The organism is Vibrio sp. R10-SG-ISO4, from assembly GCF_059834135.1.
The window spans coordinates 1-57,191 of sequence record NZ_JCBDHJ010000025.1 but is presented as its reverse complement, the minus strand read 5'-3'; the positions used below and the strand labels follow the sequence as shown (position 1 = coordinate 57,191).

Annotated in this window: 53 protein-coding genes, 3 tRNA genes and 1 rRNA gene; 24 read left to right on the top strand and 33 right to left on the bottom strand. The window is 51.3% G+C overall.

Annotation, left to right across the window (positions count from 1 at the left end):
- Positions 1-363 precede the first annotated feature (363 nt).
- The 9 genes from mioC to AC6R03_RS18035 form a co-directional block, all read right to left on the bottom strand.
- A complete protein-coding gene (mioC, locus tag AC6R03_RS18075) occupies positions 364-798 on the bottom strand; it encodes an FMN-binding protein MioC (protein WP_500630502.1) in 435 nt (144 codons plus the stop codon).
- A gap of 51 nt (positions 799-849) precedes the next feature.
- The gene (gene mnmE / locus AC6R03_RS18070; RefSeq protein ID WP_334555531.1) at positions 850-2,211 is read right to left on the bottom strand and encodes a tRNA uridine-5-carboxymethylaminomethyl(34) synthesis GTPase MnmE; all 1,362 of its coding nucleotides are present in this window, start codon (positions 2,209-2,211) and stop codon (positions 850-852) included.
- A gap of 131 nt (positions 2,212-2,342) precedes the next feature.
- Positions 2,343-3,962: a membrane protein insertase YidC gene (gene yidC, locus AC6R03_RS18065; protein WP_500630503.1), complete on the bottom strand. Its 1,620-nt coding sequence runs from the start codon at positions 3,960-3,962 to the stop codon at positions 2,343-2,345.
- 2 nt (positions 3,963-3,964) lie between these two features.
- Positions 3,965-4,222 carry a membrane protein insertion efficiency factor YidD gene (yidD, locus tag AC6R03_RS18060; RefSeq protein WP_334555529.1) on the bottom strand — a complete coding sequence of 86 codons (258 nt, stop codon included), beginning with the start codon at positions 4,220-4,222 and terminating at the stop codon, positions 3,965-3,967.
- Positions 4,189-4,512, bottom strand: a complete 324-nt coding sequence (rnpA, locus tag AC6R03_RS18055) for a ribonuclease P protein component (protein WP_334555528.1) — start codon at positions 4,510-4,512, stop codon at positions 4,189-4,191. The genes yidD and rnpA overlap by 34 nt, the downstream gene beginning before the upstream one ends.
- 42 nt (positions 4,513-4,554) lie before the next feature.
- A complete protein-coding gene (gene rpmH, locus AC6R03_RS18050) occupies positions 4,555-4,689 on the bottom strand; it encodes a 50S ribosomal protein L34 (RefSeq protein WP_005378825.1) in 135 nt (44 codons plus the stop codon).
- 257 nt (positions 4,690-4,946) lie between these two features.
- Positions 4,947-5,684, bottom strand: coding sequence for an amino acid ABC transporter ATP-binding protein (locus tag AC6R03_RS18045; RefSeq protein ID WP_487902959.1), 738 nt, complete (start codon positions 5,682-5,684; stop codon positions 4,947-4,949).
- Positions 5,681-6,352, bottom strand: a complete 672-nt coding sequence (locus AC6R03_RS18040) for an amino acid ABC transporter permease (RefSeq protein WP_334555526.1) — start codon at positions 6,350-6,352, stop codon at positions 5,681-5,683. The genes AC6R03_RS18045 and AC6R03_RS18040 overlap by 4 nt, the downstream gene beginning before the upstream one ends.
- A 103-nt stretch (positions 6,353-6,455) precedes the next feature.
- On the bottom strand, positions 6,456-7,202 hold the full coding sequence (locus tag AC6R03_RS18035) for an amino acid ABC transporter substrate-binding protein (protein WP_334555525.1): 747 nt from the start codon (positions 7,200-7,202) through the stop codon (positions 6,456-6,458).
- A 420-nt stretch (positions 7,203-7,622) separates the two neighbouring features.
- On the opposite strand from AC6R03_RS18035, the gene dnaA reads away from it, so the two are divergent.
- The 5 genes from dnaA (at position 7,623) to AC6R03_RS18010 (ending at position 14,634) form a co-directional block, all read left to right on the top strand.
- Positions 7,623-9,029 carry a chromosomal replication initiator protein DnaA gene (gene dnaA / locus AC6R03_RS18030; protein ID WP_500626274.1) on the top strand — a complete coding sequence of 469 codons (1,407 nt, stop codon included), beginning with the start codon at positions 7,623-7,625 and terminating at the stop codon, positions 9,027-9,029.
- A 108-nt stretch (positions 9,030-9,137) separates the two neighbouring features.
- Positions 9,138-10,238 (top strand): DNA polymerase III subunit beta, encoded by a 1,101-nt coding sequence (gene dnaN / locus AC6R03_RS18025; RefSeq protein WP_500626275.1) that lies wholly within the window; start codon positions 9,138-9,140, stop codon positions 10,236-10,238.
- Between the two features lies 1 nt (position 10,239).
- Positions 10,240-11,322, top strand: a complete 1,083-nt coding sequence (gene recF, locus AC6R03_RS18020; protein ID WP_334555522.1) for a DNA replication/repair protein RecF — start codon at positions 10,240-10,242, stop codon at positions 11,320-11,322.
- Positions 11,323-11,335: 13 nt separating this feature from the next.
- The gene (gyrB, locus tag AC6R03_RS18015) at positions 11,336-13,753 is read left to right on the top strand and encodes a DNA topoisomerase (ATP-hydrolyzing) subunit B (protein WP_500630504.1); all 2,418 of its coding nucleotides are present in this window, start codon (positions 11,336-11,338) and stop codon (positions 13,751-13,753) included.
- A 443-nt stretch (positions 13,754-14,196) separates the two neighbouring features.
- A complete protein-coding gene (locus AC6R03_RS18010; RefSeq protein WP_487902974.1) occupies positions 14,197-14,634 on the top strand; it encodes an Hsp20 family protein in 438 nt (145 codons plus the stop codon).
- 101 nt (positions 14,635-14,735) lie between these two features.
- Here AC6R03_RS18010 and AC6R03_RS18005 read toward each other — a convergent pair whose 3' ends face one another.
- The 3 genes from AC6R03_RS18005 to glyQ form a co-directional block, all read right to left on the bottom strand.
- Complete coding sequence (locus AC6R03_RS18005) at positions 14,736-15,986, bottom strand: valine--pyruvate transaminase (protein WP_500628985.1); 1,251 nt, start codon at positions 15,984-15,986, stop codon at positions 14,736-14,738.
- Positions 15,987-16,191: 205 nt separating this feature from the next.
- Positions 16,192-18,258, bottom strand: coding sequence for a glycine--tRNA ligase subunit beta (glyS, locus tag AC6R03_RS18000; protein WP_500630505.1), 2,067 nt, complete (start codon positions 18,256-18,258; stop codon positions 16,192-16,194).
- Positions 18,259-18,260: 2 nt separating this feature from the next.
- Positions 18,261-19,193: a glycine--tRNA ligase subunit alpha gene (gene glyQ / locus AC6R03_RS17995; protein ID WP_334555518.1), complete on the bottom strand. Its 933-nt coding sequence runs from the start codon at positions 19,191-19,193 to the stop codon at positions 18,261-18,263.
- A 459-nt stretch (positions 19,194-19,652) separates the two neighbouring features.
- Between glyQ and AC6R03_RS17990 the strand changes: the two genes are divergently transcribed.
- Both AC6R03_RS17990 and AC6R03_RS17985 read left to right on the top strand, forming a co-directional pair.
- Positions 19,653-20,210 carry a TMEM165/GDT1 family protein gene (locus tag AC6R03_RS17990; RefSeq protein WP_500630506.1) on the top strand — a complete coding sequence of 186 codons (558 nt, stop codon included), beginning with the start codon at positions 19,653-19,655 and terminating at the stop codon, positions 20,208-20,210.
- Between the two features lie 112 nt (positions 20,211-20,322).
- Positions 20,323-20,583: a hypothetical protein gene (locus tag AC6R03_RS17985; protein WP_334555516.1), complete on the top strand. Its 261-nt coding sequence runs from the start codon at positions 20,323-20,325 to the stop codon at positions 20,581-20,583.
- Between the two features lie 87 nt (positions 20,584-20,670).
- Here the strand turns inward: AC6R03_RS17985 and tusA are convergent, their stop codons facing one another.
- A complete protein-coding gene (tusA, locus tag AC6R03_RS17980; RefSeq protein ID WP_334555515.1) occupies positions 20,671-20,919 on the bottom strand; it encodes a sulfurtransferase TusA in 249 nt (82 codons plus the stop codon).
- 172 nt (positions 20,920-21,091) lie between these two features.
- Here tusA and AC6R03_RS17975 point away from each other — a divergent pair, with 172 nt between their 5' ends.
- Both AC6R03_RS17975 and AC6R03_RS17970 read left to right on the top strand, forming a co-directional pair.
- Positions 21,092-21,277 (top strand): hypothetical protein, encoded by a 186-nt coding sequence (locus AC6R03_RS17975; protein WP_334555514.1) that lies wholly within the window; start codon positions 21,092-21,094, stop codon positions 21,275-21,277.
- Positions 21,278-21,426: 149 nt separating this feature from the next.
- Positions 21,427-22,368, top strand: a complete 942-nt coding sequence (locus AC6R03_RS17970) for a LysR family transcriptional regulator (protein ID WP_500628983.1) — start codon at positions 21,427-21,429, stop codon at positions 22,366-22,368.
- 51 nt (positions 22,369-22,419) lie between these two features.
- Here the strand turns inward: AC6R03_RS17970 and acuI are convergent, their stop codons facing one another.
- The 6 genes from acuI to ilvG form a co-directional block, all read right to left on the bottom strand.
- A complete protein-coding gene (acuI, locus tag AC6R03_RS17965; protein ID WP_500630507.1) occupies positions 22,420-23,400 on the bottom strand; it encodes an acrylyl-CoA reductase (NADPH) in 981 nt (326 codons plus the stop codon).
- 246 nt (positions 23,401-23,646) lie between these two features.
- Positions 23,647-25,209 carry a threonine ammonia-lyase, biosynthetic gene (ilvA, locus tag AC6R03_RS17960; protein WP_487902968.1) on the bottom strand — a complete coding sequence of 521 codons (1,563 nt, stop codon included), beginning with the start codon at positions 25,207-25,209 and terminating at the stop codon, positions 23,647-23,649.
- Positions 25,210-25,212: 3 nt separating this feature from the next.
- Positions 25,213-27,054 (bottom strand): dihydroxy-acid dehydratase, encoded by a 1,842-nt coding sequence (gene ilvD, locus AC6R03_RS17955; protein ID WP_500630508.1) that lies wholly within the window; start codon positions 27,052-27,054, stop codon positions 25,213-25,215.
- A 13-nt stretch (positions 27,055-27,067) separates the two neighbouring features.
- Entirely contained in the window at positions 27,068-28,012 is a 945-nt protein-coding gene (gene ilvE / locus AC6R03_RS17950; RefSeq protein WP_500630509.1) for a branched-chain-amino-acid transaminase, read from the bottom strand.
- Between the two features lie 11 nt (positions 28,013-28,023).
- Complete coding sequence (gene ilvM / locus AC6R03_RS17945; protein ID WP_334555508.1) at positions 28,024-28,308, bottom strand: acetolactate synthase 2 small subunit; 285 nt, start codon at positions 28,306-28,308, stop codon at positions 28,024-28,026.
- A gap of 1 nt (position 28,309) precedes the next feature.
- Positions 28,310-29,956, bottom strand: a complete 1,647-nt coding sequence (ilvG, locus tag AC6R03_RS17940) for an acetolactate synthase 2 catalytic subunit (RefSeq protein WP_500628978.1) — start codon at positions 29,954-29,956, stop codon at positions 28,310-28,312.
- A 544-nt stretch (positions 29,957-30,500) separates the two neighbouring features.
- Between ilvG and AC6R03_RS17935 the strand changes: the two genes are divergently transcribed.
- On the top strand, positions 30,501-32,027 hold the full coding sequence (locus tag AC6R03_RS17935; RefSeq protein ID WP_500630510.1) for a YifB family Mg chelatase-like AAA ATPase: 1,527 nt from the start codon (positions 30,501-30,503) through the stop codon (positions 32,025-32,027).
- 47 nt (positions 32,028-32,074) lie between these two features.
- On the opposite strand, the gene AC6R03_RS17930 is transcribed toward AC6R03_RS17935, so the two are convergent.
- Positions 32,075-33,070, bottom strand: a complete 996-nt coding sequence (locus AC6R03_RS17930; RefSeq protein ID WP_500630511.1) for a DUF2860 domain-containing protein — start codon at positions 33,068-33,070, stop codon at positions 32,075-32,077.
- A gap of 187 nt (positions 33,071-33,257) precedes the next feature.
- On the opposite strand from AC6R03_RS17930, the gene yihG reads away from it, so the two are divergent.
- Positions 33,258-34,169, top strand: coding sequence for a 1-acylglycerol-3-phosphate O-acyltransferase, YihG family (gene yihG / locus AC6R03_RS17925; RefSeq protein ID WP_500630512.1), 912 nt, complete (start codon positions 33,258-33,260; stop codon positions 34,167-34,169).
- Positions 34,170-34,222: 53 nt separating this feature from the next.
- On the opposite strand, the gene AC6R03_RS17920 is transcribed toward yihG, so the two are convergent.
- From AC6R03_RS17920 to AC6R03_RS17900, 5 genes are all read right to left on the bottom strand, one after another.
- Complete coding sequence (locus AC6R03_RS17920) at positions 34,223-34,822, bottom strand: thiol:disulfide interchange protein DsbA/DsbL (protein WP_500630513.1); 600 nt, start codon at positions 34,820-34,822, stop codon at positions 34,223-34,225.
- Between the two features lie 26 nt (positions 34,823-34,848).
- Positions 34,849-35,850, bottom strand: coding sequence for a serine/threonine protein kinase (locus AC6R03_RS17915; protein WP_500630514.1), 1,002 nt, complete (start codon positions 35,848-35,850; stop codon positions 34,849-34,851).
- 157 nt (positions 35,851-36,007) lie between these two features.
- Entirely contained in the window at positions 36,008-37,426 is a 1,419-nt protein-coding gene (gene ccoG / locus AC6R03_RS17910; protein ID WP_500628972.1) for a cytochrome c oxidase accessory protein CcoG, read from the bottom strand.
- Between the two features lie 314 nt (positions 37,427-37,740).
- Positions 37,741-38,007: a YihD family protein gene (locus AC6R03_RS17905; RefSeq protein WP_334555500.1), complete on the bottom strand. Its 267-nt coding sequence runs from the start codon at positions 38,005-38,007 to the stop codon at positions 37,741-37,743.
- Positions 38,008-38,148: 141 nt separating this feature from the next.
- Positions 38,149-38,316, bottom strand: coding sequence for a hypothetical protein (locus tag AC6R03_RS17900; protein ID WP_334555499.1), 168 nt, complete (start codon positions 38,314-38,316; stop codon positions 38,149-38,151).
- 313 nt (positions 38,317-38,629) lie between these two features.
- On the opposite strand from AC6R03_RS17900, the gene AC6R03_RS17895 reads away from it, so the two are divergent.
- Positions 38,630-39,427 carry a sporulation protein gene (locus tag AC6R03_RS17895; protein WP_500630515.1) on the top strand — a complete coding sequence of 266 codons (798 nt, stop codon included), beginning with the start codon at positions 38,630-38,632 and terminating at the stop codon, positions 39,425-39,427.
- 133 nt (positions 39,428-39,560) lie between these two features.
- Positions 39,561-40,208 carry a PAQR family membrane homeostasis protein TrhA gene (gene trhA, locus AC6R03_RS17890; protein WP_500630516.1) on the top strand — a complete coding sequence of 216 codons (648 nt, stop codon included), beginning with the start codon at positions 39,561-39,563 and terminating at the stop codon, positions 40,206-40,208.
- 23 nt (positions 40,209-40,231) lie between these two features.
- Here the strand turns inward: trhA and AC6R03_RS17885 are convergent, their stop codons facing one another.
- The 5 genes from AC6R03_RS17885 to def form a co-directional block, all read right to left on the bottom strand.
- Entirely contained in the window at positions 40,232-41,677 is a 1,446-nt protein-coding gene (locus tag AC6R03_RS17885) for a TrkH family potassium uptake protein (protein WP_500630517.1), read from the bottom strand.
- A 12-nt stretch (positions 41,678-41,689) separates the two neighbouring features.
- A complete protein-coding gene (gene trkA / locus AC6R03_RS17880) occupies positions 41,690-43,066 on the bottom strand; it encodes a Trk system potassium transporter TrkA (protein ID WP_334555495.1) in 1,377 nt (458 codons plus the stop codon).
- Positions 43,067-43,121: 55 nt separating this feature from the next.
- Positions 43,122-44,447 carry a 16S rRNA (cytosine(967)-C(5))-methyltransferase RsmB gene (rsmB, locus tag AC6R03_RS17875; protein ID WP_500630518.1) on the bottom strand — a complete coding sequence of 442 codons (1,326 nt, stop codon included), beginning with the start codon at positions 44,445-44,447 and terminating at the stop codon, positions 43,122-43,124.
- A gap of 83 nt (positions 44,448-44,530) precedes the next feature.
- The gene (gene fmt / locus AC6R03_RS17870; RefSeq protein ID WP_500630519.1) at positions 44,531-45,478 is read right to left on the bottom strand and encodes a methionyl-tRNA formyltransferase; all 948 of its coding nucleotides are present in this window, start codon (positions 45,476-45,478) and stop codon (positions 44,531-44,533) included.
- Between the two features lie 36 nt (positions 45,479-45,514).
- Positions 45,515-46,036, bottom strand: a complete 522-nt coding sequence (gene def / locus AC6R03_RS17865; protein ID WP_487903324.1) for a peptide deformylase — start codon at positions 46,034-46,036, stop codon at positions 45,515-45,517.
- A gap of 180 nt (positions 46,037-46,216) precedes the next feature.
- Between def and AC6R03_RS17860 the strand changes: the two genes are divergently transcribed.
- The 4 genes from AC6R03_RS17860 to AC6R03_RS17845 are packed head-to-tail and all read left to right on the top strand — an operon-like array spanning position 46,217 to position 49,598.
- Positions 46,217-47,341 (top strand): LysM peptidoglycan-binding domain-containing protein, encoded by a 1,125-nt coding sequence (locus AC6R03_RS17860; RefSeq protein ID WP_500630520.1) that lies wholly within the window; start codon positions 46,217-46,219, stop codon positions 47,339-47,341.
- Complete coding sequence (gene dprA / locus AC6R03_RS17855; RefSeq protein WP_500630521.1) at positions 47,338-48,507, top strand: DNA-processing protein DprA; 1,170 nt, start codon at positions 47,338-47,340, stop codon at positions 48,505-48,507. The genes AC6R03_RS17860 and dprA overlap by 4 nt, the downstream gene beginning before the upstream one ends.
- Positions 48,508-48,509: 2 nt before the next feature.
- Positions 48,510-48,989, top strand: coding sequence for a DUF494 family protein (locus AC6R03_RS17850; protein ID WP_334555489.1), 480 nt, complete (start codon positions 48,510-48,512; stop codon positions 48,987-48,989).
- Between the two features lie 27 nt (positions 48,990-49,016).
- Complete coding sequence (locus AC6R03_RS17845; protein WP_334555488.1) at positions 49,017-49,598, top strand: DNA topoisomerase family protein; 582 nt, start codon at positions 49,017-49,019, stop codon at positions 49,596-49,598.
- Positions 49,599-49,770: 172 nt separating this feature from the next.
- Here the strand turns inward: AC6R03_RS17845 and AC6R03_RS17840 are convergent, their stop codons facing one another.
- Both AC6R03_RS17840 and purE read right to left on the bottom strand, forming a co-directional pair.
- Positions 49,771-50,904, bottom strand: a complete 1,134-nt coding sequence (locus AC6R03_RS17840; RefSeq protein WP_487903321.1) for a 5-(carboxyamino)imidazole ribonucleotide synthase — start codon at positions 50,902-50,904, stop codon at positions 49,771-49,773.
- Positions 50,905-50,907: 3 nt separating this feature from the next.
- Positions 50,908-51,393: a 5-(carboxyamino)imidazole ribonucleotide mutase gene (gene purE, locus AC6R03_RS17835; protein ID WP_334555486.1), complete on the bottom strand. Its 486-nt coding sequence runs from the start codon at positions 51,391-51,393 to the stop codon at positions 50,908-50,910.
- A 242-nt stretch (positions 51,394-51,635) separates the two neighbouring features.
- Between purE and hemF the strand changes: the two genes are divergently transcribed.
- The 3 genes from hemF to AC6R03_RS17820 all read left to right on the top strand — a co-directional run bounded on the left by hemF (position 51,636) and on the right by AC6R03_RS17820 (position 53,747).
- The gene (hemF, locus tag AC6R03_RS17830) at positions 51,636-52,553 is read left to right on the top strand and encodes an oxygen-dependent coproporphyrinogen oxidase (protein WP_500630522.1); all 918 of its coding nucleotides are present in this window, start codon (positions 51,636-51,638) and stop codon (positions 52,551-52,553) included.
- A gap of 90 nt (positions 52,554-52,643) precedes the next feature.
- On the top strand, positions 52,644-53,474 hold the full coding sequence (aroE, locus tag AC6R03_RS17825) for a shikimate dehydrogenase (RefSeq protein WP_500630523.1): 831 nt from the start codon (positions 52,644-52,646) through the stop codon (positions 53,472-53,474).
- Between the two features lie 3 nt (positions 53,475-53,477).
- Positions 53,478-53,747: a DUF1488 family protein gene (locus tag AC6R03_RS17820; protein WP_500630524.1), complete on the top strand. Its 270-nt coding sequence runs from the start codon at positions 53,478-53,480 to the stop codon at positions 53,745-53,747.
- On the opposite strand, the gene AC6R03_RS17815 is transcribed toward AC6R03_RS17820, so the two are convergent.
- Entirely contained in the window at positions 53,734-54,285 is a 552-nt protein-coding gene (locus AC6R03_RS17815; RefSeq protein WP_500630525.1) for a gamma carbonic anhydrase family protein, read from the bottom strand. The genes AC6R03_RS17820 and AC6R03_RS17815 overlap by 14 nt on opposite strands.
- A 547-nt stretch (positions 54,286-54,832) precedes the next feature.
- Between AC6R03_RS17815 and AC6R03_RS17810 the strand changes: the two genes are divergently transcribed.
- The 4 genes from AC6R03_RS17810 (at position 54,833) to AC6R03_RS17795 (ending at position 56,877) form a co-directional block, all read left to right on the top strand.
- Positions 54,833-56,384 (top strand): 16S ribosomal RNA (locus tag AC6R03_RS17810).
- A gap of 163 nt (positions 56,385-56,547) precedes the next feature.
- Positions 56,548-56,623, top strand: a tRNA-Glu gene (locus tag AC6R03_RS17805).
- Between the two features lies 1 nt (position 56,624).
- Positions 56,625-56,700, top strand: a tRNA-Lys gene (locus tag AC6R03_RS17800).
- Positions 56,701-56,801: 101 nt separating this feature from the next.
- Positions 56,802-56,877, top strand: a tRNA-Val gene (locus AC6R03_RS17795).
- Positions 56,878-57,191 lie beyond the last annotated feature (314 nt).

Sequence of the window (57,191 nt, the reverse complement as noted above, 5' to 3'; positions counted from 1 at the left end):
GGGCTGAAACTCTTATATATATAAGATCTATATATATGATCTTTTATTAGATCTACTATTAGGATCGACGATCTCTGTGGATAACTAAAAAATGATCAACAAGATCATGGATCTTTTTATGATCATATCATGTGATCTTACCTTGATCAGATCGAGGATTACCTGGGATCAAAATCGATGGTTATACACAGGGGTTGGCAAAGGTAAAAGTTGTTATTTGGATAACTAAAGGAAGATAACGGGATATCATTTTAGTTATCCACAGATGTTTTGGCTAAAAAAGCAGCGAACAGTACGAGAGGAAAAGAGAAGGTGAGGTGAACATCGGCCAATACTGCGCACAATACTGGCCGAGAAGGGGGATCAGAAACGGTCGATATGAGTTTCTAGCCAGGCCTGTGCAGCATCTTCTGGTACGTCATGGCTAAGGACATCAATCGTCACGCACTCCGCGAGCGGCGTTGCACCTATGTCTTCCAATAGGGCGTAGGCATGTTGGCCTGCAGCGCAAAAGGTATCGTAGCTCGAATCACCAATCGCGATCACCGCATAGTTGACGTTCGCCATATTTGGCGGCGTGTTTTGCAGCGCGGCAATAAAGGGCTGAATGTTGTCTGGGTATTCGCCCGCACCGTGGGTTGAAGTGATGATGAGCCAAGTGCCTTGTGCCTCTATCTCATTCAGAACCGGTTGGTTGTGGATTGTGGTTTCAAAGCCTTGTTCAATCAGCAGATCACTGAGGTGATCGCCCACGTATTCGGCTCCGCCTAAGGTACTGCCTGTTATTATGTGGATCATGGGTTTTCCTTACGCCAATAAAAAGCGCGACCGTGTGCCGCGCATTGTGAGTTATTTACCGATACAGAATGAAGAGAAAATTCTGCCTAGTAGGTCATCAGAGCTGAATTCGCCAGTGATCTCATTGAGATGCTGCTGAGCGATACGCAGCTCTTCTGCGAGGATTTCTCCGGCCATGTAGCCTTCAAGTTGCTGCTGACCGATATCGAGGTGCTCAGCCGCTTTGGCGAGTGCATCGAGATGGCGGCGGCGGGCCATAAAGCCACCTTCACTGCTGCCGGAGAAGCCCATACAGGCTTTCAGGTGAGTGCGCAGTGCATCGACGCCAGCGCCCGTTTTTGCGGACAAGCGGATCAGCGTCGGTGTGTTCACATGGCAGATCCCAAGTTCCTCGCCTGTTTGATCGGCTTTATTGCGGATCACGGTCATGCCGATGCTGTCGGGCAGGCGATCGACAAAATCCGGCCAAATCTCTTTGGGATCGGTGGCGTCGGTGGTGGTGCCATCGACCATAAATAGCACGCGATCCGCTTGGGCAATTTCATCCCAAGCGCGCTCGATACCGATTTTTTCCACTTCATCCGACGCATCACGCAGCCCAGCGGTATCAATAATGTGCAAAGGCATGCCGTCAATGTGGATGTGCTCGCGCAGCACGTCACGCGTTGTGCCTGCAATGTCGGTCACAATCGCAGATTCCTTGCCTGATAGCGCATTGAGTAGGCTGGATTTACCGGCGTTAGGTCGACCAGCGATCACCACTTTCATCCCTTCACGCATGATGGCGCCTTGGTTGGCCTCTTTGCGCACAGCTTCTAGGTTGTCGATGATGGTTTGTAGATCGGCGGCGACTTTACCATCGGCGAGAAAATCGATCTCTTCCTCGGGGAAATCAATCGCGGCTTCAACGTAGATACGCAGATGAATCAGTGACTCGACCAGGGTATTAATTCGGCCCGAGAACGCGCCCTGAAGCGATTGGAGCGCCGATTTAGCCGCTTCTTCTGAGCTCGCATCAATCAAATCGGCGATCGCTTCGGCTTGCGCCAAATCGAGCTTGTCATTTAAAAACGCGCGCTCGGAAAATTCCCCTGGGCGTGCGATGCGAATCCCCGGAATATCGACGATGCGTTTTATCAGCATGTCCATCACAACAGGGCCGCCATGCCCTTGCAGTTCAAGGACATCTTCGCCCGTGAACGAGTGGGGATTGGGGAAATAGAGTGCAATGCCTTGGTCTAGTTGGCTGCCATCTTGGGCCATAAACGGCAAATATTCGGCGTAGCGAGGACGCAGTGATTTGCCGGTCACCGCGATAGCCACTTGCTCGGCAAGCGGGCCTGACACGCGAATGATGCCGACACCGCCTCGGCCTGGGGCGGTGGCTTGGGCTACGATGGTCTCTGTGGTCATAAGATTATCTCTATGGTCAATAAACAGCGAATTAGGCGCTGAATCTGTATGGCGCAATGGTCGTCAGCAAATTGTAAACAGCGCAAAACAAAAAGGCGACCTTTTGGCCGCCTTTTGATGATGCTTAGCTGTTACTTCGAATGTAAGCCTTTTTTCTCCAGCGCCTTGTAAATGAGCGTTTGCTGGATAAGTGTTACCACGTTCGAAACCAACCAGTAAAGTACTAGGCCAGACGGGAAGAACAGGAAGAAGAAGGTAAACATCACCGGCATAAAGGTCATGATCTTCTGCTGCATTGGGTCTGTCACTGTGGTTGGGCTCATCTTCTGGATGAGGAACATCGACGCACCCATCAGTAGCGGCAAGATGTAGTATGGGTCCATCGCTGCCAAGTCTTTCAGCCATAAGAATTCTTCATGGCGAAGTTCAACAGATTCCATTAATGCCCAATAAAGTGCGATGAAAATAGGCATCTGAAGGATAAGCGGTAAACAGCCACCCAGTGGGTTCACTTTCTCTTTCTTATACAGCTCCATCATCTCTTGGCTCATGCGCTGGCGATCATCACCAATACGCTCACGCATCGCTTGCAGCTTAGGTTGGAGCATGCGCATTTTCGCCATTGAGGTGTATTGGGCTTTGGTCAGTGGGTACATGGCACCACGGACAATGAACGTGAGGATCATGATAGAGACACCCCAGTTCACCGCAAAGCTCTGAATGAAAGAGAGCAAAGAGTGCAGTGGCTTAGCGATGAACCATAGCCAACCGTAATCGACCACCAAGTCTAGGTTAGGTGCCGTTTCTGCCATTGCGTCTTGCAGTTTTGGACCCACCCATAGTGTCGCTTCAAAGAGTGCTTGTTCGTTGTTAGCGATAGTTTTCAGTGGTGTATTGACACCAATAAAACCGAGCTGAGTTGATGGGTTTTGCTTGGTGTACAGTTTAGTATTGACTTCGTTGCGTGGAACCCAAGCAACAGCAAAATAGTGCTGAATCATCGCAGCCCAGCCTTCACCATTGTTTAAGTTCAACGCAAGATCGCGTTTTTGCATGTCATCGAAACTGTACTTCTCGTATTTTTTATCTTGAGTAGAGTACGCGCCACCTGCATAGGTTGGCATGGTTAGACTGCCGCCGCTGTCAGATAAAGTTTGACTCAATTGAGCATACATACCTAAAGCCGCATTTTGACCCGATTGGTTGTTTACTTCAAACTCGACGTCAACCGCATAGCTACCACGTTTGAGTACGAATGTTTTGGTGTAGGTAATGCCATTTTCAATGTAGGTGAGTGGAACCCGGATTTCATCGTCACCACTGGCTAATGAATAGTTAGAAGCGTCGGAGCTATATGTGGCGCGACCGGTGGGTTTATCTATCCCTTGTGGTCCATACAAACCACTTTGAGCAATAAACTGTTGACGTCCCTCTTGCTTCAAAAGCACAAACGACTCTTCAGATTCCAGTTCCGCTTGGTACTGATTTAGGTGGGCACTAACAACGTCACCTCCTGCAGTATCTATCGCTAACGTGAGTACGTCGGTAGTAATAGTGACGGTGCTAGCCGAAGTTTGTTGGGATTGCGCGGGATCAAGCTCATCTGCAAAAGATGGTGCAGGTAAAGTACTGCTTGATTGTGCCTGCTCAACCGGCTGCGGTGCTGGGTTCTTTGCGACTTGCCATTGTTGGAACAAGAGGAAAGAAACCAGTGCTAGCGCGATTAACAGGATATTACGTTGAGAATCCATCGTTATTTATCTCTGTCTTGTGTTTGGGCTGGTGGAACGGGGTCATAGCCACCTTCATTCAAAGGGTGGCATTTTAATAGACGTTTGCTTGATAACCAACACCCTTTTACAAAACCGTGAGCTTTCAACGCTTCAATGGCATAGGTAGAACAGGTTGGAGTAAAACGACAGCGCGGCCCAATAAGAGGACTAATCAGGCCTTGATAGAGACGGACCAGCCCGATGGCTAGCCACGTGAAGGGCGAGACAGACGCTGCCATAATTTATCAAACAGGGCGAAAATTTCATCATTGCTGAGATCTTGCGCGCTTTTCTTGGCAATAACAACAAAATCTTTATTAGGAAGTTGGTGTTGTTTGTTACGAAAACTTTCGCGAGCAAGGCGTTTAAAGCGATTGCGGCCAACGGCAGTTTTGATTTGCTTTTTAGGTACCGCAAGTCCCAGTCTTGGATGGGAAAGGGTATTGTTACGGGCAATGATGGTGAAATGAGGTGAGCCAGCTCGGTGAGCTTGCTGGAAGACATTTTGATAATGCTCGGGAGTTAACAAACGTAACTCCCGATTGAACGCGTACGTATTCAAAATAAAAAATTATTTTGACAGGCGCGCACGGCCTTTAGCACGACGTGCATTAATTACTTTACGACCGTTCTTAGTTGCCATGCGAGCACGGAAGCCGTGAGTACGCTTGCGCTTTAGAACTGTAGGTTGAAAAGTGCGTTTCATGATAATTACCTTTACTGATCAGTAGTTTTAGGTCGATGTTAACCCGGCGTGGGTCAAAGTGTCTTCTTTATTAAGATAAGGAGGACAAACCGACGCCTCTCAACAAAGAGGCGGAATTGTAATCACTGTCACATTAAGAGTCAATGATGAAATTCCGCGCCGGGGGATTATACGTAGTGTGAGCAAAATCTCAAGGATCAAAGGATCCTTATCGGCGATCCTTGTCGCTGTTTACCGGTGATCCCTTTCAGCGATAGTTACTCAGCGCCTACCTGTCTTAAGAACTTCTTCAGCCTTGGATCTTGTGGGTGATTGAAGAGTTCATCTGGCGATCCCTGCTCAACAATATGGCCTTCAGCCATAAAGATCACGCGATCCGCCACTTCTTTTGCAAACTGCATTTCATGAGTGACCACCAGCATGGTTTGGTGCTTGGTGGCGAGATCTTTCATCAGTTGTAATACCTCACCCACCCATTCAGGGTCGAGGGCTGAGGTGGGTTCATCAAACAGCAGCAGTTCCGGTTGCAGCGCCATCGCTCGACCAATGCCGACCCGTTGCTGCTGACCACCAGAGAGGGCCGCTGGGTAGCTGTCGCCTTTGTCACTAAGGCCAATATCGTCGAGGATTTGCTGCGCGCGAGCCAGCGCTTGCTCTTTTTTCCAGCCACGTACGGTAATCAGCCCTTCGGCAATGTTTTGTCTGGCGGTCATATGTGCAAACAGCGCGTAGTTTTGAAACACAAAGCCGGTTTTGCGCCTTAGGGCTAACACGTCCGATTTGGTGTGTTTGGCACTGTCGACCGTAACATCATCAATAGTGATGGTGCCTTGATCGGCATTCTCAAGGAAATTCACACAGCGCAGCAGCGTCGATTTGCCGGTACCACTTGAGCCGATGATTACGATGATTTCGCCCTGTTTGATGCTGAGATCAATCCCTTTGAGTACTTCGCTGTCACCAAAGCGCTTATGAATATTGGTCAGTGTAATCATCGTACGTACGCCTTATTGAGTTTCGCTTCTGCCCAAATCTGCACGCGGGTCAAAATGACCACCACGCCCCAGTAAATCAGCGCAACCGCCAAAAACGCTTCGAAAAAACGAAAACTGGATGACGCTTCCATCTGCGCTTTGGCCATGATCTCGGCCACGCCAAGGGTAAAAGCAAGCGAGGTCGATTTGATCATGTCGATAAAGTAGTTCATCAGCGATGGCAGCGCTACGCGCGTTGCTTGCGGCAAAATAATGCGGCGCATGGCTTGAGGTGTCGTCATACCCACCGACAAGCTCGCCTCCATTTGGCTGCGATCGATGCCGATGATGGCGGCGCGAATGCTCTCTGCCATATAGGCGGCAAAGTGGAGCGTTAAGCCAATCACTGCGGCGCTAAAGGCATCGAGTCCCACCAATAAAGGAAAAATTTGTGGCAGGCCATAATAAAGAAGAAACAGCTGCACCAACAGCGGCGTACCACGGAAGAAGCTGATATAGAGCTGACTCAACTGATCGAGCACTGGGACGCGAAATACGCGAATATTGGCCAATATCACGGCTAAAATTAGTGAAAACACCAAACCCCAAGTGGCCATTTCCATGGTGGTGCCAAGGTACTTGAGCAGTATTGGCATCAGGTTGAGCATGTAATTAAAGTCGAATCCCATTACGTATCCCAATGACTAAGGCGAGAAAAACAAAACCCACTGCAAGCAAGAGAGCAGTGGGTTTTTTCGTCAATCCGAAACGGATTTATGGAGGCGGAGCCGATTACTGAGTAATGTCAGCGCCAAACCACTTTTGAGAAATTTGCTCTAGTGTACCGTCAGCACGCATTTCTGCCAGTGCTTTGTTCACTTCTGCTTGCAGTTTTTGGCCGTTCTCATTGTTCACAAATGGCCATGCGTTTTGAATGGTTTCAAACGGCTGACCGGCTAATTGTAGCGGTAGGCCCGTTTTTTTGATCAGCTCAAGTGCAGAGAGACGGTCCATAACAAACGCATCCGCGCGGCCTAGTGCCACATCGTGTTCGATACCTGTGTCGTAGGTTTTGATGTTGATTTTGCCGTCTTTGTCGTAGCTGCGTAGCAGTTGCTCAAAGTTTGAACCTAGGTTCACCGCAACGGTTTTACCTGCGAGATCTTCCACGCCTTGGATGTCGTCGTTACCTTTACGCACGGTGATTTGCGCACCATCTACGACGTATGGGTCAGCAAACAGGTATTTCGCTTGGCGCGCTTCTGTCATGGTGATCTGGTTTGAGATGGTGTCGATGCGGCCCGTCTCTAACAGACCAAACAGACCTGAGAAGTTGGCGGTCACGTATTCCACTTGATAGTCGTTACGTTTGCCAATCTCATCCCATAGATCCACTTCAAAGCCTTGCAGCTTGTCTTGCTCAACGAAGGTGAACGGGAAGTAACGGCCAGACATACCCACTTTGACCTCAGTCGCAGCTTGAACGGTGGCAGCAGAAAGTGCGATAACGGCAACAGCCGCTTTAATCCAGTTTTTCATTTTACAACTCCTAAAATTTATAGGGAGAAATACTACTGTCATCCTTGTCATTTAGATAAATAACAAGTTGCCATAATCTAGATGGATGCGGAATAAGATTATAGCTGTGGATAATCATTGACGCTCTATTGATGGGGTTGGGGCGACTTCTGGCGCCGAGATCCGCAAAATATGATCGCTGTGAAACTATTCATTCACAGAGTTATCACCAGATCGACGATCCTGCGATCATTGCGCCATTGTGGATCAATGTGTGGGTAAAAATGGGGCAGGGTGTGATGATCTCACCAATAATGGCAGAAATATTGTGAATAACTTCGATCTTATTCACTGGATCCTCGATCAATCGCTGGCGATCTCGGTTATCAACAGGTAAAATTGCCAGTCTTTTCCGATCATAGAATTACGAGTGAGGGCATCGTGTCATCTTCGCTTTGGTTGCAATGTTTGCAACAGCTTCAAGAAGAGCTTCCAGCAACTGAATTCAGCATGTGGGTCCGTCCTTTACAAGCTGAGCTCAACGACAATACTCTCACTTTATTTGCGCCCAACCGTTTTGTCCTTGATTGGGTTCGCGATAAATACCTCAACAGCATCACCCGTCTTTTGCAGGAATATTGTGGCAACGATATTCCTCATTTACGTTTTGAGGTGGGCAGTCGCCCTGTGCAAGCGCAGGCACCTGCACCCAAACGCACCCCGGCCGATGTGGCGGCGGAATCGTCAGCCCCGGCACAATTGCAGGCGCGTAAGCCTGTGCATAAAACCTGGGATGATGACCCGCAAGCGATGGCAGACATCAACCACCGCTCCAATGTGAACCCCAAGCATAAGTTCAACAACTTTGTTGAAGGTAAATCGAACCAATTGGGCTTGGCGGCGGCACGTCAGGTGTCGGACAACCCAGGCGCGGCGTACAACCCGCTCTTTCTGTACGGCGGTACCGGTTTGGGTAAAACCCACTTGCTGCACGCCGTGGGCAATGCGATTGTCGACAACAAACCCAACGCGAAAGTGGTTTACATGCACTCAGAGCGTTTTGTGCAAGATATGGTGAAAGCGCTGCAAAACAACGCGATTGAAGAGTTCAAACGTTACTACCGCAGTGTGGATGCCCTCTTGATCGATGACATTCAGTTTTTTGCCAACAAAGAGCGTTCACAAGAAGAGTTCTTCCATACCTTCAACGCCTTGCTTGAGGGCAATCAGCAGATCATCTTGACCTCGGATCGCTACCCGAAAGAGATCAACGGCGTAGAAGATCGCCTGAAATCCCGCTTCGGTTGGGGATTGACGGTCGCCATTGAGCCACCTGAGCTTGAAACGCGCGTCGCCATCTTGATGAAAAAAGCGGAAGATCACCAAATCCATCTGGCCGATGAAGTGGCGTTCTTTATTGCTAAGCGCCTGCGCTCCAACGTTCGTGAGCTTGAAGGGGCGCTCAATCGGGTGATTGCGAACGCCAACTTTACGGGTCGTCCTATTACGATCGATTTTGTGCGTGAAGCTCTGCGTGATCTGCTTGCCTTACAAGAAAAGCTGGTCACCATCGACAATATTCAAAAAACGGTCGCGGAATACTACAAAATCAAAGTGGCGGATCTGCTCTCGAAGCGCCGCTCTCGTTCGGTTGCGCGACCTCGTCAATTGGCGATGGCGCTGGCTAAAGAGCTGACCAACCACAGCTTGCCAGAGATTGGCGATGCCTTTGGTGGTCGCGATCATACGACCGTACTTCATGCGTGTCGTAAGATTGAACAACTGCGTGAAGAGAGTCACGATATTAAAGAGGATTACTCCAACTTAATCCGTACTCTTTCTTCGTAAATCGCGCTATTCTAACGGTTTATATTCATGGCCAAGGTAGGGCTCAATCCCTTATCGTGGCCATGTTTGTTCTCTTCGCCAACAACAAGATTTCTTTAAGAGCGTGCTATGAAATTTTCCATTCAACGTAGTCATCTGCTGAAACCACTGCAGCAAGTCTCAGGGGCGTTAGGTGGCCGTGCCACTCTACCTATCCTTGGTAACTTATTGATCAAAGTAGTGGACAACCAACTGACGTTGACGGCGACGGATTTAGAAGTCGAGCTGGTCAGCCGTGTGCAGCTTGAAGGTGAATTTGAAGCGGGCAGCGTGACTGTCCCGTCGCGTAAGTTTCTTGATATTTGCCGTGGACTGCCTGATGACGCGGTGATCACATTTGTTTTAGAGGGCGATCGCGTGCAACTGCGCTCTGGTCGTAGTCGTTTCTCTCTCTCTACACTGCCAGCCAGCGATTTTCCAAACATTGAAGATTGGCAGAGTGAAGTCGAACTCTCCCTGACGCAAAGTGAACTGCGTGGACTAGTAGAAAAAACGCAGTTTTCGATGGCGAACCAAGACGTGCGTTACTACCTCAATGGCATGTTGTTTGAGATTGAAGACACCACGCTGCGCAGCGTGGCCACCGATGGTCACCGTATGGCGGTCGCGCAAACTCCGCTGGTCGGTGAGTTTGCCAAAAAGCAGATCATCGTGCCGCGTAAAGGGGTGCTGGAATTAGTCAAGTTGCTGGATGCGCCAGAGCAACCTGTGGTGTTGCAAATTGGTAGCTCAAACCTGCGCGCTGAGGTCAACAATTACGTCTTTACCTCTAAGCTGGTGGACGGTCGTTTCCCTGACTACCGCCGCGTGATGCCACAAAGCACCACCAAAACATTGGAAGCGGGCTGCGATGAGCTGCGCCAAGCGTTCTCGCGTGCGGCGATCCTCTCGAATGAGAAGTTTCGTGGCGTGCGCGTTAACCTCGATGGCAGCGAAATGCGCATTACCGCCAACAACCCAGAGCAAGAAGAAGCGGAAGAGATGCTCGATGTTCACTTTGACGGCGAGCCGATTGAGATTGGCTTTAACGTCAGCTATGTGCTGGATGTGCTTAATACGCTGCGCTGCGAGACCGTGAGAGTCTCAATGTCTGATGCCAACGCCAGTGCGTTAATTGAGAACAGCGTCGATGACAGTGCCATGTACGTGGTGATGCCGATCCGACTCTAGCATGCCGCTCTCTCGTCTTGTTATTAAGCAATTTCGCAATATCAAAGCCTGTGATATCTCGTTATCATCAGGCTTTAACTTTCTTATTGGCCCGAACGGCAGCGGGAAAACCAGTGTTCTGGAAGCCATTTATTTACTGGGCCACGGTCGGTCGTTCAAAAGCAGTTTGACCGGGCGAGTGATTCAAAATGACCATGATGAGCTGTTTGTTCACGGTCGTTTTTTGAACTCGGATCAATTTGAGCTACCCATTGGCATTAATAAGCAGCGTGATGGCTCAACAGAGGTTAAAATAGGCGGTCAATCTGGGCAAAAGTTAGCCCAGTTGGCGCAAGTGTTACCACTGCAACTGATTCATCCTGAAGGGTTTGATCTGTTGACCGATGGGCCGAAACATCGCCGTGCATTTATTGATTGGGGCGTATTTCATACCGAATCGGCCTTTTATGATGCATGGGGGCGTTTTAAGCGCCTAAACAAACAGCGCAACGCACTGCTGAAAACGGCGCGTAGCTATCGAGAGCTCAGTTATTGGGATCAAGAGATGGCGACACTGGCGGAAAACATCAGTCGTTGGCGTGGTGAGTACGTTGAGCAATTGACGCACAAAGCCGAAGAGATATGCCGGGCATTTTTGCCTGAGTTTGATATCTCGCTCAAGTATTATCGTGGTTGGGACAAAGAGACGCCATACCAAGCGATTCTCGAGAGCCACTTTGAGCGCGACCAGGCGCTGGGTTACACCTTCAGTGGCCCAAACAAGGCGGATTTACGCATTAAGGTAAATGGTACGCCAGTGGAAGATGTCCTGTCTCGGGGTCAGTTAAAGTTGATGGTGTGCGCGCTACGCGTAGCACAAGGCCAACATCTGACTGAGATGACGGGCAAGCAATGCATCTACTTGATAGATGACTTTGCCTCTGAATTAGACAGTCAACGTCGCAAGCGTCTTGCCGATTGCTTGAAACAGACGGGGGCTCAAGTTTTTGTCAGCTCTATTACTGAAAGCCAAATCAGCGACATGCGTGATGAAAATGGCAGGATGTTCCATGTGGAACATGGCACAATAGAGCAAAATATATAGCGGAAGATAACTCATGGCTGAAAATTACGATTCATCGAGTATTAAAGTACTAAAGGGTCTGGATGCGGTTCGTAAGCGTCCGGGTATGTACATCGGCGACACGGATGATGGCACCGGTCTGCACCACATGGTCTTTGAGGTGGTAGATAACTCAATTGATGAAGCGTTGGCGGGTCACTGTAAAGACATCGTGGTGACCATTCATGAGGATAACTCTGTCTCTGTCAACGATGATGGCCGTGGTATCCCAACAGAGCTTCACCCGGAAGAGAAAGTCTCGGCGGCAGAAGTGATCATGACCGTGCTTCACGCAGGCGGTAAATTTGATGACAACTCGTACAAAGTATCGGGTGGTCTGCACGGTGTGGGCGTGTCGGTGGTGAACGCGTTGTCTAAGAAAGTGACGCTGACAATCCATCGCGGTGGAAAAATTCACACTCAAACTTATCACCATGGTGAACCTCAAGCGCCACTGGCTGTGATTGGTGAGACAGAAAAAACGGGCACAGAAATTCGTTTTTGGCCGAGTGAAGAGACGTTCTCTAACACTGAGTTCCATTACGACATTCTTGCAAAGCGTTTGCGTGAGCTCTCTTTCCTAAACTCTGGTGTTTCGATCAAGTTACGTGATGAGCGTGAAGAAGACAAACAAGATCACTTCATGTACGAAGGGGGTATTCAAGCCTTTGTCGATCACTTGAACACCAACAAAACTCCAATTATTGAGAAAGTATTCCATTTCAACTCAGAACGTGAAGATGGCATCGCAGTCGAAGTGGCGATGCAGTGGAATGATGGTTACCAAGAGAATATCTTCTGTTTCACCAACAATATTCCACAACGTGATGGTGGTACTCACCTTGCCGGTTTCCGTGCGGCATTGACGCGTACCTTGAACTCGTTCATGGACAAAGAAGGCTTCTCGAAGAAAGCGAAAACCGCAACGTCTGGTGATGATGCGCGTGAAGGTCTCACCGCGGTTATCTCGGTGAAAGTACCTGATCCCAAGTTCTCAAGCCAAACCAAAGACAAGCTGGTTTCTTCTGAAGTGAAATCTGCGGTTGAGTCTGCCATGGGCGAGAAACTGTCAGAGTTCCTTGTTGAGCATCCAACAGAAGCAAAAATCGTTTGTACCAAGATCATTGATGCAGCACGTGCTCGTGATGCGGCGCGTAAAGCACGTGAGATGACTCGCCGTAAAGGCGCCCTAGACCTTGCTGGTCTGCCAGGTAAATTGGCGGACTGTCAGGAAAAAGATCCAGCACTGTCTGAACTCTACATAGTGGAGGGTGACTCGGCAGGCGGATCCGCAAAACAAGGCCGTAACCGTAAGAACCAAGCGATTCTTCCTCTGAAAGGTAAAATCCTGAACGTAGAGAAAGCGCGTTTCGACAAGATGCTCTCTTCTCAAGAGGTGGCGACGCTGATTACGGCGCTTGGCTGTGGTATTGGTCGTGACGAATACAACCCAGACAAACTGCGTTACCACAACATCATCATCATGACCGATGCGGACGTCGATGGTTCGCACATCCGTACGCTACTGTTGACCTTCTTCTACCGTCAAATGCCTGAGCTGATTGAGCGTGGTTACGTCTACATTGCTCAGCCACCGCTGTACAAAGTGAAGAAGGGTAAGCAAGAGCAGTACATCAAAGATGAAGAAGCGATGAACCAGTACCAAGTCTCTTTGGCCTTGGACAACGCAGCGCTGCACGTCAACGCGGACGCGCCAGCGTTGGCGGGTGAATCTCTAGAGAAGCTGGTTCAGCAATACAATGCTGGCATCAAGCTGGTGGATCGTATGAGCCGCCGTTACCCGCACGCCTTGATTCATGAGTTGATTTACGTGCCACGTTTGACCGCAGAGCAGTGTCATGACGCTGCTGTGGTAGAGGCTTGGACCAAGACTTTGGTTGAGCAGTTGAACGCTAAAGAAGTAGGCGCAAGTCAGTACCAATATGAAGTAGAGCAGCATGCTGAGCTCGGCTTGAACTTGCCGAAAATCATCGTGCGCACACATGGCGTAAGACACGAATACGCACTGAGCATCGATTTGATCAACTCGAAAGAGTTTGCCAAGTTGGGCGAGCTTTCTGAAGCGCTGAATGGCCTTATTGAAGAGGGCGCGTACATCAAACGTGGTGAACGCACTCAGCCTGTGAGCAGCTTTGTCGAAGCGCTAGAGTGGCTGATCAAAGAGTCTCGCCGCGGATTGAGCACACAGCGATACAAAGGTCTGGGTGAGATGAACCCGGATCAGCTTTGGGAAACCACCATGGACCCAGAAACGCGTCGCATGATGCAAGTGACCATCGAAGATGCCGTTGGAGCCGATCAGCTCTTCACGACATTGATGGGTGATCAGGTTGAGCCTCGTCGTCACTTTATCGAAGAGAACGCGTTGAAAGTAGCGAACTTGGATGTGTAAAGTTCCTAGTTTCTAGAAGCGAGTTTCTAGAATTATAAAAAGCGCAGATCGAACGATCTGCGCTTTTTTATTGGTTTCTATTTTCCATTTCAATCCAATACATTGTCCCACTCTAGGAACTAGGAACTAGGAACTAGAAACTTTTTTACTCTCTCCTCTTGAAACCATTTTGGCCGATCCCTATATCTATTGTTGAAGAGGGAAGCTGTCTTGCTCCGATGAGAAGAAACAGACCTTCTGGACTCGCTGAAGAGGTATCGCTCCTATGAGGATGGCCTTAACAGCACACGTTAACACTGAGTTTGTTTCTATGTCCTACGTGCTGGCCCTATAGGGGCAGCCAGAGGAATAGTGAACGAATCCCTTAGTCGCTAGGGGGCGAGTTAATCATCGTCCCTACACAGTCACGACTAAGACTATTGCTTAATCAAGAGGATAGTATGATGAGAACTGTAGATTTCACTCCTTTATACCGCAACGCGATTGGTTTTGACCGTCTTCTTAATATGATGGAAGCCAACAGCACGAAAAACAGCTCCGGCGGTTACCCTCCGTATAACATCGAACAGAAAGATGAAAACCACTACCGTATCACCATGGCAGTGGCAGGCTTTGCTGAAGAGCAGCTTGAACTGACGCAAAAAGAGAACACCTTAATTGTTAAAGGTGAGCGTAAAGAGGAAGAGGGTAAGAACTATATTTACCAAGGCATTGCTGAGCGTGACTTTGAGCGCAAGTTCCAGTTGGCCGACTATGTGAAAGTCACCGGCGCGAGTATGGAAAATGGCTTGCTGCACGTTGATCTCGAGCGTGAAATCCCTGAAGCGATGCAACCGCGTAAAATTGCCATCAACTCAAGCCAGTTGCTGGAAAACAAATAAGCGAGCCTGTGCGCCGCTATGCTGCGGATATAAAATGCGGGTATAAATAGTGAAAGAGCGCCAATCGGCGCTCTTTTTTATGCTTGGTAATGTTAGGGCAATTAGCCCTGCTGGTAGGCTTTTTGCACTTCTTCCGCGATGATTTGGATGCCTTGTTGCATCATCTCGTCGTCTTGTACATAGTTCATTCGCAGGCACTGGTGCGCATGATCCCACTCATCTTCTTGGCCGATAAAGAAGTACTCACCAGGAACAATCAACACCCCGCGTGCTTTCAAACGTTGGTAGAGTTCCATGGTGGTGATAGGCAGTGCATCAAACCAGAGCCAGAGGAAAATCGCCCCTTCTGGCTTGTGAATACGAAAGCGCGGATCGGTAATCGCCTCTTGCAGCAGTTCGACCGCACGCTGAGATTTCTGCTGATAAAACGGCTTGATGACCTCTTCACTCAAGCGCAGAAGATCGCCTTTTTCAATCATATGATGTGCCAGCGCCGGCCCCACACTGCCTGGCGCTAGGCTAATAATACCATTCATGTTGGTGAGCGCTTGTGTGATGGCTTCATTGGCAATCACAATCCCACAGCGCACGCCAGGCAAGCCTAACTTGGACAAACTCATGCAGAGAATGGTGTTCTCATTCCAAAAGGGCGTCACCTCCTCAAAAATGATGTTGGGGAAGGGCACGCCGTAGGCGTTGTCGATGATCAGCGGAATGTGGTTGTCGCGCGCGAGTTTATCGAGCTTGATGATCTCCTCATCGGTCAGCACATTACCCGTCGGGTTGGTCGGGCGAGACGCGCAGATCGCCGCAATCGAGTCATCGATCTTTAGTTGCTCAAAATCGACGTGGTATTTGAACATGCGATTGTCGAGTTGCTCAATTTCCGGGTGGTAAGAGACAAAAATATCCTCATCAATGCCCGCATCCCCATAGCCAATGTACTCAGGCGCTAACGGCAGCAGAATCTTTTTGTGTGAGCCATCGGGCTGCGTGCCTGCCAGCAAATTAAACAGGTAAAAAAAGCCGCTTTGACTGCCATTGGTTAAGCTGATGTTTTTCTCACTGACCTCCCAGCCATAGGTCTCTTTCAGCAGGGCAGCGAGTGCTTTGACGAAGGCATCTTTGCCTTGTGGGCCATCATAATTGGCGAGCGCTTGAATCCACTCGCCGCTGGTCAGCATCTCTTGGCTGGCTTGGTGAAAGTAATCAATCATGGCGGGAATGGCCGCAGGGTTACCGCCACCGAGCATGATGGCGCCGGGTGTGCGTAGACCATCATTGAGGTCGTCCATTAATTGGGTAATGCCGGAATATTGATTGAATTTTTCACCAAACTTTGAGAACTGCATGACTCACTAACCTTGATTTGATTATTGCTTTACTGAATGGGTGTGCTGATCAGTGCGTGGCTGACCAATAGAGTAATCCTTGAACATACAGCAATGGCAATGTGAGGCAAAGCACTATTTTAGTGCGCAGAACTGGTCTGTTTTGTTGGCATAAAAAAGCCCAACTCATTGAGTTGGGCTTGGTGTCATCTATCCGTACGCGCGATTATTTCTGCAGAAGAGAAATGTCGGCAATCTGCAAGAACAAGTTACGTAGGTTGTTCAGCAGTGTTAGACGGTTCTTCTTCAGTGCTTCGTCATCAGCCATAACCATGACGTTATCGAAGAAGGCATCCACAGGCTCACGTAGACCTGCTAGCTTGCTGAGTGCTTCTTGGTAGTTGCCCGTTGCGAACGCAGGCTCGAGCGCTTCTGTCATCACTTCAACGCTTTCCGCCAGTGCTTTCTCTGCGTCTTCTTGTAGAAGAGCGAGATCGATTTCTGCGGCCAGCTCACCATCGAACTTCGCTAAGATGTTACCGACACGTTTGTTCGCTGCGGCGAGTGCTTCCGCGGCTTCTAACTCACGGAAGTGAGAGACCGCTTTAACGCGCTGGTCGAAGTCTGCTGGTTTGGTTGGACGGTTCGCCAGTACCGCTTGGATGATGTCCACGCTGAAGCCTTGGTCTTTGTACCATGCATTGAAACGGCCGAGCATGAATTCGATAACGTCGTTTGCAACGTTCGCGTTGGTGAGCTTGTCGCCAAACAGAGACTGCGCTTTCGCGATAAGGTCTGTTAGGTCTAGGTTGTAGCCGTTTTCGACAATGATACGTAGTACACCTAGAGATGCGCGGCGCAGTGCGAATGGGTCAGAGCCTTTAGGTGCTTGGCCAATACCGAAGATACCTACAATGGTATCGAGCTTGTCAGCCATAGCGACAGCAGATGAGATTCCTGTGCTTGGTAGGGCGTCACCGGCGAAACGCGGCATGTACTGCTCGTAAAGCGCTAGAGCCACTTGCTCGTCTTCACCATCGTGGGTTGCGTAGTGCATGCCCATCACACCTTGAGTATCGGTAAATTCGAATACCATAGAGGTCATTAGGTCACACTTAGCAAGAAGACCTGCACGCTTCGATTTTTCAACGTCAGCATCGATCTGCTCAGCGATGTAGCCAGCAAGCTCAGTGATGCGATCAGTTTTGTCTTTGATAGTACCAAGCTGCTTTTGGAAGATCGCTTGCTCTAGCTCAGGGAGACGGTCGATAAGCGGGCGCTTACGGTCAGTGTTAAAGAAGAACTCGGCATCCGCCAGACGTGGACGCACCACCTTCTCGTTACCTTCGATGACGTAGCGAGGCTCTTTCGATTCGATGTTCGATACGAAGATGAAGTTAGGCAGTAGCTTCTTGTTCTCGTCATAGACAGGGAAGTACTTCTGGTCACCTTTCATGGTGTAAACCAGCGCTTCAGAAGGCACTTTTAGGAACTCTTCTTCAAACTTCGCGGTTAGAACCACTGGCCATTCAACCAGAGACGTGACTTCTTCAACGAGATCATCTTCTAGGTCAGCAACACCACCAAGCGCTGCTGCTGCTTTTTGCGAGTCAGCAAGGATGATCGCTTTACGCGCCTCAAAGTCGGCCATGACTTTACCGCGCTCTTCTAGGATAGCAGGGTATTGCTCGGCAGAATCGATAGTGAACTCTTGTTCACCCATGAAGCGGTGACCACGGAGTGTGCGGCTGGATGCGACACCTAGGATCTCACCTTCAATCAGCTCAGAGCCCATTAGCATGGTCAGTGTTTTAACTGGGCGGATAAACTGAGTCGTCTTGTCACCCCAACGCATTGGCTTAGCGATTGGTAGGTTACCCAGTGCTTTAGCGGCTAGGTCGACTACGATGTCAGACGTTGCTTGGCCTTTCACTTCTTGTTTGAACAGTAGCCATTCGCCTTTGTCTGTCACTAGACGGTCAGCTTGTTCAACCGTGATGCCGTTACCACGTGCCCAGCCTTGAGCCGCTTTAGTTGCGTTACCGTCAGCATCGAATGCGACAGAAACCGCAGGACCGCGCTTCTCAACCACTTTGTCCGCTTGGCCTTCCGCTAGCGCTGAAACCTTAAGCGCTAGACGACGAGGCGCGGCGTACCATTTCACACCTTCGTGTGCTAGGTCTGCGCCTTTTAGCTCAGCTTCGAAGTTTGCTGCGAACGCTTCCGCTAGAGTGCGAAGTTGCGTTGGTGGTAGCTCTTCAGTACCCAGTTCAATTAGAAATTCTTTCGCCATGATTACTTCTCCTCGCTCTTTGCATCTTGGGTACGGCACATTGGGAAGCCTAGTGCTTCACGTGATGCGTAGTAGGCTTCTGCAACAGATTTAGTCAGGTTGCGGATACGAAGGATGTAACGTTGGCGCTCGGTGACCGAGATGGCTTTACGTGCGTCTAACAGGTTGAAAGCGTGCGCCGCTTTCAAGATGCGCTCGTAAGCGGGTAGAGGTAGAGGTTTCTCTAGCTCAAGGAGTTCTTTCGACTCTTTTTCACACTGGTCGAAGAAACTAAATAGGAAATCGACGTCAGCGTGCTCAAAGTTGTACGTTGACTGCTCCACTTCGTTTTGGTGGAAGATATCACCGTATGTCACGTTCGAGCCGTCTGGTGCGACGTTCCATACTAGGTCGTAAACGGAGTCAACTTCTTGGATGTACATAGCAAGACGCTCGATACCGTAAGTGATCTCACCAGTCACCGGTTTACACTCTAAGCCACCGACTTGTTGGAAGTAGGTAAACTGCGTCACTTCCATACCGTTTAGCCAAACTTCCCAGCCTAGACCCCAAGCGCCTAGCGTTGGGTTCTCCCAGTTATCTTCAACGAAACGGATGTCGTGGACTAGCGGGTCGATACCCAACACTTCCAGTGAGCCTAGGTACAACTCTTGAATGTTGTCTGGCGATGGCTTAAGTGCCACTTGGAACTGGTAGTAGTGCTGAAGACGGTTAGGGTTTTCACCGTAACGGCCATCGGTAGGACGACGAGAAGGCTGAACGTAAGCGGTTGACATTGGCTCTGGGCCAAGGGCGCGCAAACATGTCATTGGGTGAGAGGTACCTGCACCTACTTCCATGTCGAGTGGTTGAACAATGGTACAGCCTTGTTGGGCCCAATAATCCTGCAGCGCGAGGATCATACCTTGAAAGGTTTTGATGTCGTATTTTTGCATAGTATTCGCGCGATTCTCTGAGAAAGTTCTGTCTAAATGAAGAAAAAATAACAATCAAGTATACCGAGATATTCGATGTCCGAGTAGAGCAAATCGGGAGAAATTCTCGCTGAAAAATCTCCTTTAATGGAATTTTATCGACTTAATGACCAAATTTTTCTTAAAGTCGCATTTCTATGAGAAATCTCGCCGAACGCCCCTTTGGGTATATGCGCACGTTTGCGACTTGAGATTTTTCAGTGAGATGGATAGAATTGCCGCCATCTTTGGGGAGTAGCTGACCAAATAGAGGGCTTCTGTTTGGTTCGACCGTCAACATAATCGGTGCAAAATCACCGTGGCGCTCGAGATTCATCGCCCGATGAATTAAGCAAGACCTTAGATAAACATCGTGAACCGGGGTGGGGCGCGAGGTTTGTCTATGGTAAAAAATAATAATCCTGCCCCAATGAGCATGTCGTGAGCGTTTTAGCCATTTCTATTACTACTGTTGCCCTTGCTGAGATTGGCGACAAAACCCAATTATTGTCTTTATTGTTGGCCAGTCGGTATCGCAAACCCATCCCGATTATAGCGGCGATCTTTTTTGCCACCATCGCCAATCATGCCCTTGCGGCGTGGCTCGGTGTGGTTGTTGCGGATTACCTCTCGCCAGAGGTACTCAAGTGGGTCGTTGTTGCCAGCTTTTTGGCGATGGCTGGCTGGGTGCTGATCCCCGATAAACTCGATGATGAAGAATCCATTTCCAATCGCGGCCCTTTTGTCGCGAGCTTTGTTGCGTTTTTTATTGCTGAGATTGGCGATAAAACCCAAATTGCGACCTCGATTCTTGGCGCCCAGTTTGCTGACGCGCTGACTTGGGTCATTTTAGGCACCACCATTGGTATGTTGGCGGCGAACGTGCCGGTTGTTGCGATTGGTAAGCTTTCTGCGCACAAGATGCCGCTAGGTTTGATTCGTAAAGTCACCGCACTGCTGTTTGTCGCGCTCGCTTTAGGCGCGGCCTTATGGCCATGATGGCCTCGGCGTCACACAGGCAACATTTGCCCTGAGTCGTGATCCAGGTTTGATTTGCCACTGTGCGTGCGTGTTAACGTAGTGTTGTCGATGATAGCGAGAGGGCAAATGCATGCTGACACGTTACATGGGTATCACTCCGAAAAGTCAAAGTTATCTGTTCACTTTTGGTTTGGCGCTTTGCTTATTGGCACTACCACTGACCGATATGTGGCTGCCTATTGTTGCCGGCTCGTTTATATTAACCGGTCTCACGGTGGAGGCCTGGATTCGAGTCGCGCACATCATCCCAATGCATGAAGAGATGCGGGCGATGCAAAAGCAGTTGCAAAAACTGCAAGCAGAAGTGCGCAGCTTGGAGTACGACGAATAGCGACCCGAAGTCGAGAGAATCAAATCAACAACGGCAGCCAGATGGGCTGCCGTTTTTGTTTGCGAGATCGTTGTTGTTGGCGAGATCTTAGGCGACCCCTTTCTTAATCAAGTATTGATATGGCACAGCGTCGGTCTGCGCAGCCAGCAACTGGTGATCCATAAAACGACAAAAACTCGGGATGTCGCGGGTGGTCGAGGGGTCATCCGCTGTGACCAGTAATACATCGCCATCGTCCATGTTTCGAATTGTCTTCCTGACCATCATAACGGGCTCCGGACAGCGAAGTCCTTCTGCCTCTAAGGTGTGGGTTGCCTGGGTGGTATCGATAGTCATCGGGCGCTCTTTGTCAGGTCAATTAGGCGCTTGATAATACTGGCGGTGAAAAAAACTTCAATAAGCACTTGGCAAATGGATCATTTTGTTTTAACTTAGTTAACAACTTGGTAACATTTAAAGCTCAAGGCAGGGATACGCTGACTTGAGTTGACACCAGCAAGGAGCGCTTATGTTGACCGCATTGGATCGATTGACCATTTACTCGGTGCTTTGCTTGATCTCATTTTGCGCGCTTGTGTTACGCGCCCCGGCGGACGCTTCCTTCATGCCTTTGCTCGGTATGGTGGCCTGCGTGACAGGGATATGGTTAGAGATGCACCGATTTTCAAAAGCCTCTGACGAACATAGAGGTTAACGCTTCCCTTCCTAGTGGCGTTGACCTAACCCCATCTCCAAATACATTCCGACACTATCCCCCAGTTTTCTTGGGCTTCCCCGCTGAAAGGCGGGATTTTTTTTTCTTAGCGGTTACACTAACAATACCTTATCTCCAGAGTGGTCATTGTGGAACTAGAAGATGTGTATCGCCGCGACCTCAATTTATTGGTTGCACTGCGAGTCTTGATTGAAGAGTGCAGCGTGAGCAAAGCGGCGCAGCGGCTCAATTTGAGTCAATCGGCCATGAGCCGTGTGTTGGGGCGATTGCGTGATTTACTGGGCGATCCCTTGTTTACCCGTCAAGGTCAGCAGCTTATCCCGACAGAAAAAGCGTTGGAGATAGATCGCGCGCTCGGCGAGCCGTTGGAATCACTGCGGCAATTGCTTTCGCCGCTCGATTTTGACCCGCAGCGCTGCGATCAAACCTTCACCATTGCCACCACCGACTACGCGATGCAAACCATCTTGCCGTTCGCTCTGCCGAGGATTTATCAAGAAGCGCCTAACGTGTCGTTTCACTTTCAGCCGCTTCAGCATGACCGACTTGCCGATCAACTGATTTATGAAGGTGCAGATTTAGCCATTTGCCGACCGACAGGCCCCGTTGAACCGCTGCGCAGTGAGGTGCTCGGCAGAGTGGGCGTGTTGTGTTTGCTGTCTAAACAGCACCCATTGGCTGAGAAGACGATGCGGCTCGACGACTACCTGCACTACCCCAATGCGATGATTGCCATCAGTGATGGTGTGAACGCCTTGATAGAGCAAGCGCTGGTGGATCTGCCCAAACGAAAAATGGTGCTGCGCGCGTATCATTTAGAAGCTGCGCTAGCGATAGTGGATACCATGCCGCTGATCATTACTGTCCCGGCGGATTTGGCGTATCTGGTCGCGGAGCGTTATGACTTGGTGATCAAACCTTTGCCGTTTCACTTCACGTCGTTTGACTACTCGATGATTTGGCATGCGCGTTGTGAGCATTCGCCGGCGCAAGAGTGGCTAAGAGCGATTGTCAAAGAAGAGTGCGGACGACTCATCGCCAAGCGCATAGAAGATATGGGATTAGATTAATGCCATGCACCCTCTCGAGTGCATGGCAGAGGTCTCGTCAAATGTGCGCAATTACAGCTTGATGACTACACGACCCGTGACTTGGCCGTTGGTGATCTGCTCGGCAAATTGCGGCGCTTGCTCAAGGGTAATTTCGTTACACGCTTGCGCGAAGTAGCTTTCAGGTAGCAGCTTGGTGAGGCTTTCCCACGCCTGAATACGCTTGTCGGTTGGGCAAGAGACTGAGTCAACGCCTTGCAGACGCACATTACGTAAGATAAACGGCATCACGGTCGTAGGCAGATCAAAACCACCCGCAAGGCCACAGGCGGCCACGGTGGCGTTGTAATCCATCTGCGCGAGCACTTTTGCCAGTACCTTGCTACCCACAGTATCAACCGCGCCGGCCCAAATTTGTTTTTCAAGTGGGCGCGCAGGCTCTTCAAATTCTGCGCGATCGATGATGCGTTTCGCACCGAGCTTTTCAAGAAGTGGGCCATTTTGTTCAACACGCCCTGTGACCGCAGCGACGCTGTAGCCGAGCTCAGCCAGCAGCGTCACCGCCACTGAGCCCACACCGCCGCTGGCACCAGTGACAAGAATCTCACCTTGTTCCGGTTTGATGCCCGCATCAAGCAGCGCTTGGACACACAGCATCGCGGTAAAGCCTGCGGTGCCGACCATCATCGCCTTCTTGCTATCTAGCCCTTGTGGCAGTGGAACCAACCAATCGGCTTTTAGGCGCGCACGTTGCGCCATGCCGCCCCAATGGTTTTCACCCACGCCCCAGCCGGTTAACACCACCTGGTCGCCCGCTTGGTAACGAGCGTCGTCAGAGCGCACCACGGTGCCCGCTAAATCAATGCCGGGAACCATAGGGAACTGACGGATGATTTTACCTTTACCCGTGATCGCCAAACCGTCTTTGTAGTTCAATGATGAGTAATCGACCTCCACCAACACCTCGCCTTCGGGCAGTTGGTTTTCGTCAATTTGCTCAATCGATGCGATGGTGCGTTTTTCTTCTTGGTTTAGGATCAGTGCGTTAAACATAAAACTCTCCACAGTGGTGCAGCAATAGTAAGAACTGTGTTGAGTGTAGACGCAAAACCACTATGACTAAAATGAAACTTTAGCATTATGTTCATGCGCATCACGCATTACTCTATGGGTAAGGAGAGTAGCAAGCGGGTGAGAGGGCTGAGGGGCGATGCGGATGGAAGAAAAAAACCAGTAAGAACAAAGCCAGTCCGAAGACTGGCTCACTATTCATTCCCAACGATTTTGATGATCGAGAGATCAGGACAAGAAGAACTGATAGGACGGGTTGTCCGTTTCGTCTTTGTACTGATAGCCGAGCTCGCGTAGGTGCGCGCCAAAGCGGGAGAGATCGTCTTCGCTTAACTCAAAGCCACACAGCACGCGACCGTAATCGGCGCCATGATTGCGATAGTTAAACAAGCTGATGTTCCAGTGCGTACCGAGCGTGGACAAAAACTTCAGTAGCGCCCCTGGGTATTCCGGAAACTCAAAACTGTAGAGGCGCTCCTTGAGCGGTTTCGACGGCTTTCCGCCAATCATGTAGCGCACATGCAGTTTGGCCATCTCGTCGTCGGAGAGATCCACCACCGGATAGCCCCCTTCGCGCAGATCGGCAATGATGTGGTCGAGTTCCTCTTGGCCGCCTTGCAGACGCACACCAACAAAAATATTGGCCAAGGTGTCGTCGTTGTAGCGGTAGTTAAACTCGGTCACGGCACGACCGCCGATCAGGTTGCAAAACTCAAAAAACGCGCCTTGTCGCTCCGGTATGGTTACCGCGAGCAAGCCTTCTCGTTTTTCGCCCAGCTCACAGCGCTCAGAGACGTAACGCAAACCGTGGAAGTTGGTGTTGGCGCCAGAGAGCACAGTGCCGAGGTTTTGGTCGCGCAGCTGATGCTTTTCCGCGTACTTTTTCAGACCGGCCAACGCCAGTGCCCCAGAAGGCTCTGCAATGGCGCGCGTGTCTTCAAAAATGTCTTTGACTGCGGCGCAGATCTCATCACTGGATACGCTGATGTGACCATCAATGTACTTTTGGCACAGACGGAAGGTCTCATCACCAATGCGTTTGACCGCGACGCCATCGGCAAACATGCTGACTTGGTCAAGCACCACAGGCTCGCCGGCGTCTAACGCGGCTTTTAAGCAGGCCGAATCTTCCGGCTCCACCGCGATCACTTTGACTTCCGGCATCAACTGCTTCACCAATACCGCCACACCGGCTGCTAAACCGCCACCGCCGACAGGAACGAAGATGTAGTTGAGGTGGCCATTTTGCTGCAACATCTCCATCCCGATCGTCCCTTGCCCTGCGATCACCAATGGGTGATCAAAAGGCGGCACAAAGGTATAGCCATGTTCGGCGGCCAGTAACTCCGCTTGGGCTTTCGCTTCATCGAAATTACTCCCGTGCAGCACCACTTCGCCGCCAAAACCGCGCACGGCCTCGACTTTGATGTCCGGTGTGGTTTTGGGCATCACTATGATGGTTTTAATGCCTAGTTTGGTGCCCGAAAGCGCCATCCCTTGGGCATGGTTGCCCGCCGAGGCGGCAATCACACCGGCGGATTTTTGCGCCTGCGTCAGGCTAGAGACCATAGTATAAGCGCCGCGAAGCTTGAACGAGTGGACCGGCTGGCGATCCTCTCGTTTGAGCTGCACATGGTTATGGATGCGCGCGGATAGGCGCGGCATCGCTTGCAGCGGCGTTACTGTGGCCACTTCATACACTGGGGCTCGCAGGATCTGGCGCAGATAATCGGCGCCAGAGGGCTGAGGCTTTTTGGTCGTTTTTTTCTCGCTAGTGGCCGTGTCAGTCATGGTTTAGCCCTCGAGTTTGGACTTATCACGCACCGCGCCTTTGTCTGCGCTGGTGGCCATGCTGGCGTAGGCTTTCAGAGCAAAAGAGACCTCACGCTCGCGAGAAACCGGTTTCCAGCCCAGTTTGTCCTGCTCTGCGCGGCGAGTCGCCAGCTCTTCTTCAGACACCTCAAGCGAGATGGTGCGGTTTGGAATGTCGATCGCAATCAAATCACCCGGTTTCACCAGGCCAATCGCGCCGCCATTGGCCGCCTCTGGAGAGGCGTGACCGATAGAGAGACCCGAAGTACCGCCAGAGAAGCGGCCATCGGTAAGCAGAGCACACTCTTTACCAAGCCCCATAGATTTCAAGTAGGTGGTAGGGTAGAGCATCTCTTGCATGCCCGGGCCGCCTTTCGGGCCTTCATAGCGGATGACGACCACATCGCCCGCTTTGACTTTGCCACCGAGAATACCTTCGACGGCATCTTCTTGGCTTTCAAAGACCACCGCAGGGCCAGTGAACTTGAGAATGCTCTCGTCCACCCCAGCGGTTTTAACGATACAACCATCAAGTGCGATGTTGCCTTTTAGCACCGCAAGGCCGCCTTCTTGGCTAAAGGCGTTGTCTTTGGCGCGAATACAGCCAGAGACGCGATCGTCATCGAGTCGATCCCAGCGGCAGTCTTGAGAGAAGGCTTTGGTAGTGCGAATGCCGGCCGGTCCTGCGCGGAAAAAGGTCAACACGTCTGGGTCTTCGGTCTGCATGATGTCGTATTGCGCCAACTGCTCTTTCATCGATAGGCCCAGTACGGTGCGGGCATCATTGTGCAGCAAACCGGCGCGGTCAAGCTCACCCAAAATCGCCATGACGCCGCCTGCACGGTGGACATCTTCCATGTGGTATTTTTGCGTCGACGGCGCCACTTTACATAGGTGAGGTACTTGGCGTGACAGACGGTCGATGTCTTCCATATCGAAGTCCACTTCACCCTCTTGCGCCGCCGCAAGCAGGTGCAAAATGGTGTTGGTGGAGCCGCCCATGGCGATGTCGAGCGCCATAGCATTTTCAAACGCGTCAAAGGTGGCAATGTTGCGCGGCAAGGCAGACTCGTCCTCTTGCTCGTAGTAGCGGCGAGTCAACTCGACAATGCGCTTACCGGCATTGATGAACAGCGCCTCGCGATCGGCGTGTGTGGCCAACATCGAACCGTTACCCGGCTGAGAAAGACCGAGGGCTTCGGTGAGACAGTTCATCGAGTTGGCGGTAAACATGCCTGAGCACGAACCACAAGTTGGACAGGCGCTGCGCTCAATCTGCTCACTTTGCTCGTCGGAGACTTTAGGGTCAGCGCCTTGGATCATCGCGTCAACCAAGTCGAGCTTGATCAGTTGATCAGACAGCTTGGTTTTGCCCGCTTCCATTGGTCCGCCCGAGACGAAAATCACCGGAATATTGAGGCGCATTGAGGCCATCAGCATTCCCGGTGTGATTTTGTCACAGTTGGAGATACACACCATGGCATCCGCGCAGTGGGCGTTGACCATGTACTCCACCGAGTCGGCGATCAGCTCACGAGAAGGCAGCGAGTAGAGCATGCCGCCGTGACCCATCGCAATGCCATCATCGACCGCGATGGTGTTGAATTCTTTGGCAATACCGCCTGCTTTCTCAATTTCGCGAGCTACCAGTTGGCCCATGTCTTTGAGGTGAACGTGACCGGGAACAAACTGAGTGAACGAGTTCACTACGGCGATGATCGGTTTACCGAAATCTTCATCTTTTACCCCAGTTGCGCGCCAAAGTGCACGAGCACCGGCCATGTTACGTCCGTGAGTGGTGGTGGCGGATCTGTATTTAGGCATTTTGCATACTTCCTTATTTTGCTGCGTCTGCGGGGTAAACGTAATCTAACCAGCCCCACTTATCTTCAGTGGTGCCGTTGAATAGGCCAAAGTAGGCCGTTTGAAGGGCTTGAGTGATAGGGCCTCGGCGGCCACAGCCCACTTCGATTTTATCAATGGTTGCGACGGGAACGACTTCCGCCGCGGTGCCGGTCATAAAGACTTCATCGGCAAGGTAGAGCGCTTCACGCGCAATGTTGACTTCGCGGACTTCATAACCCATGTCACGCGCGAGCGTCATGATCGAATCACGGGTAATGCCAGGCAAAATCGCACTGGTGGCGGGTGGAGTGGTGATCACGCCATTTTTGATGACGAAAATGTTCTCACCGGCCCCTTCAGACAGGTAGCCATCAACGCTCAACGCGATCCCTTCATCGTAGCCGTGACGACGGGCTTCACCGCCAACTAGCAAGGAAGATAGGTAGTTACCGCCCGCTTTTGCTGCGGTTGGGATGGTGTTCGGTGCGGCGCGATTCCAACTGGAGATCATCGCATCAACGCCTTTCTCTAGCGCTTCTTCACCTAGGTAAGAGCCCCAAGGGAAAGCGGCAATGATGAGATCCATTTCGGTATCCGCGGGCGGGCAAACGCCCAAGCCGACGTTGCCGACAAAACCGAGCGGACGGATATAAGCGTTATCAAGCTTATTTTGGCGCAGGGTTTCGCGGGTCGCTTCCATGATCTCATCGATGCTGTAAGGAATTGGGAAACGGTAAATTTTGGCGGAGTCTTTGAGACGCTGCGCGTGTTCGCGGTGACGGAAAACAATCGGCCCTTTAGGCGTGTTGTAGCAGCGCACGCCTTCAAACACGGAGGTGCCATAGTGCATCGCATGGGTCAGCACGTGCACATTGGCTTCGGCCCAAGGGACCATCTCGCCGTTGAACCAGATGTAGTCTGCGGTTTTTGTTGCCATGATTGCCTTCCTTATGCGCAAATTTGTTGTTGTAGGTTATTGTTTGGCAATGCGTCATTCGCAATTTGCGTCACTTCGACACTGCGCACGTCCCACAGTTTTTCAATCTGATTGGTGAGAAATGAAATGGGGCGATCGCTGTCGACGATGATCTCTACGCTGGCGATTTTGCTGGAGTGGTTTTGCGTACCGGCCACCTGTTTGACCACAAAGCCACGATGACGAACCACGCGAAGGACACGCTCAAGCAGTACCGGTTTATCATCGGCTTTAATATCAATTAAGTATCTTTCCATGTTAAGTGTTCTCCAGCATATCGTTGTTGGACGCGCCTGGTGGGACCAGCGGCCATACGTTTTCTTCTTCATCGATAAGGACATGCAGCAAGTACGACGTCTCGCTCTCAAGCATCTCTTTTAGCGCAGGGCCGACTTCTTCTTTGCGGCTGATGGTTTTACCCGGAATGTCGAACGCTTTTGCCAACATGACGAAATCAGGGTTGTCATCCAGAATGGTTTCACTGTGGCGGCCATCAAAGAACAGCGATTGCCATTGACGCACCATGCCGAGGCGTTGGTTGTTGAGCAGCACAATTTTCACCGGGATCTGACGACGCTTTAACGTGCCCAGTTCCTGAATGTTCATCATAAATGAGCCATCACCGGTGACCAGAATTGATTGATCGCCCGGTCTGGCAACGGCGGCGCCCATGGCTGCCGGTAAGCCAAAGCCCATAGTGCCAAGACCGGCTGAGGTGATGAAGTTCTGCGGCTCGCGCGGCTGGATGTGCTGTGCCGCCCACATTTGGTGCTGGCCAACATCGGTCGAGACGATGCTGCTGTCAGGCATCATATCCGACAAGGTTTTCAATAAGCCCGGCGCGTAAATCAATGAGCCTGGGTGGTCATAGCGCCACTTAAAGCCACTGCGTAAGCTCTCGCTGTGTTTCACCCACGGTGTAATGTCTTGAGACAATTCGAGCTGAGAGAGCGCAACGCCGATTTCACTGCGAACAGGCGCATTGGCTTGGCGTAGCTTGTGGATTTCGGCGGCGTCGATATCGATATGGATTACTTTGGCGTTTGGCGCAAAGGTGTCGAGTTTGCCGGTCACGCGGTCATCAAAACGGGCGCCGACGGCAATCAACAAATCACACTCTTGCACAATCAAGTTAGCGGCTTTGGTGCCGTGCATGCCAAGCATGCCTAAGTAGTGTGGGTCATGACGTTCAATTGTCCCTAAGCCTTTAAGTGTGCTGACCGATGGCATCGGGTTGAGGCGCAAAAATTCGCGCACGGCACCCGTGGCATGGCCAAGTTGCACACCACCACCGACGTATAATACGGGGCGGGCACTGTGTGACAGCAGATCTTGTGCTTTGGCAATCTCATCAGCGCTGGCGCGTGGCATGGCAGGTGGAGTGAAAGAAGAAAGAACAGAAACCGGCGCGTTGGCCAGTTGGACATCTTTGGCAATATCGACAATCACAGGGCCCGGGCGGCCGGTTTTAGCGACTTCAAATGCCTCGGATAAGGTCGGTGCCAGTTCGTTGATGTCGGTCACTAGGTAGCTGTGCTTGGTACACGACAGCGACATGCCAATCACATCCATCTCTTGGAACGCGTCGGTGCCGATGTGTGAACTGGCGACCTGTCCGGTGATCGCCACCAGTGGAATGGAGTCCATAAAGGCATCGGCAAGGCCAGTGACCAAGTTGGTGGCTCCCGGTCCTGAGGTTGCCATACAGACGGCCACTTCTTGAGTGGCTCGTGCCATTCCAATGGCGGCCATTGCGGCGCCTTGCTCGTGTCGACACAAAATGTGCTCAACACCGCCATCATAAAGGGCATCGTAAATTGGCATGATGGCCCCGCCGGGGTACCCAAAGACGGTTTGGATGCCTTGCTGTTTTAATGCGGCTACGACTAACTCTGCACCAGTCATCAAAGGCCTCCTTGTGTCTTGTGACTGCGACCTTGTGTCTTGTGACAGCGAGTGGCTTGGCAGTCTTGTTGTGTTGCTTTGCACGTCATGTGCGCTCCCATTCTTCCTGCAGTTCTTAATGATGAACTGTCTAACGCTTAAAATTCTGCCATCCCATAGGTTGAAAAAAACCCCCGGACTTTTCAGTGCGGGGGTTTTTTAGAATCTGTGGTTATTTTTTGCCCACCATCCCCCGCGCGGAATCAATAATGACCACGATAATCAGGGCTAGCAGTGAAGTGAAGCGGGCGTTGAAATTCATATTTAATTATTTACGTTGATGTTGTGTCGCCATTCGTACCAATCGCGCATTTCACTGGTTCTGCTGTTTGTGCAGTTTTGGTTACGTGCGTCGGCTTAATTTCGTACGAAATTGATTGCGTCACTAGTGGTAACATAGAATTCCGTTACATGACAAGCAAAAAGTCATTCTTTTTTCACATTCCCGCTGCTTCTCTACACGCTATATAACATCACGCCTAGTCAATTCAATCAGAGAGTACACATGAGTTTAGCCGTGATTCATAGCCGCGCATCGGTCGGTGTCGAAGCCCCGCCGGTGACGGTGGAAGTCCATATCAGCAATGGGATGCCTGGGTTTACCCTAGTGGGGCTGCCGGAAACCACCGTCAAAGAGTCACGAGATAGAGTGCGCAGCGCCATCATCAACTCTCGGTTTGAATTTCCTGCCAAGCGAATTACCGTCAACCTCGCGCCTGCCGATCTGCCTAAAGAGGGCGGCCGCTTTGATTTGCCGATCGCGCTCGGGATTTTGGCGGCCTCAGACCAGATACCACTCTCGGCGATGAGCGATAAAGAGTACATCGGCGAATTGGCCCTGTCGGGCAAAATTCGCCGCGTGAAAGGGGTGTTGCCCGCCGCGCTTGCTGCCAGCCGAGTCCAGCGCTGCTTGGTGGTGCCCAAACAGAACGGCGATCAAGCGGCGCTAGTAGGCGCCGCGGTGCACAAGTCGGCCAGCAGCTTACTAGAGGTGTGCGCGGATGTGTGCGGACAACAGAGCTTGAATCTGTTTCAAAGTGCACCAGAGCCCACCAAGCCGCTGCGCTCGACCCGTTGTTTGCAAGACATTATTGGTCAGCAACAAGGCAAGCGCGCATTGGAAATTGCCGCAGCAGGCAATCATAACTTGTTGTTTTTGGGTCCACCCGGTACGGGTAAAACCATGCTTGCGTCGCGTTTGTGTGACTTATTGCCAGAGATGACCGAAGCCGAAGCGATGGAAACCGCCTCCGTCACTTCGCTGACTCAGCAAGAAATCAACGCCCATAATTGGAAACAGCGCCCCTTTCGCGCGCCGCATCACTCCAGCTCTATGGCGGCCTTGGTGGGCGGGGGGAGCTTGCCAAGACCGGGTGAAATTTCGCTTGCACACAATGGCTTACTCTTCTTGGACGAGATGCCCGAGTTCGAGAGAAAAGTGCTCGATTCACTGCGCGAGCCACTCGAATCCGGGGAGATCATTATCTCCAGAGCGCAAGGTAAGACGCGCTTTCCCGCTCGCTTTCAATTGGTGGGTGCGCTGAATCCGAGTCCGACCGGCTACTATGAGGGCAACCAAACTCGCGTTAATCCTCAGGCCATTTTGCGCTATTTGAGCCGTTTGTCTGGACCTTTGCTGGATAGATTTGATATGTCGATAGAGATCCCCGCATTGCCTAAAGGCACCTTGTCTGAAGGGGGCGATCGCGGTGAGCCTACCGAGCAGGTCAGGCTGCGCGTTGAGCAGGCAAGAGAGACCATGTTGGCGCGCAGTGAGTGTGTCAACGCGCTGCTAGGCAGTCGCGATATTGAGGCGTTTTGCCCACTCAAGAAAGCCGATGCAGAGTTTTTGGAAACGGCGCTGCACCGATTGGGGCTGTCGATTCGTGCCTATCACCGCATCATCAAAGTGGCACGCACCATCGCTGATTTGGATGGTACAAAGGACATAGAGCGACCTCATTTGGCCGAGGCGCTCGGTTATCGCGCGATGGATCGCTTGCTCAAGCAGTTGACTGCGCAGGCGGTGTGATGCACCAAGCTGAGGGCCAACGAACGCCGCAAGCCCTGTGGGGCAGGTTAGAACTGAAAGCTTAAACCCAAAGAGAACAGCGCTTGTTTTTCGTCAAAAAAGTCGAGGTTGGCGTCGGTTTCATTGTACCCGGCGAAGGAGACCAAGGATAAATTTGGCCAGCCGAGAAACTGTTGCAGCTCATAAGCGGCAAACACACTGAGTTTGTCTTCACTGCGAGTTTGACCATACAGAGGGTGAATGGCGTCATAGTCGCGGCTGCGATAGCCCGCGGTGAGCACTAGCTGATGACGGGCAATACGCTGAAAGAGGGAGATCTCTCCGCCCCAAGAGCGAAATGAGTTGGCGGCCCCTTCGGCATCACTGCGCGTGTAGATGATCGCAGGCACCACAAAGGCGGCGCGACTGAAAGGCACGCGCACACTGCCTTTGAGGTAGTAGTTGTCGCTGTCACGGCGCAGGGCTAAGGCATTGTCTGGCGTGAGTTGTGTCAGTCCTGAACGTTCGTCATCGACCTCTTTTTTGCCGTAAGCGCTATCAAGGTTGATGCCTGTGCCGAGAATATTGCCCAGCTTGAGTCGATACGCGTCGCCTTTTTCATCGGTGGTGGCGCGCGCTACGCCGACAAGATACGGGTCTTGCCACACTTCGCCAGACATCACCGTTGGCAAATAGGAGACATCCACCGTGGTGCCATACGCTAAACGCTGTTTATAGCCGAGCTCAAGTGCGAGGGTGCCGATGGCAATGTCATCGCGCGAGGTACCGGCATAGAGTTGTTTGTCACCTTTTGAGCCAAAGGTATAGCGAAGGTTGCCAAGCGGCGCAGGGATCACACTGCTGTCGCTGGTGCCACTTTGCTCGATGCTGTTGATGACCTCATCACCTGACGTGTTGAAGTTGGAGGTGGAGGAGAGATAGAGCGCATTGAGCGAAATCTCGCCACTGAGCCCAGGGCGACCGTTCGGATTAGCAGCGGCGCTTGCAGAACATAACGAGGTGGCGATAAGTGATAAAACCGGTATTGCAAAGCGAACATCCATTTTCGTCTCCTAAAACTCCAGTGCGTGGCGTGGCCAACTACTCAGACCATCGCCTTAACGATTCCAATGTGGTCAAGGACTTGTATAATTGCACGCGCTTTTTTAAAACCCAAGTTATCTTGACCACACGACAAGATTATTACGCAACATACATCGTAAACTACTCATTGGATCTCACTATTTCACTATGTTGGCCTATTTATTACTGGTAATGAACGTGTTGCTGGTGGCGCTCAATTCTGCTGTCTGCTCTCTGCTCATTTGTCTCATTGCGCTGTTGAAGTTGCTGTTACCAACGCCCGAGCTGAAAGCGAAGGGGACGGCATTGGCCAATCGGGTGATGTGGTTGTGGGCGACGGTCAACACCGCGATTTTGAGCCTCTCAAACCGTGTGGAGTGGGATGTACAAGGGGCAGATGCGCTGAAGCGCGATGGTTGGTATCTGATGATCAGCAATCATCTAAGTTGGACCGACATTGTGGTGCTCTGCTCGGTGTTTAAAGACAAAATCCCGATGCCGAAGTTTTTCCTCAAGCAGCAACTGCTCTACGTGCCGTTTATTGGCATGGCGTGCTGGGCGCTGGACATGCCATTTATGCGCCGTTATTCGCGCGAATACCTGCTGCGTCATCCTGAAAAACGGGGACAAGACTTGGCAACCACACGTCGCTCGTGCGCCAAATTCAAACATAGCCCGACCACAGTGGTGAACTACGTGGAAGGCACCCGTATCACGCCAGAGAAATTGCGTCGCAGCAAAGCCGGTTATGAGTATCTGCTGCAACCGAAATCCGGTGGTATAGCCTATACCTTAGCGGCGATGGGCGAGCAGTTTGATAATATCCTAGACGTAACGCTCGCGTACCCGAATAACCCAGATAAACCGTTTCGCGATGTGTTGATGGGCAAAATGACCAAGATCGTAGTTCGCGTGCAAGTGTTGCCGGTGGATGAGCAGGTGCTGGGTGACTATTTCAATGATAAGCCCTATAAACGCCAGTTTCAGCAGTGGCTCGGTGAGGTTTGGCAGAGGAAAGATGCGCAGCTCAAAGCAATCCATGAGCCGCCATCATCAAGTCCACCACCCTCAAAACAGTGACCCATCAAAAAAGGAGCCGAGGCTCCTTTTTTCGTTTGACGATAGTGACTGTCTTATTGAGTCAGCAGGTAGTTCACCAAGTCAAAGTATTGCTCTAGGGTAAAACCGCGTGGTGGCTGAACCAAGTAACGGTTGTTAACCACGATAGAAGGCACACCCGTTAGGCCGCTGTCTTTGAACTGCTTGTCAAAGCGGCGCACCATAGAGTCCACCGCAAAACCATTGAAGGCAGAGTCGAATTTTTTACCATCGATGCCTTCGTCAGTGAAGATTTGGCGCAGCTCTTCGTCACTCTTCGGTGCTTTACCCAAGTTGTGGATACGGTTAAACATCACCGGCACCATTTGATCTTCCACGCCAAGCGACACCATAGTCGCGTATGCTTTGCTCATGGAAAGGCCCATGTTGCCACCCATGAACGAGACGTGATTTTTCTGCAACTTCACCCCTTCAGGTAGCTGAGCTTTGAGCTGGACAATCACGGGTTCCATCGAGTTGCAGTGTGGGCAGTAGAAAGAGAAAAACTCCGTCACCACAGGCTTGCTTGATGGTTCCATGTTCAACACTTTGTAGTGCTCACCTTCGTTGTACTGAGCCGCGTGTGCCGAAACACTGAGGAATAGGGCGGCGACAAGTGCAAACAGTTTTTTCATAATGACTCCATTTTAAAAGGCTTTTTTTACCACTGTGGCATCAATGACAAGGGGGGCTCACTCAGTGCGGATATCTGCTCTTTGAACCCGAGTACCTGATTTTCCCAATATTTTGCGTCGTTAAACCAAGGAAAGGCGAGTGGGAACGCAGGATCTTGCCACCGTTTTGCTAACCATGCCATGTAGTGCACCATACGTAGACCGCGCAGCGGCTCGATTAGTTTCAATTCGTTAACATTAAAATCGTGAAACTCTTGGTACGCTTCGAGGATAATATCAAGCTGCATCAGTTTGTCACTACGTTCGCCACTGAGCAGCATCCAAAGATCTTGAACACTTGGCCCATTGCGCGCGTCATCGAGGTCGACAAACATCGGACCATCACGCCACAAAATATTGCCTGGATGACAGTCACCATGCAGCCTGATCGGCGTATAGCTGTTGTCCCACTGCGCTTCGAGTGAGGCGATCAGCAGGTCGAGATCGTTGAAAAAGGCGCTTTGCAGATGAAGAGGAATAAAGTCGGAATTTTGCAGCAGCGCTCTCGGTTGGTAGAGGTATTCTTCAAGGCTCATGCTGGGGCGATGCACAAACGCTTGTTTGGCTCCGATATTGTGAATGCGCCCTAAATAGCGACCGACGCCCTCGAGCTGCTCTACATTATCCACTTCAAATTGGCGGCCGCCCACGCTGGCAAACAGCGCAAAGCGATAGCCTTGGTAGTGATGCAACGTGGCACCATTGATGACCAGTGGCGGCGCGACGGGGATCTCTGCTTCGACCATCTCTTGGGTGAAATCGTGCTCTTCCTGAATTTGTTCGGCACTCCAGCGCTCAGGACGATAGAACTTGACCACATAACGTTGGCGCTCTTCATCGCTAAATTGATACACGCGGTTTTCATAGCTATTGAGTGGCAAAAAGCCGGATTCAGCGCGAATGCCGATGCTCTCTAGCGCATACCACATAAAATCCGGGGTAAGGGCATCAAAGTTAAAGGCGTGTGTTGAGAGAATCTGTTGTGTCATAGCCGGTTTCTTGTGACTGAGAAAAAGAACCATGCATGACGCTAGCATGGTCGTGAGGGGCAAAAAGGGCTCATCATGAGCCCTTCACCCTAGAGCGTCGCCTCTCGACGCATTTTTATCAAGGTGATTGAATTGACCTTCTCTTGCTAAACGATGGTCACAGCTTCTTGATAAAGCGACTTTCCACCTGGGTGGTAAAGTCTTGGCTGTCGGACAGTATAAACTGGATTGTCGCGACAGGTGAGCTGAGATTGTCCGGGTCGACGCCCAAGCTCATTGGCAAGTTGAGGACTTCCCCAGGCGCCACTTGTACTGTCTGTTTACCGTACCAAGTGACATCGCTCAGCCCTTCAACAGAGAGTTGATACGCCTGACGTTGCTGGGTTTTATTGATGATCTTCAACGTGTAGGTATTTTCAATCTCCCCAGAGCCGTTGACTCTAAACAGCTGATTGCGGTCACGCAGTACGCTAAGCCCTGCGGGGTCAACGCTGGCGACTTGAACGAAGAACAGGCCAATCATCACCAATAGCACCGCGCCGTAGCCGAGCAGTTTTGGCCTCATCACCTTGGTGTGCTTGCCGGAGAGACGGTGCTCGGTGGTGTAACTGATGAGTCCTTTGTCGTAGCCCATCCGCTCCATGGTGTGATCGCACGCATCGATACAAGCGCCGCAGTTGATGCACTCATATTGCAAACCATCACGAATATCGATGCCAGTCGGGCACACTTGCACGCAAAGATCGCAATCGATGCAATCGCCTAAACCGAGCTGTTTGGGATCGGCTTTGCGCGAGCGCGGGCCGCGTTGCTCACCGCGTGCACTGTCATAACCGACGATAAAGGTGTCTTTGTCGAACATTGCCGATTGGAAACGTGCATACGGGCACATGTGAATACACATGATCGAGCGCATCCAGCCGGCATTGCCGTAGGTACAGCCGGCGAAAAACAGCACCCAAAATACCGGCCAAAACGACGCGTTGAGGGTAAAAAACTCAACCACTAAGGATTTCACTGGCACAAAATAGCCAACGAAGGTAAAGCCCGTCGCTAACGCAATGGCCAGCCACGCCATGTGCTTGAGGGTTTTTCGCCACGCGAGTGAGGCGGTCAAGCGGCCAGAGTCTTGTTTGCGGCGTTTATTTGCGCTGCCCTCAAGTTTTTCTTCAAACCAGATGTACATAAAGGTCCACACGGTTTGCGGGCAGAGGTAGCCACACCAGACACGGCCTAAAAACGTGGTGATAAAAAACAGCGCAAAGGCCGCAATCACGAACAGCAACGCGAGCAAGGTGAGATCTTGCGGATAGAGTGTGGTACTAAAAAAGTTAAATTGTTGCTGACCGATGTCGAGCAAAATCGCCTGACGATCGCCGTAAGGGATCCAGGGGATAAGTGTAAATAGCAGCAATAGAAACCAGCCACCATAGCGGCGCAGCCTTTGGAAGGTGCCTTTGCTTTCTCTGACGTAGATGCGATTGCTTGGGTTAAATCTGTCGCCGTTGTTTTTGTGAGTTTTGGGATTGAAGGTTTTCGGAGTCACGTCTTTGACATCGATCTTATCTTGACTCATGGTGCTTCCTTATAGGCTAAAGCAAGGGTGTGTTGCCCTTGTTGCGTCCGACTTTGCTCTGGTCTCCTGTCAACTTGGCCCAGTGCGGCGCAGCCGAGTTCAAGTTGTTTGGAGATCTTGTGATCTGTTTTTTATTGTTAGCTGGCGATTATATACGCAATAGGAATGGGTTTTCTTTAAGACTATCAAGCTTTAACCACAAATTAGCCCAAACGCTATAACCATAATGACTAATAACACGTGCTACTAGATGGTTTAGCGATAAAAAAGCGACCCTAAGGTCGCCATATCTGATCCGTGACGCAATGTGTCGCTCAATCAATTAAACCGCGCGCACGCAAAATCGCGGTTTTAAAGTCATCTTCTTGATCTTTTTTGAGCCCGGGAATCATCTCGTCTTTTGCGCTATTGCGCATTTTTAGATGATAGATAAGTACATCATCGGTCAGCTCTTCAAGTTTGCCTTGATACCCCGCCTCTTGGCTGAGTTTGACGATAAACGCCAATAAGTTCATCTCTTGGTCTTTTTGCCATTCTGGCTCAAGCAGTTCTAATAACTCTTCAATACGGTGACACTTCATGCTGTTCTCCACAATTTTTATAATGTTTTGCCTTAAGGTAGCAAAAGGGACGTGCAGAGAGCAACGCGAATCGTGCCGTGCTTATCGACAATGGGCGTAATCAGGGGGCAAAAAAAAGCGCAGACGAAGCTGCGCTTTTCATTATGCTGCTTTTACCGCTTTTGATGGGGCAGACATCAAAAGAGTTGTCTGTTCCACTAACGTCATCGCAGGGTTGACTTTTTTTGCCGTTGGAGCAGACGCAAATCCACTACGACGACGCATCGCACTACGGTTTGTGTGCGAAAACCTGACTGCTGCTGGGCGCATCGATGTACCTAACTGTCAGGCATCTCCATTGCCAATTTAATGGCCTGTATTAACTATGAGTTGAGCTTCAACGTCACCTTGATGCTGCTGAAGGTTGGCTCTTCTGGCTTTCGCCAATCCAAATAATTAACCAGGATTGTTGATATACATGCATATCAATCGTTAGAGTAGCACTAAGGGTAGAATTGGTCGATAACTAATCGATCACTGTTTTTCATTCTCTATTATTCTGTGAGTAGACAGAAACTTTGGCGAGATAAAGCGCGCTATAGTGAGGGTCTGCTTGGTGGTTTCACCCATAAGGGAGGTGTGTATGTCGTTTTTCAAGAAAACCCTCGCGAGCTTTGGTATTGGAAGTGCCAAAGTGGATTCAGTGCTGCGCCAAGAGGTGTTATACCCGGGGCAGAAGGTGAACGTCACCATTCATGTCTATGGCGGTTCGAGTGCGCAAGAGATAGACAACATCGAACTCAAACTCTACTGCCGTTACATCAAAGAAGTGCCGGACAATCACCATAAAAGTGACCACAACGCCGGTCGAATGCGCCGCGTGCCCACCAGTTATACACTGGCGACGTGGACGCTGCCTTACGCGTTTACGATTGAGCCTGGTGAGACGCGCGATTTCGAAGTTGAGTTGGATGTGCCGTGGAATACGCCGGTCACCATTGGTGACTCCAAGGTGTGGCTTGAGACTGGCCTCGACATTGCGATGGCCAAAGATCCAACCGACAAAGATATTTTGACGGTGCGCCCCGATCCTCTGCTTGATGGCATCTTTACTGCGTTAGAAGCACAGGGGCTGCGTATTCGCCAGGTAGAGTGTGAAGAGGTGGATGGCTTTGCTCTGCCTTTTGTGCAGGAGTTTGAGTTTGTGCCGACCACAGGGCCGTTTCATGGTCGTTGGCGAGAGTTAGAAGTGGTGGCGTATCGCAGTGAAGACGAACTGCAAATGTGGTTTGAAATTGATCGCCACCGTGAAGGGGCAAAAGGGATGCTCGCGAGTCTGCTGGGTATGGGGCAGTTGAAACGCCAGCTTTCCATTGTGCTCAGTACCCCCGCAGAAGAGGCGGGCGAGCAGGTACTGAACTACCTCGATGCGCATTCTTGAGGCGCATTATTGATGCTTGGGCGCGACATCTACAGCGAGCCTCATCAGTAACCTTATCTAATTTAAGCTTACACTTGTAAGCTGAACATGGCATACTCTGGAGTGTTTATTCTAATGCTCCAGAGTGATGCCTATGTCGACGCTTTTATCCTCTTACAGCCGCGAAGAAGAGCGAGCCAATATGCTCAGCCACGGTCTGGGTTTATTGCTCAGTGTGGTCGGGCTGTTGGCCTTGCTGCTGCGCGCCTTCGAGCAACAGGCGGATGCCTTGTCATGGGTCAGCTATAGCCTGTATGGTGCCAGCATGATACTGCTGTTTTTGGCGTCGACCCTCTATCATGCCATTAATGTGCCGCGTGCCAAACGGGCACTGAAAACCTTCGATCACTGCGCCATTTACTTGCTGATTGCCGGCAGCTACACGCCATTTTTATTGATTGCGCTTAGAACGCCGCTCGCGATCGGTTTGATGGTGGTGATCTGGCTGATTGCCTTGGTGGGTATCGTGATGAAAGTGGCGTTCGTTTATCGCTTCAAACGCCTCTCACTGGTGACCTATTTATTGATGGGGTGGCTGTCGCTGGTGGTGATTTATCAACTGGCGATGACCTTACCGCTGGAAAGCTTGATGCTGCTGGCGATTGGCGGCGTGGTCTACTCACTGGGCGTGGTGTTTTATGTCGCGAAGCGTATTCCCTACAACCACGCCATTTGGCACCTGTTTGTTTTGGCGGGTTGCGCCTGTCACTTCTTTGCCATTTATCAGCTACCGGTCCGATAAGCCCACAGAGGAAGGCCGAGTGCCTATCGGCGCCAAAAGGCGGGGAAGAACAACACGAGCAAGGTGAGAATTTCTAGTCGCCCCATCAGCATCCCAAAACTGAGTAACCACTTGGCGGTGTCGGGCAGGGGAGCGAAATTGCCGGTGGGGCCGATGACACTGCCCATGCCCGGGCCGACGTTGGCGACTGCGGTAATCGCACCAGAAATGCTGGTGATAGGGTCAAGGCCGAGTGCACTTAAGCAACCTGCAATGAAAATAATGGTGATGAAGAACATCAAACCAAACGCCACCACTGAGCGCACAATATCATCGTTGACTGGGCGCTGATTGTAGCGCTGGACGAAGACCCCAGACGGGTGAATCAGTTTCATCATCTGCTTATTGAGCAGCGTAATGGCGATTTGAAAACGGAAGATTTTGATGCCGCCAGAGGTGGAACCCGAGCAGGCGCCCGCCATCATTAAGAAGGCAAACAAGGTGGTCGGCAGTGCGCCCCAGGCGGTGAAATCTTCTAAGCCGAATCCGGTGGTGGTGACCACCGAGACGATGTTAAACATGGAGACTCGCAGCGCATCCGCCACCGCATAGCCATCACGCACCACCAACCAACTGGCAATGATCACGCTGCTGGCGAGAAACAAAAAGGTGAAACCGCGCACTTGCGCGTCACTGGCGAGCTCATTCAAACGGCGTTTGCGCAGCGCGGAGACAAAAAGCAAAAACGGTAACCCGCCCAAGAACATAAAGAGTGTGCCCACCCAATGCGCGCCATGGGAGAAATGGTTCATCGAACCGTCAGAGGTCGAGTAGCCACCTGTCGACAAGGTAGTAAAGGCATGGTTGATCCCTTCAAACAGCGTCATGCCCGTCATCAAGTAGCCGAGCAGGCAAAGGGCGGTGAGGGTCAAATAGACGATGACGATGTTTTTTGCCACGGTTTTAGCGCGCGGGCTGCTTTTGTCCGACCAATCAGAGGATTCGGTATGAAACAGTTTCATGCCCCCGACATTGAGCATCGGCAAGACGGCGACCGCCATAACAATAAAGCCAATGCCACCAAGCCACTGCAAAATAGAGCGCCACAATAAGATGCTCGGCGCCATCTCATCGAGCCCGCTGAGGACCGTTGAACCTGTGGTGGTGATGCCCGACATGGTTTCAAAATAGGCGTCGGTGAAGCTGATGTGATTGATGAACACAAACGGCAGCGCGGCGAATGCGCTGGCAATCGTCCACACCAAGCTGGTGATGAGGAACATGTCTCGCACGCTCAGGCGAAAGCGCCGAGTTCGGCCAATCGTCAAGCAGACAAAGGCGACCAAGTGGGTGATCAGCACCGCTTGACCAAATTCCAAAAAGCCTGCAGTGCCGGTGACAAACGCCACCAGCGTCGGCACGTACATAAACAGCGCCAGCTTAGAGAGCACGAGGCCAATGACGAATAAAACCGGGCGAAAATTCACCATAAGGTCGTCCCCTTAAAGGAAGAACGGACTCGGTTGGAAGAGGGTTTCCACGTCAGGGATGTATTTCTTATCGACAAGGAACATCACCACGTGGTCATCTTGTTCAATCACGGTTCTGTCGTGTGCAATAAGCACTTCTTCACCGCGAACAATGGCACCAATGGTGGTACCTGGAGGCAGTTTGATTTCACCAATCGCGCGGCCGACGACTTTCGAGGTCGATTCGTCACCGTGTGCCACCGCTTCAATCGCTTCTGCCGCGCCACGGCGCAATGAAGAAACGTTAACAATGTCAGCACGGCGCACATGCGTCAGCAGCGCTGAAATCGTCGCTTGCTGCGGCGAAATCGCCACATCTATCACGCCGCCTTGGACCAAATCGACGTAAGCCCCGCGTTGGATAAGCACCATGACTTTTTTCGCGCCCATGCGTTTGGCCAGCATGGCGGACATGATGTTGGTTTCATCTTCGTTGGTGAGCGCAATAAAGACATCGACTTGGTCGATATTCTCTTCGGTGAGTAACTCTTGATCGGCGGCGTCACCACAAAAGACAATGGTGTTTTCCAGCTCTTCTGAGAGGCGTTCTGCGCGTTGATAACTGCGTTCAATCAGTTTAACGCTGTAGGTGTGTTCCAGACGCTTGGCCAAGCTGGCGCCGATGTTGCCCCCGCCGACAATCATAATTCGGCGATAGGGTTTCTCAAGACGCTGTAACTCACTCATGACGGAGCGAATGTGGTTGCTCGCAGCAACGAAAAAGACTTCGTCATCCGCTTCGATGATCGTGGTGCCTTGCGGACGAATAGGGCGACCTTGACGGAAAATCGCCGCCACGCGGGTGTCAATGTGCGGCATGTGTTCGCGCAGCGCAGAGAGGGCGTTACCGACCAAAGGACCGCCGTAGTAGGCTTTAACGGCCACTAGGCTGACCTTTTGCTCAGCAAAACTGACCACCTGTAAGGCGCCAGGGTATTGGATCAGACGTTCAATGTAGCTGGTGACCAGCTCTTCTGGTGCAATCAGATGATCGACCGGCACGGCACCGGATTGAAACAGGGCTTCTTTCTCGGCGAGATACTGGGGCGAACGAATACGTGCAATGCGGTTTGGCGTGTTGAACAAGGTGAAGGCCACTTGGCAGGCGGCCATGTTGGTTTCGTCCATATTGGTCACGGCCACCAACATATCGGCGTCTTGAGCGCCCGCTTCACGCAGCACGTCAGGGTGGCTGGCGTAACCATTGACCACGCGCAGATCGTACTTGTCTTGCAGTTCACGTAGGCGGTCGCTGTCTTTGTCGACGATGGTGATGTCGTTGTTTTCACCCACCAAGTTTTCTGCCAATGTACCGCCAACTTGTCCGGCACCGAGAATAATGATCTTCATCTTTTGCTCTCTTGAACGTCGTCATCGCCCCTATGGCGGGGCGCACTGTCCTTGTTTATTGCGGCGTATTGCTTGACTCAAGACCTACCACTTTTTCTTCACACCGCTTTTTTTTCAAAACTGCATAGTAGAAGCCGTCCATGTCCTCTTCACCTGGAAGAATTTGTCGGCCAGGCTGAGATTCCTCACTGCCGATCAACTGTGCATCGGACGTACGTGAGAGGAAAGCGCGCACCTGCTCAACGTTCTCTTGCGGCGCAATCGAGCAGGTGGCATAGACTAAGGTACCGCCCGCTTTCAGTTGTTGCCACATGGCATCTAGGATTTCACTCTGCAACGCTGACAGTGCTTCAATGTCATCAGCGCGGCGCAGCCATTTGATGTCCGGATGGCGTCGAATCACACCGGTCGCTGAGCAAGGGGCATCGAGTAGAATACGGTCAAACTGCTCACCTTGCCACCACTGATGTGGGTAGCGCGCATCGCCGCAAATCACATCGGCTCTCAATTGTAATCGCTCGAGGTTGTCATGCACGCGGTTAAGGCGAGTAGGATCGGCATCAATCGCCACCACTTCGGTGTCTTGCGTGTGCTCAAGAATGTGCGCTGTCTTGCCACCTGGCGCGGCGCAGCAGTCGAGGATCAGCTCCCCTTCTTGTGGCTGAAGGTAATCGACAGACAACTGTGCGGCGGCATCCTGCACGGAAACCCAACCGCGATCGAAGCCGGGCAATAGGGTCACATCACAAGGTTTGGCCAATTTTATGGCGTCAGCGGCCTCGGGGTGAAGGGTGAATTCTATGCTTTCATCATTCAGGTAAGCGATGTACTGATCGCGGGTGTGGTGCTGGCGGTTGACGCGCAGCCACATCGGCGCTTTTTGATTGTTCGCCTCAACAATGCGCTCCCACTGCTCTGGGTAGTGCTCTTGCAGCAGTTTCAGTAGCCAGTTAGGGTGGCCATACTTGCCGGCATTGTGACTGGTCGCAAAGGTATCCAGCTCTTCTTGATTGCGTAGGTAGTTACGCAACACTGCGTTAATCAAACCGCGCAGGCTTGGGCCGCGCAAGGTTTTGGTGGCTTCCACGGTTTCCGCGACCGCCGCGTGCGAAGGGATACGCATAAAGCTCAGTTGGTAGATCCCCACCAAAATCAAATGGTGAAAAACGCGTTTTTTGCCCTTGAGCGGGTTATCCATCAATTCGTTGGCAATAGACTCCAAACGCGGCAAGTAACGCAAAGCGCCGTAGCAAATCTCTTGCAGCAGAGCGTGGTCACGCGGTTTGATGGTCTTTTGCGCGGCAGGCAGCGCATGCGAGAGTGATTGACCTTTGTCGACCACTTGGAAGATAACGTTAGCGGCAGCAGCGCGAACATTCATAATCAATACCTTAAATAAGGGAGGGCATCTCTGCCCTCAAAATGTACGTGATTCATTGCAGCGCAATGACAGGGTGTGAAGGGTTAGCTCAGTACCGAGCCCACTTCGAACCAACTTGCTCGGGCGTTGAGAATATCTTGCACCGACATGGCTTTTTTACCCGGCACTTGCAGTTGCAAAAGGACTAATACGCCTTTGCCTGTTGCGACATAGATGCCAGTTTTGTCTGCTTGGATAATGGTACCCGCCGCTTGGTCTGTGGTGTGTTCCGCCACGCGGCTCTGCCACACCTTGATGCTGTTATCGGCCGCTTCAAAGTGGCTCATTGGCCAAGGGTTGAACGCGCGCACGCAGCGCTCAATGTGCTCGGCGTCGTCATGCCAATCGATGCGGGCTTCCTCTTTGCTGAGTTTTTTGGCGTAGTTGGCTAGGGCATCGTCTTGTTTTGTTGCGACGGCGCTGCCTTGTGCGATGTCAGTGAGGCAGTCCAATAGCGCACTTGGGCCTAAATCGGCCAACTTTTCGTACATGGACGCACTGGTGTCACTGCTTTCGATCGGTAAGCGCGCGATGGAGAGCATGTCGCCAGTATCGAGGCCAATGTCCATCTGCATGATGGTGACGCCGGTTTCTTCATCGCCCGCCCAAATGGCGCGCTGAATCGGCGCTGCGCCTCGCCAACGTGGCAAAATCGAACCGTGCACATTGATACAGCCAAGTTTAGGCGTGTCCAATACCGCTTGCGGCAGCAGCAAACCGTACGCGACGACGACCATCAAATCGGCGTCTAAATCCGCCAACGCTTGCTTGGCCTCTTCAGACTTAAAGTTTTCCGGTTGGTAGACCGCAATGTCATGCTCAAGGGCAATCTGTTTGACTGGGCTCGCGGTGAGCTTTTTACCGCGACCTGCAGGGCGGTCGGGTTGGGTGTACACGGCAATGACGTCGTGCTCCGAAGACAACAACGCCGCCAAGTGACGGGCGGCGAAGTCCGGAGTACCAGCAAAAACAATCTTAAGTGGTTTGCTCAAGGTACGTTCCTTATCTTTTCTTTCTCAGTAATACGCTTACTTACCGGCGGATTGTTTCTCGTTGAAGCGCTTGATCTTCGCCAGTTTGTCTTGGATGCGTTTACGCTTCAGTGGCGATAGGTAATCGACAAAGAGCTTGCCTTCTAGGTGGTCAAGTTCGTGCTGAACACAAATCGCCAGCAGGTCATCCGCCTCGAAGGTGAATTCTTCACCATCGCGATTGAGCGCTTTGACCGTCACCTCGGCTGCGCGAGGCACTAAAGCGCGTGCGCCAGGCACCGATAGGCAGCCCTCTTCAATCCCATCTTCACCGCGTTTCTCGATGATTTCTGGGTTGATAAGCACCATTGGCTCATCACGGGTGTCCGAAATGTCGATCACCACGATACGTTGGTGAACATCGACTTGGGTGGCCGCAAGACCAATTCCTTCTTCGTCGTACATGGTTTCAATCATGTCATCGACGAGTTTTTGAATCTCAGGCGTCACTTTCTCTACGGGCTTAGCCACGGTACGAAGGCGATCATCTGGGAATGTTAATACTTGTAATACAGACATATACACTCAAAATGTTGAACTGTGCCGAATCAGGGTAAAGCTTGTTGGCTCAATTCTAGACATTTTATAACCTAAATGACAGCATCATTACGCATTTTCCCTGCCACTCTCGGTGTCAATGTTGAGCACACACACCTAAGTTGAGCAGCGGTTTCTTTTAGATAACCAAGGATTTAGGTGATGGTGAGTTTCAAACGGTGTTCCAGTTGGCGCAGGCCACTTCTCTGCGTGATGACCTTGTGGGTAGCTTGGGTTCCTTTCTCTGTCTCGTCGGTGTTAACCCTCAAGCCCGATGCGCCCACGACGTATGTCGTGGTCAAAGGCGATACCTTATGGGATATTTCGGCGCTCTACCTCGATAGCCCTTGGCTTTGGCCACGGCTATGGCAGGTCAATCCCGATATTGATAATCCTCACCTGATTTATCCCGGTGACAAGCTCAATCTGATTTGGCGCAATGGTGAGCCGGTTCTGACGGTGAAACCGATGCACAAACTGAGCCCTAAAGTAAGAAAGCTTGATAAACAAGCGCTGCCGACGCTGCGTGAGGAGTGGGTGTTGCCGTACCTAGAATCGGATCTCTTGCTTGACGAGTCGTTATTGGCAGAGAGCGCCAAGGTGATTGGCTCGAGCAATGGCTTGCAATATCTCACCGGGCAACAACTGCTCTATGTCATGGGGCAGCAAGTGCAAGGTGAGTGGCATATTTACCGCAAAATGACCACCTTCACACGCGATGATAAGCGCGTCATTGCGCTGAAAAAAATCGCGGTCGCCGAGTCTGCGGATGAGCCTGCGGCGCCGAGCGATACGGACATGATGGCGCTCAAAGTTCGCCAACAAACGCAGGAAATTCTCGCGCAAGACATCGCCTTGCCCGTGCGTGAGGCTCAGTCTGATTTCAGTCAACGCTTTTATCCCCAGCCCTCGCCTAGGGCCATTAATGCCTCAATCTTGGGGTCGCTGGAAGGCAGCCAATATGTGGGCAAGCATCAAGTCGTGGTCATCGATCGCGGCGCGCGCGATGCGCTGCGTCAAGGCAGCATGTTCGACCTCTATCAACCGGGTCACAAGGTGGCTAAAGCTGGTCAAGGGGTATTGGCTAGGCAAGAGACGCAGCAATTGCCGGACGTGCGCATTGGGCATTTGATGGTGATTCGTCCTTATCAAGATTTTAGTCTGGCGCTGGTTACTCAGAGCGAGCAGCCGATTGCCACTGAAACCCGTTTGCGCTCTCCCCTGGCGACGCTTAAATCCACTGAAGACGTTGTGGACGCAGAGCTACAGGGTAAGGAGCAAGGATGACAGAGCGTGAGCTGCGCGCTTGGCTGACGCTCTATTTTACGCCCAGAATTGGTCCGAAGACCTTCGAGCGTTTGCTAAAGGTGGCTGAGCCGCACGAGATTGTCTCCAGTTCGAGCGACGAGATGCGCGCGTTTGGCTTAAGTGAGCATCAGGTGGAGTATATTCAGCGGCGCGCAGAAAAAGAGGTGGACGGATGTTTGGCTTGGCGCGAGCGCGAGGCGGATCACCATATTGTTACCCGTGACGCGAGTGACTACCCGCCACTGCTCGCCAACGCCCCAGCATCGCCGGCGGTGCTGTTTGTCAAAGGCAAGCTTGAGGCGATTCACTTGCCGCAATTGGCCATGGTGGGCAGTCGCAATGCCAGTCAGGATGGGCTTTCGCTCGCCAGAGAGTTTGCCAGTGCGTTGGTCAAACAGGGGCTGTGCATCACCAGCGGACTCGCGCTCGGCATCGATGGCTATGCCCATGATGGTGCGCTGAAAGCGGGCGGAGAGACGGTCGCGGTGCTCGGCAGTGGCCTTGGCGAAGTGTACCCGGCCCGCCACCGAGCGCTGGCAGAGCGTATCACTCAGCAAGGTGCGTTGGTCAGTGAGTTGCATCCGCAGGCTAAACCCAAGGCGGATCACTTTCCTCGCCGCAATCGCATTATCAGTGGCTTATCGCTGGGCGTGCTGGTGGTGGAAGCGGCCGAGAAAAGCGGCTCATTAATTACCGCGCGTTATGCCCTTGAGCAAGGCCGCGAAGTATTTGCCATTCCCGGCTCCATTCATCAAGTCTATGCCAGGGGGTGCCACCGCTTAATTCAGCAAGGGGCGAGCTTAGTCCAAGAGGTTGAGGACATCTTGTGCGAGCTCGACAGCTTGCTGGCGTGGTCGCGGCAACAGGCGGATAAACAGAGCGAATCACGCACCCAGACGCCGAGCTGCTCGCATTTCCCAACGCTTTTATCTCCTAACGATAAAGAAGCGACGAAAGTGAGCAAAGAAGAATTGCCATTTCCCGAGCTGTTAGCTAACGTAGGTAATGAGGCTACACCAGTTGATATCTTAGCATCGCGGACCCATATACCCGTGCAGGATGTCATGATGCAGCTCTTGGAGCTCGAGCTTTTAGGGCACGTTGTTGCAGTTTCCGGTGGCTACATTTTAAAGGGGAGGGGCTAGCTATGATGATGGATATTTTGATGTATCTGTTTGAGACCTACATCCATAGCGATGCAGAGTTACAGGTCGACCAAGATGAGCTAGAAGAAGAGTTACTTCGCGCTGGTTTTCATCAGAAAGACATATATAAGGCCCTGGTCTGGTTAGAAGAGTTGGCGGCGCTACAGCAAACGGAAGCGCACTCAGCGATCTCTGTCAGTACCTCGTCTCCGTCTACGCGTATCTATACCGCCAAAGAGTGCGACCGCCTCAGCCTTGAGTGTCGTGGCTTTTTAATGTTTTTAGAGCAAGTGAGCGTGTTGACGGCGGAAACACGTGAGATGGTCATTGACCGAGTGATGGGGCTCGAAACCGATGAGTTTGAGCTTGATGATCTCAAGTGGATTGTCTTAATGGTGCTGTTTAATGTGCCGGGCAATGAAAATGAATACACGCTTATGGAAGAGCTTCTTTACACCAAAGAGCAGGGTATCTTGCACTGATACCGTCGCTTTGCGACCCTAAGTGATATGAGTAATAAAATCGACCATCAGTTGTTTTCTGCCCACGAGCACGCCTTAGAACATCAGGCGTGCCCGAAATGCCAAGCTCAAGGCTTGGCGGGGGAGCTGTCGCTGCGCCATGGCAAACATGGTCCTTTCTTGGGGTGCACCTTGTACCCGCAATGCGATTACATCAAACCTTTGCATCAAAATGATGGCCACATCGTTAAAGAGTTAGGTGTGCCATGTCCTGAGTGTGGTCATGAGTTGGTGCTGCGCCAAGGTCGCTATGGGATGTTTGTCGGTTGCAGTCATTACCCTGAGTGTCACCACATTGAGTCGATCGATGCCCCCGCAGAGCCGAGTGAGGACAACGTCGCCATCGCCTGCCCTGAATGCCATCAAGGTCAGCTGACCGAGCGTAAATCTCGCTTTGGTAAGCTGTTTTATGCATGTGACCGCTACCCGAAATGCAAGTTTGCCGTCAATCAGCCGCCCGTCAGTGGTGAGTGCCAAGTGTGTGGGTTTCCACTGCTGGTGGAAAAGCACAGCGCAAAAGGCCAACAGTTGCAGTGTGCAGCTCGACGTTGTCAGGCCATTCAGTCTTAATTTTCGGCGAGTGCCTATTTAAGACTATATCGTGATTTAAGACTATACAGTGGTAAGGCGATATCGGAGCGGCCGAGCGTTACAGCAAATACAATGTCATTAAAGACAAAAAAGGCGCCATGAGCGCCTTTTTCAATCCAGTGTTCGCAGAGCCAACACTCATTTGATCCGATTACGATTCGAAGTTTTGTGCAAACTCATGCACCGCAGGGAAGGCATCGCTGTCGAGCAGGGTGGCCAGTTCACACAGCTTGCGTTGTAGCTCACCACTGTAGTCGCCGCAGACATTGATGTGACCCATCTTGCGTCCAGCACGCTTCTCTTTGCCGTACCAATGGATATGGCACCCTTCAATGGCCAGCAACGCTTGTGGCAGCGTATCTTCGCCAAGGATGTTGATCATCGCCGTTTCACGAACCAGTTTGGTGCTGCCAAGCGGCAAGCCACACACGGCTCTTAGGTGGTTTTCAAACTGACAGGTCTCTGCGCCTTGCTGCGTCCAGTGACCGGAGTTGTGCACGCGCGGTGCAATCTCATTCACGAGCAGGGTGCCATCGACATCGAAAAACTCAAGGGCAAGCACGCCCACGTAGTCGAGACTCTCGGCTACAGCGCTAAACATCGCCTGCGCTTGGTCTTGCAGCTTCGGGTCAGAAATGGCGGTCGATAGGCTTAGCACCCCTTGGGTGTGGACGTTCTCAGCCAGAGGGTAAACAGCGACTGAGCCGTCTTTGGCTCGTGCGCCCACCAAGGAAACTTCTCGGCCAAACGGGACAAACTCTTCCGCCACAATCGCTTGTGTCTCACTGGCTTGGATGCATTGTGCCATCTCTTGCCAAATGCTGTCCGCTTGAGCGGCGTCTTTCAATCGCCATTGGCCTTTACCATCGTAGCCACCTAGGGCACTTTTCAGCACCATAGGAATGCCGACTTTTTCGATCGCGCGATCAAAATCTTCCCGGCTCTCAATGACATGGTAGTTGGCGTTGCGAACGCCCGCTTTGTCTAATAGCGCCTTCTCAATACGGCGATCGCCACCGGTTTTGATCGCTTCTGCTGACGGGTAAAACTTCCCGCTTTGCTCGCAGAGGGTCAAAATATCGTGTGGGATATGTTCAAACTCAGCCGTGATCACATCGGCACGCTCAATGGCATTGCGAAGACCGTGGCCCACCACGTGTTGGGTGAGAGGATGGACAATGTTTTCACTGCCGACATCGTACGCCGAGATCTCAATGTTCAGTGGTGCGCCCGCAAGAGACATCATTCGTGCTAATTGGCCTGCACCTAACACCAACACATGCATGGTTTAGTCCTCGGCTGGGTTTGGGTTAGCAAGGACGGTCTCAGTTTGCTCTTGGCGAAACGCTTCGACCTTCTCCATCACGGACTCATCGTGGGTACCGATGATTTGCGCGGCCAAAATACCCGCATTCGCTGCGCCCGCTTCGCCGATCGCCAGTGTACCTACCGCGATGCCTTTTGGCATTTGCACGATAGAAAGTAGCGAATCCATCCCTTTTAGGGCACGTGATTGAACAGGAACACCCAAGACAGGTAAGCTTGTGAACGCCGCTGCCATGCCCGGCAGGTGCGCAGCGCCGCCAGCGCCAGCAATGATCACTTTCAGACCGCGCTCTTTCGCGCTGTTGGCGTAGTCTGCCAATAATTGAGGAGTGCGGTGCGCAGAGACGACTTTAGTTTCGTATTCAACACCAAATCTATCCAGCATTTCCGCGGCGAGCTTCATTGTTGGCCAATCTGATTTTGAACCCATGATGATACCGACTTTCATCTCAAACTCCTTCAACCTTTTGTGTGGAATGAAAAACAGGATGTGTCGTAAACCCAGTACAACCACATCGCCAATTTGTGCGCATTATACGGCGTTTTCCCTAGCAAGCAAACGTTTGCGCGCACTTTGAACCGCGCAGTGATTAGTCTTCGACGCAGATTCTTTGTACACTGAGTCTCATCCCAAGAAGACGCAGCCAGTGACTGCGTGGTGAAACAGGGCCTACCCTGCAAGGAAGTAAAATGTCAGAAATCGATAAGCAGGCGGTGAAGCAGTTTTTGTTGGCACTGCAAGAGACCATTTGTCAGCAGCTTGAGCAGGCCGACGGCCAAGCGCTGTTTGTTGAGGATGCGTGGCAGCGTGAACCCGGAGAGCGGCTCGGTGGCGGTGGTCGCACCCGAGTGATGAAAGCAGGCGCGGTGTTTGAGCAAGGCGGCGTCAATTTCTCTCATGTCTCTGGCAAAGCGATGCCCGCTTCGGCCACTGCCCATCGCCCAGAGTTAGCCGGGCGACGCTTTGAAGCCATGGGCGTGTCATTGGTGATGCATCCGAATAACCCTTATGTGCCCACCTCCCATGCCAACGTGCGCTTTTTTATTGCCGAAAAAGAGGGCGAGGCGCCGATATGGTGGTTTGGCGGCGGGTTCGATTTGACCCCCTTCTACCCATTTGAAGAAGATGCTCAGTTCTGGCATGGCAGTGCGAAAGAGGTGTGTGAACCTTTTGGTCATGATGTGTATGCCAAGCACAAAAAATGGTGTGATGATTACTTCTACCTGCCGCACCGTGATGAAACGCGTGGCGTCGGTGGGCTATTTTTTGATGATCTCAACGAGTGGCCATTTGATAAGTGTTTTGATTACATCAAAGCGATCGGTGAAGGGTATACCCAGGCGTATTTGCCGATTGTTGAGCGCCGCAAAGAGACGCCCTACACTGACCGAGAGCGTCAATTTCAGCTTTATCGCCGTGGTCGCTATGTGGAGTTTAATCTCGTCTATGACCGAGGAACCTTGTTTGGTTTGCAAAGTGGTGGCCGAACCGAGTCGATTTTGATGTCGATGCCGCCACTGGCTCGCTGGGAGTACAATTATCAGATTGAGCCAGACAGCCCTGAAGCGGTTTTGTATCGCGATTTCCTCAAACCGCGTGATTGGTAACATGTTTATCTCGGCATAGCGCTTGATCCTGGCCGGGATAGTGATAGGGTCAATGACCGTTGACCCGTTTATTTTTGTGTAGGTAAGGACATGACACAACCTCTTGACCGCTATGTGGTGTTTGGCAATCCCATTAGCCAAAGTAAATCGCCTTTTATCCATACCTTATTTGCTCGCCAGACCAACCAAGCGTTAACCTATCAAACGCAGCAGCCTGAGATCGGCACATTCAAAACGGCGGTAGCGGAGTTCTTTGCTGCAGGTGGTAAGGGGTGCAACATCACCGCACCGTTTAAAGAAGAGGCGTTTCAGTTTGCGACCCGCCTGACTGAGCGAGCGCAATTGGCCGGTGCCGTTAATACCTTAAAGAAGTTAGATGATGGAGACATCATTGGTGATAACACCGATGGTGAAGGATTAGTGCAAGATTTGCTTTCCCAGCAAGTGGTACTGAAAGGGGCGAGAATACTATTGCTTGGCGCTGGCGGCGCGGCGCGCGGCGTGATCAAACCGCTGCTCGACCAGCACCCGCACTCAATAGTGATCGCCAATCGCACCAAAGCCAAAGCATCACAGTTGGCAGAGCTTTTCGCTGAGTTTGGTGTGGTGCAAGCCGCCTCACTGGAAGAGGTCGAGACTGGCTTTGATGTCATCATTAACTCAACGTCGTCGGGATTGAGTGGTGAGTTGCCAGCGGTATCACCGACCATTTTTCAAGGTTGCCAAGTGGTGTATGACATGGTCTACCGCTCAGGCAAAACGCCTTTTAATGCCTGGGCGGAACAATCGGGTGCGCCCGTAAGCTATGATGGCTTAGGGATGTTGGTTGGCCAAGCGGCGGAAAGCTTTATGCTGTGGCGAGGTTTACGTCCAGGCACTAAGCAGGTGCTGCGCGAGCTGCGTAAAAATTTACAAGGGTAAAAGATGAATCAATCGATTTTGTTTCCCGAACGACAGCATTGGGATGAAGAGCGCGCTGCGGTTTGCTTCCCTGCTCAGCAAGCGGGTGCCTTGATTGAGTGTGTGGTGAGCCAAGCGGTACTGGAGTCGTATGCGCAGCAAAGCATTACCTCGGGTCAGCACGCCATCGAACTGTTTGAACAATGGCGCTTTGACCTTGAAGAGCAAGCTGAGTCTTTAATAGAAGACGAGATGTTTAACAGCCGCGGTGAAATTGAACTCAACCAGGAATGATCTCAACCTCATTTAAGTAGTCGTCTTTATTCTGCACGTAGTTATCGGCAGATTTTTGTAAGAAAGCGCGCTCTTTGTCTGTCAAAGGGCGAGCCTGCTTAACTGGACAGCCGACATACAGATAGCCACTTTCCAATGTTTTCCCCGGTGGGACTAAACTGCCTGCTCCCACCATCACCTCATCTTGAATGACCACACCATCGAGCACGATCGCGCCCATGCCAACGAGCACGCGATGACCAATGGTACAGCCGTGCAGCATCACCTTATGACCCACGGTCACATCATCACCGATAATCAGTGGGTAGCCTTGAGGGTTTTCTGCATTCTTATGGGTGACATGAAGCACCGAACCATCTTGAATGTTGCTACGCGCACCAATTCGGATATGGTTGACGTCTCCACGAGCGGCCACCAAAGGCCAAACACTGGCATCATCGCCTAGTGTGATGTCGCCAACCAAGACAGCACTGCTATCTATATAGACACGATCGCCAACTTGAGGTTGGATACCTTTATAACTGCGTAGGGAACTCATCTCTTCTCCTATATGCGATAGCACGATATGTTGCCAAGAATAGTGGCAAAAATAGCCCGTTGCGCATAGAAAATACGCAAACAGTAAAAAAATCAAAAAAATCGCTGAAAAGGGGTTGCCAATGTGACGCCGATCTCTATAATGCCCCCTCGCTGACAAGGGAAGACGACTGAGTAAGTTGAAACCTTTCCAGCAAGGTCAAATAGCCAAGCAAAATGCTTGAAAAAAGTTTGAAAAAAGTGGTTGACACTAAAACTTGAATCGCTAAAATGACCGCCTCTTGTGAGTGACCAAGGTCACAGCCAAGAACGCTCTTTAACAATATAAACCTATCAATCTGTGTGGGCACTCGTTGATGATAATCCACTTTTGGTTTTCACTTTTTTATAAAAAGTAAAATCAAAAATTGATTCTTCGGAATCACTGGCTATCAATGAACTGAGTGACCATTGAGTCTTAGGACTCAGCACAGTCAATTCAAGTTTTCTAGGAACTAGCTTCTAGTCACTAGGAACTTATCAGTATTCATTGAGCCGAACAAAATCTTAAATTGAAGAGTTTGATCATGGCTCAGATTGAACGCTGGCGGCAGGCCTAACACATGCAAGTCGAGCGGAAACGACTTAACTGAACCTTCGGGGAACGTTAAGGGCGTCGAGCGGCGGACGGGTGAGTAATGCCTGGGAAATTGCCCTGATGTGGGGGATAACCATTGGAAACGATGGCTAATACCGCATAATAGCTTCGGCTCAAAGAGGGGGACCTTCGGGCCTCTCGCGTCAGGATATGCCCAGGTGGGATTAGCTAGTTGGTGAGGTAAGGGCTCACCAAGGCGACGATCCCTAGCTGGTCTGAGAGGATGATCAGCCACACTGGAACTGAGACACGGTCCAGACTCCTACGGGAGGCAGCAGTGGGGAATATTGCACAATGGGCGCAAGCCTGATGCAGCCATGCCGCGTGTATGAAGAAGGCCTTCGGGTTGTAAAGTACTTTCAGCAGTGAGGAAGGTTCATGCGTTAATAGCGTATGGATTTGACGTTAGCTGCAGAAGAAGCACCGGCTAACTCCGTGCCAGCAGCCGCGGTAATACGGAGGGTGCGAGCGTTAATCGGAATTACTGGGCGTAAAGCGCATGCAGGTGGTTTGTTAAGTCAGATGTGAAAGCCCGGGGCTCAACCTCGGAATTGCATTTGAAACTGGCAGACTAGAGTACTGTAGAGGGGGGTAGAATTTCAGGTGTAGCGGTGAAATGCGTAGAGATCTGAAGGAATACCAGTGGCGAAGGCGGCCCCCTGGACAGATACTGACACTCAGATGCGAAAGCGTGGGGAGCAAACAGGATTAGATACCCTGGTAGTCCACGCCGTAAACGATGTCTACTTGGAGGTTGTGGCCTTGAGCCGTGGCTTTCGGAGCTAACGCGTTAAGTAGACCGCCTGGGGAGTACGGTCGCAAGATTAAAACTCAAATGAATTGACGGGGGCCCGCACAAGCGGTGGAGCATGTGGTTTAATTCGATGCAACGCGAAGAACCTTACCTACTCTTGACATCTACAGAACTTAGCAGAGATGCTTTGGTGCCTTCGGGAACTGTAAGACAGGTGCTGCATGGCTGTCGTCAGCTCGTGTTGTGAAATGTTGGGTTAAGTCCCGCAACGAGCGCAACCCTTATCCTTGTTTGCCAGCACTTCGGGTGGGAACTCCAGGGAGACTGCCGGTGATAAACCGGAGGAAGGTGGGGACGACGTCAAGTCATCATGGCCCTTACGAGTAGGGCTACACACGTGCTACAATGGCGCATACAGAGGGCGGCGAACTTGCGAGAGTAAGCGAATCCCAAAAAGTGCGTCGTAGTCCGGATTGGAGTCTGCAACTCGACTCCATGAAGTCGGAATCGCTAGTAATCGTGGATCAGAATGCCACGGTGAATACGTTCCCGGGCCTTGTACACACCGCCCGTCACACCATGGGAGTGGGCTGCAAAAGAAGTGGGTAGTTTAACCTTCGGGAGGACGCTCACCACTTTGTGGTTCATGACTGGGGTGAAGTCGTAACAAGGTAGCGCTAGGGGAACCTGGCGCTGGATCACCTCCTTATACGATGATTATCGTTTTGAGTGTCCACACAGATTGATATGGTTTGTAAAAGTAAAGAGAGATTCTAGAGGCTAGTTCCTAGTCCCTAGAATACAATGAACCTTTCCCAAAAGGTTCACAGTCTCTAGGAACTAGGCACTAGTTCACTAGAAACTTATCCAGTGTCCCGTTCGTCTAGAGGCCTAGGACACCGCCCTTTCACGGCGGTAACAGGGGTTCGACTCCCCTACGGGATACCACGGGTCGTTAGCTCAGTTGGTAGAGCAGTTGACTTTTAATCAATTGGTCGCAGGTTCGAATCCTGCACGACCCACCACTTTTCTCTTATGCGGCGTTAAGTTGCTCGTTGTGTACTTGTTGTACACGGCCTCACAACTTGTCTTGCCTAAGAAAAAAGTCAACCATTCATAATTCGATGGGCGATTAGCTCAGTTGGGAGAGCACCTGCCTTACAAGCAGGGGGTCACTGGTTCGAGCCCGGTATCGCCCACCATTCTCTAAATGTTTTTGGATAGAAATTCCAAACCACTTCAGTAATTCGTATGTGGTTGGTTTTTTTGACGCCGAAAGTCTTTAGAAAATGACCTTCTTCGGAAGAATCTATGCTCTTTAACAATTTGGAAAGCTGACAAAACAACAATTTATTGTTGTTTGTAAAGTTCTCAAAGTATTCATATCTATGAATACACAAAAACACATTCAAGTGTTCTTGGCTTTTTGTTTTCACTTTTTATAAAAAAGTAAAATAAAAAGATATTTGAGTCCGGCAAAATCGAGTCTGCATCATGTTTAAATAATTGCAGACAA

Coding starts and splice junctions, on each gene's coding strand:
- mioC (WP_500630502.1), bottom strand. CDS start 798: ATGATCCACATAATAACAGGCAGTACCTTAGGCGGAGCCGAATACGTG.
- mnmE (WP_334555531.1), bottom strand. CDS start 2,211: ATGACCACAGAGACCATCGTAGCCCAAGCCACCGCCCCAGGCCGAGGC.
- yidC (WP_500630503.1), bottom strand. CDS start 3,962: ATGGATTCTCAACGTAATATCCTGTTAATCGCGCTAGCACTGGTTTCT.
- yidD (WP_334555529.1), bottom strand. CDS start 4,222: ATGGCAGCGTCTGTCTCGCCCTTCACGTGGCTAGCCATCGGGCTGGTC.
- rpmH (WP_005378825.1), bottom strand. CDS start 4,689: ATGAAACGCACTTTTCAACCTACAGTTCTAAAGCGCAAGCGTACTCAC.
- AC6R03_RS18045 (WP_487902959.1), bottom strand. CDS start 5,684: ATGATTACACTGACCAATATTCATAAGCGCTTTGGTGACAGCGAAGTA.
- AC6R03_RS18040 (WP_334555526.1), bottom strand. CDS start 6,352: ATGGGATTCGACTTTAATTACATGCTCAACCTGATGCCAATACTGCTC.
- AC6R03_RS18035 (WP_334555525.1), bottom strand. CDS start 7,202: ATGAAAAACTGGATTAAAGCGGCTGTTGCCGTTATCGCACTTTCTGCT.
- dnaN (WP_500626275.1), top strand. CDS start 9,138: ATGAAATTTTCCATTCAACGTAGTCATCTGCTGAAACCACTGCAGCAA.
- recF (WP_334555522.1), top strand. CDS start 10,240: ATGCCGCTCTCTCGTCTTGTTATTAAGCAATTTCGCAATATCAAAGCC.
- gyrB (WP_500630504.1), top strand. CDS start 11,336: ATGGCTGAAAATTACGATTCATCGAGTATTAAAGTACTAAAGGGTCTG.
- AC6R03_RS18010 (WP_487902974.1), top strand. CDS start 14,197: ATGAGAACTGTAGATTTCACTCCTTTATACCGCAACGCGATTGGTTTT.
- AC6R03_RS18005 (WP_500628985.1), bottom strand. CDS start 15,986: ATGCAGTTCTCAAAGTTTGGTGAAAAATTCAATCAATATTCCGGCATT.
- glyS (WP_500630505.1), bottom strand. CDS start 18,258: ATGGCGAAAGAATTTCTAATTGAACTGGGTACTGAAGAGCTACCACCA.
- glyQ (WP_334555518.1), bottom strand. CDS start 19,193: ATGCAAAAATACGACATCAAAACCTTTCAAGGTATGATCCTCGCGCTG.
- AC6R03_RS17985 (WP_334555516.1), top strand. CDS start 20,323: ATGCTGACACGTTACATGGGTATCACTCCGAAAAGTCAAAGTTATCTG.
- tusA (WP_334555515.1), bottom strand. CDS start 20,919: ATGACTATCGATACCACCCAGGCAACCCACACCTTAGAGGCAGAAGGA.
- AC6R03_RS17975 (WP_334555514.1), top strand. CDS start 21,092: ATGTTGACCGCATTGGATCGATTGACCATTTACTCGGTGCTTTGCTTG.
- acuI (WP_500630507.1), bottom strand. CDS start 23,400: ATGTTTAACGCACTGATCCTAAACCAAGAAGAAAAACGCACCATCGCA.
- ilvA (WP_487902968.1), bottom strand. CDS start 25,209: ATGACTGACACGGCCACTAGCGAGAAAAAAACGACCAAAAAGCCTCAG.
- ilvD (WP_500630508.1), bottom strand. CDS start 27,054: ATGCCTAAATACAGATCCGCCACCACCACTCACGGACGTAACATGGCC.
- ilvE (WP_500630509.1), bottom strand. CDS start 28,012: ATGGCAACAAAAACCGCAGACTACATCTGGTTCAACGGCGAGATGGTC.
- ilvM (WP_334555508.1), bottom strand. CDS start 28,308: ATGGAAAGATACTTAATTGATATTAAAGCCGATGATAAACCGGTACTG.
- ilvG (WP_500628978.1), bottom strand. CDS start 29,956: ATGACTGGTGCAGAGTTAGTCGTAGCCGCATTAAAACAGCAAGGCATC.
- AC6R03_RS17935 (WP_500630510.1), top strand. CDS start 30,501: ATGAGTTTAGCCGTGATTCATAGCCGCGCATCGGTCGGTGTCGAAGCC.
- AC6R03_RS17930 (WP_500630511.1), bottom strand. CDS start 33,070: ATGGATGTTCGCTTTGCAATACCGGTTTTATCACTTATCGCCACCTCG.
- yihG (WP_500630512.1), top strand. CDS start 33,258: ATGTTGGCCTATTTATTACTGGTAATGAACGTGTTGCTGGTGGCGCTC.
- AC6R03_RS17920 (WP_500630513.1), bottom strand. CDS start 34,822: ATGAAAAAACTGTTTGCACTTGTCGCCGCCCTATTCCTCAGTGTTTCG.
- AC6R03_RS17915 (WP_500630514.1), bottom strand. CDS start 35,850: ATGACACAACAGATTCTCTCAACACACGCCTTTAACTTTGATGCCCTT.
- ccoG (WP_500628972.1), bottom strand. CDS start 37,426: ATGAGTCAAGATAAGATCGATGTCAAAGACGTGACTCCGAAAACCTTC.
- AC6R03_RS17905 (WP_334555500.1), bottom strand. CDS start 38,007: ATGAAGTGTCACCGTATTGAAGAGTTATTAGAACTGCTTGAGCCAGAA.
- AC6R03_RS17900 (WP_334555499.1), bottom strand. CDS start 38,316: ATGCGCCCAGCAGCAGTCAGGTTTTCGCACACAAACCGTAGTGCGATG.
- AC6R03_RS17895 (WP_500630515.1), top strand. CDS start 38,630: ATGTCGTTTTTCAAGAAAACCCTCGCGAGCTTTGGTATTGGAAGTGCC.
- trhA (WP_500630516.1), top strand. CDS start 39,561: ATGTCGACGCTTTTATCCTCTTACAGCCGCGAAGAAGAGCGAGCCAAT.
- AC6R03_RS17885 (WP_500630517.1), bottom strand. CDS start 41,677: ATGGTGAATTTTCGCCCGGTTTTATTCGTCATTGGCCTCGTGCTCTCT.
- trkA (WP_334555495.1), bottom strand. CDS start 43,066: ATGAAGATCATTATTCTCGGTGCCGGACAAGTTGGCGGTACATTGGCA.
- rsmB (WP_500630518.1), bottom strand. CDS start 44,447: ATGAATGTTCGCGCTGCTGCCGCTAACGTTATCTTCCAAGTGGTCGAC.
- def (WP_487903324.1), bottom strand. CDS start 46,036: ATGTCTGTATTACAAGTATTAACATTCCCAGATGATCGCCTTCGTACC.
- AC6R03_RS17860 (WP_500630520.1), top strand. CDS start 46,217: ATGGTGAGTTTCAAACGGTGTTCCAGTTGGCGCAGGCCACTTCTCTGC.
- dprA (WP_500630521.1), top strand. CDS start 47,338: ATGACAGAGCGTGAGCTGCGCGCTTGGCTGACGCTCTATTTTACGCCC.
- AC6R03_RS17850 (WP_334555489.1), top strand. CDS start 48,510: ATGATGATGGATATTTTGATGTATCTGTTTGAGACCTACATCCATAGC.
- AC6R03_RS17845 (WP_334555488.1), top strand. CDS start 49,017: ATGAGTAATAAAATCGACCATCAGTTGTTTTCTGCCCACGAGCACGCC.
- AC6R03_RS17840 (WP_487903321.1), bottom strand. CDS start 50,904: ATGCATGTGTTGGTGTTAGGTGCAGGCCAATTAGCACGAATGATGTCT.
- purE (WP_334555486.1), bottom strand. CDS start 51,393: ATGAAAGTCGGTATCATCATGGGTTCAAAATCAGATTGGCCAACAATG.
- hemF (WP_500630522.1), top strand. CDS start 51,636: ATGTCAGAAATCGATAAGCAGGCGGTGAAGCAGTTTTTGTTGGCACTG.
- aroE (WP_500630523.1), top strand. CDS start 52,644: ATGACACAACCTCTTGACCGCTATGTGGTGTTTGGCAATCCCATTAGC.
- AC6R03_RS17820 (WP_500630524.1), top strand. CDS start 53,478: ATGAATCAATCGATTTTGTTTCCCGAACGACAGCATTGGGATGAAGAG.
- AC6R03_RS17815 (WP_500630525.1), bottom strand. CDS start 54,285: ATGAGTTCCCTACGCAGTTATAAAGGTATCCAACCTCAAGTTGGCGAT.